The 57671-nt window shown below is 60.7% G+C and carries 49 protein-coding genes (1 of these 49 running past the window's edge); 26 read left to right on the top strand and 23 right to left on the bottom strand.

The genetic code is table 11. The features are described from left to right. Positions 1-8, top strand: the 3' portion of a protein-coding gene (locus KGB20_RS16260) for a DUF4350 domain-containing protein (protein ID WP_174245555.1). It extends 1120 nt beyond the left edge of the window; only the last 8 of its 1128 coding nucleotides appear in the window; the start codon falls outside the window, past its left edge; its stop codon occupies positions 6-8. Between the two features lie 172 nt (positions 9-180). On the opposite strand, the gene KGB20_RS16255 is transcribed toward KGB20_RS16260, so the two are convergent. Both KGB20_RS16255 and KGB20_RS16250 read right to left on the bottom strand, forming a co-directional pair. After that, positions 181-2691 carry a putative bifunctional diguanylate cyclase/phosphodiesterase gene (locus KGB20_RS16255; protein WP_150813321.1) on the bottom strand — a complete coding sequence of 837 codons (2511 nt, stop codon included), beginning with the start codon at positions 2689-2691 and terminating at the stop codon, positions 181-183. A gap of 460 nt (positions 2692-3151) precedes the next feature. After that, positions 3152-3352 carry a DUF6602 domain-containing protein gene (locus KGB20_RS16250; protein WP_202982162.1) on the bottom strand — a complete coding sequence of 67 codons (201 nt, stop codon included), beginning with the start codon at positions 3350-3352 and terminating at the stop codon, positions 3152-3154. 237 nt (positions 3353-3589) lie between these two features. On the opposite strand from KGB20_RS16250, the gene KGB20_RS16245 reads away from it, so the two are divergent. Beyond that, a complete protein-coding gene (locus KGB20_RS16245; RefSeq protein ID WP_154860439.1) occupies positions 3590-4591 on the top strand; it encodes an AAA family ATPase in 1002 nt (333 codons plus the stop codon). Then, on the top strand, positions 4588-5916 hold the full coding sequence (locus tag KGB20_RS16240; protein WP_154860440.1) for a DUF58 domain-containing protein: 1329 nt from the start codon (positions 4588-4590) through the stop codon (positions 5914-5916). The genes KGB20_RS16245 and KGB20_RS16240 overlap by 4 nt, the downstream gene beginning before the upstream one ends. 37 nt (positions 5917-5953) lie before the next feature. Here the strand turns inward: KGB20_RS16240 and KGB20_RS16235 are convergent, their stop codons facing one another. Further along, complete coding sequence (locus tag KGB20_RS16235) at positions 5954-6313, bottom strand: PilZ domain-containing protein (protein ID WP_154860441.1); 360 nt, start codon at positions 6311-6313, stop codon at positions 5954-5956. A gap of 235 nt (positions 6314-6548) precedes the next feature. Then, positions 6549-6932 carry a tetratricopeptide repeat protein gene (locus tag KGB20_RS16230; protein WP_223532777.1) on the bottom strand — a complete coding sequence of 128 codons (384 nt, stop codon included), beginning with the start codon at positions 6930-6932 and terminating at the stop codon, positions 6549-6551. 208 nt (positions 6933-7140) lie between these two features. On the opposite strand from KGB20_RS16230, the gene pyk reads away from it, so the two are divergent. Beyond that, positions 7141-8592, top strand: a complete 1452-nt coding sequence (pyk, locus tag KGB20_RS16225; protein ID WP_007978464.1) for a pyruvate kinase — start codon at positions 7141-7143, stop codon at positions 8590-8592. Positions 8593-8800: 208 nt separating this feature from the next. On the opposite strand, the gene KGB20_RS16220 is transcribed toward pyk, so the two are convergent. Genes KGB20_RS16220 through KGB20_RS16210 form a run of 3 tightly spaced genes read right to left on the bottom strand, consistent with a single transcriptional unit; the run spans position 8801 to position 11614 of the window. Further along, complete coding sequence (locus KGB20_RS16220) at positions 8801-9550, bottom strand: enoyl-CoA hydratase-related protein (RefSeq protein WP_150813325.1); 750 nt, start codon at positions 9548-9550, stop codon at positions 8801-8803. Between the two features lie 29 nt (positions 9551-9579). Continuing rightward, positions 9580-10515: an iron-sulfur-binding ferredoxin reductase gene (locus KGB20_RS16215; protein ID WP_154860442.1), complete on the bottom strand. Its 936-nt coding sequence runs from the start codon at positions 10513-10515 to the stop codon at positions 9580-9582. Then, the gene (locus KGB20_RS16210) at positions 10508-11614 is read right to left on the bottom strand and encodes a GGDEF domain-containing protein (RefSeq protein ID WP_223532775.1); all 1107 of its coding nucleotides are present in this window, start codon (positions 11612-11614) and stop codon (positions 10508-10510) included. The genes KGB20_RS16215 and KGB20_RS16210 overlap by 8 nt, the downstream gene beginning before the upstream one ends. A gap of 494 nt (positions 11615-12108) precedes the next feature. Between KGB20_RS16210 and KGB20_RS16205 the strand changes: the two genes are divergently transcribed. The 6 genes from KGB20_RS16205 (at position 12109) to KGB20_RS16180 (ending at position 20155) form a co-directional block, all read left to right on the top strand. Next, on the top strand, positions 12109-13632 hold the full coding sequence (locus KGB20_RS16205; protein ID WP_090457475.1) for a fumarate hydratase: 1524 nt from the start codon (positions 12109-12111) through the stop codon (positions 13630-13632). A 228-nt stretch (positions 13633-13860) separates the two neighbouring features. After that, positions 13861-15627, top strand: coding sequence for an ATP-binding protein (locus KGB20_RS16200; RefSeq protein ID WP_154860444.1), 1767 nt, complete (start codon positions 13861-13863; stop codon positions 15625-15627). Continuing rightward, a complete protein-coding gene (locus KGB20_RS16195) occupies positions 15621-16946 on the top strand; it encodes a sigma-54-dependent transcriptional regulator (protein ID WP_008052500.1) in 1326 nt (441 codons plus the stop codon). Before KGB20_RS16200 ends, KGB20_RS16195 begins: the two co-directional genes overlap by 7 nt. Positions 16947-17260: 314 nt before the next feature. Beyond that, positions 17261-18580, top strand: a complete 1320-nt coding sequence (locus KGB20_RS16190; protein WP_150813328.1) for an MFS transporter — start codon at positions 17261-17263, stop codon at positions 18578-18580. A 443-nt stretch (positions 18581-19023) separates the two neighbouring features. After that, a complete protein-coding gene (locus KGB20_RS16185) occupies positions 19024-19257 on the top strand; it encodes a hypothetical protein (protein ID WP_154860445.1) in 234 nt (77 codons plus the stop codon). Between the two features lie 268 nt (positions 19258-19525). Continuing rightward, a complete protein-coding gene (locus KGB20_RS16180) occupies positions 19526-20155 on the top strand; it encodes a flavin reductase family protein (protein ID WP_056726095.1) in 630 nt (209 codons plus the stop codon). On the opposite strand, the gene KGB20_RS16175 is transcribed toward KGB20_RS16180, so the two are convergent. Both KGB20_RS16175 and KGB20_RS16170 read right to left on the bottom strand, forming a co-directional pair. Continuing rightward, a complete protein-coding gene (locus KGB20_RS16175) occupies positions 20156-20386 on the bottom strand; it encodes a hypothetical protein (protein ID WP_150813329.1) in 231 nt (76 codons plus the stop codon). A gap of 41 nt (positions 20387-20427) precedes the next feature. Then, the gene (locus KGB20_RS16170) at positions 20428-20781 is read right to left on the bottom strand and encodes a putative quinol monooxygenase (protein ID WP_057713481.1); all 354 of its coding nucleotides are present in this window, start codon (positions 20779-20781) and stop codon (positions 20428-20430) included. Between the two features lie 339 nt (positions 20782-21120). Between KGB20_RS16170 and KGB20_RS16165 the strand changes: the two genes are divergently transcribed. Further along, complete coding sequence (locus tag KGB20_RS16165) at positions 21121-22050, top strand: AraC family transcriptional regulator (protein ID WP_154860446.1); 930 nt, start codon at positions 21121-21123, stop codon at positions 22048-22050. A 126-nt stretch (positions 22051-22176) separates the two neighbouring features. Here the strand turns inward: KGB20_RS16165 and KGB20_RS16160 are convergent, their stop codons facing one another. The 6 genes from KGB20_RS16160 to KGB20_RS16135 all read right to left on the bottom strand — a co-directional run bounded on the left by KGB20_RS16160 (position 22177) and on the right by KGB20_RS16135 (position 29688). Then, positions 22177-23232, bottom strand: coding sequence for an ABC transporter ATP-binding protein (locus KGB20_RS16160; RefSeq protein WP_057713479.1), 1056 nt, complete (start codon positions 23230-23232; stop codon positions 22177-22179). A gap of 18 nt (positions 23233-23250) precedes the next feature. Next, entirely contained in the window at positions 23251-24099 is an 849-nt protein-coding gene (locus tag KGB20_RS16155; RefSeq protein ID WP_007978496.1) for an ABC transporter permease, read from the bottom strand. Then, positions 24096-25004 (bottom strand): ABC transporter permease, encoded by a 909-nt coding sequence (locus tag KGB20_RS16150; RefSeq protein ID WP_057713477.1) that lies wholly within the window; start codon positions 25002-25004, stop codon positions 24096-24098. Before KGB20_RS16150 ends, KGB20_RS16155 begins: the two co-directional genes overlap by 4 nt. Before the next feature lie 193 nt (positions 25005-25197). Then, positions 25198-26301, bottom strand: coding sequence for an extracellular solute-binding protein (locus tag KGB20_RS16145; RefSeq protein ID WP_057713476.1), 1104 nt, complete (start codon positions 26299-26301; stop codon positions 25198-25200). Positions 26302-26605: 304 nt separating this feature from the next. Then, positions 26606-28054, bottom strand: a complete 1449-nt coding sequence (locus tag KGB20_RS16140; protein WP_154860447.1) for an aldehyde dehydrogenase family protein — start codon at positions 28052-28054, stop codon at positions 26606-26608. Then, on the bottom strand, positions 28051-29688 hold the full coding sequence (locus tag KGB20_RS16135) for a 5-guanidino-2-oxopentanoate decarboxylase (RefSeq protein ID WP_154860448.1): 1638 nt from the start codon (positions 29686-29688) through the stop codon (positions 28051-28053). The genes KGB20_RS16140 and KGB20_RS16135 overlap by 4 nt, the downstream gene beginning before the upstream one ends. Positions 29689-29847: 159 nt before the next feature. Here KGB20_RS16135 and KGB20_RS16130 point away from each other — a divergent pair, with 159 nt between their 5' ends. Continuing rightward, positions 29848-30729 (top strand): LysR substrate-binding domain-containing protein, encoded by an 882-nt coding sequence (locus KGB20_RS16130; protein ID WP_154860449.1) that lies wholly within the window; start codon positions 29848-29850, stop codon positions 30727-30729. A 141-nt stretch (positions 30730-30870) separates the two neighbouring features. On the opposite strand, the gene KGB20_RS16125 is transcribed toward KGB20_RS16130, so the two are convergent. Further along, a complete protein-coding gene (locus KGB20_RS16125; RefSeq protein ID WP_154860450.1) occupies positions 30871-31485 on the bottom strand; it encodes an NAD(P)-dependent oxidoreductase in 615 nt (204 codons plus the stop codon). A 220-nt stretch (positions 31486-31705) separates the two neighbouring features. Next, the gene (locus tag KGB20_RS16120; protein WP_150813336.1) at positions 31706-32581 is read right to left on the bottom strand and encodes an MBL fold metallo-hydrolase; all 876 of its coding nucleotides are present in this window, start codon (positions 32579-32581) and stop codon (positions 31706-31708) included. 223 nt (positions 32582-32804) lie between these two features. Here KGB20_RS16120 and KGB20_RS16115 point away from each other — a divergent pair, with 223 nt between their 5' ends. Both KGB20_RS16115 and KGB20_RS16110 read left to right on the top strand, forming a co-directional pair. After that, entirely contained in the window at positions 32805-33710 is a 906-nt protein-coding gene (locus tag KGB20_RS16115) for a LysR family transcriptional regulator (RefSeq protein WP_202982163.1), read from the top strand. A 140-nt stretch (positions 33711-33850) separates the two neighbouring features. Further along, positions 33851-34027 (top strand): hypothetical protein, encoded by a 177-nt coding sequence (locus KGB20_RS16110; RefSeq protein WP_007978514.1) that lies wholly within the window; start codon positions 33851-33853, stop codon positions 34025-34027. 9 nt (positions 34028-34036) lie between these two features. On the opposite strand, the gene KGB20_RS16105 is transcribed toward KGB20_RS16110, so the two are convergent. Beyond that, complete coding sequence (locus KGB20_RS16105) at positions 34037-34933, bottom strand: helix-turn-helix domain-containing protein (protein ID WP_150813337.1); 897 nt, start codon at positions 34931-34933, stop codon at positions 34037-34039. A 181-nt stretch (positions 34934-35114) separates the two neighbouring features. Between KGB20_RS16105 and pobA the strand changes: the two genes are divergently transcribed. Together pobA and KGB20_RS16095 are read left to right on the top strand one after the other, a co-directional pair. Next, the gene (gene pobA / locus KGB20_RS16100; protein WP_154860451.1) at positions 35115-36308 is read left to right on the top strand and encodes a 4-hydroxybenzoate 3-monooxygenase; all 1194 of its coding nucleotides are present in this window, start codon (positions 35115-35117) and stop codon (positions 36306-36308) included. 78 nt (positions 36309-36386) lie between these two features. Beyond that, positions 36387-37904 carry an MDR family MFS transporter gene (locus tag KGB20_RS16095; RefSeq protein ID WP_154860452.1) on the top strand — a complete coding sequence of 506 codons (1518 nt, stop codon included), beginning with the start codon at positions 36387-36389 and terminating at the stop codon, positions 37902-37904. A gap of 123 nt (positions 37905-38027) precedes the next feature. Here the strand turns inward: KGB20_RS16095 and KGB20_RS16090 are convergent, their stop codons facing one another. The 4 genes from KGB20_RS16090 to KGB20_RS16075 all read right to left on the bottom strand — a co-directional run bounded on the left by KGB20_RS16090 (position 38028) and on the right by KGB20_RS16075 (position 42055). Then, complete coding sequence (locus KGB20_RS16090) at positions 38028-38876, bottom strand: cache domain-containing protein (RefSeq protein WP_154860453.1); 849 nt, start codon at positions 38874-38876, stop codon at positions 38028-38030. Between the two features lie 249 nt (positions 38877-39125). Beyond that, complete coding sequence (locus KGB20_RS16085; protein WP_154860454.1) at positions 39126-39998, bottom strand: ATPase; 873 nt, start codon at positions 39996-39998, stop codon at positions 39126-39128. A 116-nt stretch (positions 39999-40114) separates the two neighbouring features. Beyond that, a complete protein-coding gene (locus KGB20_RS16080) occupies positions 40115-41107 on the bottom strand; it encodes an NAD-dependent epimerase/dehydratase family protein (protein ID WP_150813342.1) in 993 nt (330 codons plus the stop codon). A gap of 54 nt (positions 41108-41161) precedes the next feature. Continuing rightward, complete coding sequence (locus KGB20_RS16075) at positions 41162-42055, bottom strand: LysR family transcriptional regulator ArgP (RefSeq protein ID WP_057713462.1); 894 nt, start codon at positions 42053-42055, stop codon at positions 41162-41164. 96 nt (positions 42056-42151) lie between these two features. Between KGB20_RS16075 and KGB20_RS16070 the strand changes: the two genes are divergently transcribed. The 3 genes from KGB20_RS16070 (at position 42152) to KGB20_RS16060 (ending at position 43923) form a co-directional block, all read left to right on the top strand. Further along, positions 42152-42553: an ACT domain-containing protein gene (locus KGB20_RS16070; protein WP_150813343.1), complete on the top strand. Its 402-nt coding sequence runs from the start codon at positions 42152-42154 to the stop codon at positions 42551-42553. Between the two features lie 6 nt (positions 42554-42559). Continuing rightward, complete coding sequence (locus tag KGB20_RS16065; protein ID WP_154860455.1) at positions 42560-43162, top strand: LysE/ArgO family amino acid transporter; 603 nt, start codon at positions 42560-42562, stop codon at positions 43160-43162. Between the two features lie 164 nt (positions 43163-43326). Beyond that, positions 43327-43923, top strand: a complete 597-nt coding sequence (locus KGB20_RS16060; RefSeq protein WP_008022038.1) for a superoxide dismutase — start codon at positions 43327-43329, stop codon at positions 43921-43923. A 193-nt stretch (positions 43924-44116) separates the two neighbouring features. On the opposite strand, the gene KGB20_RS16055 is transcribed toward KGB20_RS16060, so the two are convergent. Further along, on the bottom strand, positions 44117-44380 hold the full coding sequence (locus tag KGB20_RS16055; protein ID WP_090457509.1) for a DUF6124 family protein: 264 nt from the start codon (positions 44378-44380) through the stop codon (positions 44117-44119). Positions 44381-45635: 1255 nt separating this feature from the next. Between KGB20_RS16055 and KGB20_RS16050 the strand changes: the two genes are divergently transcribed. The 7 genes from KGB20_RS16050 (at position 45636) to KGB20_RS16020 (ending at position 57579) form a co-directional block, all read left to right on the top strand. Next, a complete protein-coding gene (locus KGB20_RS16050) occupies positions 45636-47687 on the top strand; it encodes a putative bifunctional diguanylate cyclase/phosphodiesterase (RefSeq protein WP_102671210.1) in 2052 nt (683 codons plus the stop codon). A 241-nt stretch (positions 47688-47928) separates the two neighbouring features. Then, positions 47929-49278, top strand: a complete 1350-nt coding sequence (locus KGB20_RS16045) for an imelysin family protein (protein WP_154860456.1) — start codon at positions 47929-47931, stop codon at positions 49276-49278. Between the two features lie 277 nt (positions 49279-49555). Beyond that, on the top strand, positions 49556-50983 hold the full coding sequence (locus KGB20_RS16040) for a di-heme oxidoredictase family protein (RefSeq protein ID WP_154860457.1): 1428 nt from the start codon (positions 49556-49558) through the stop codon (positions 50981-50983). A 27-nt stretch (positions 50984-51010) separates the two neighbouring features. Further along, positions 51011-52075, top strand: a complete 1065-nt coding sequence (locus tag KGB20_RS16035) for an imelysin family protein (protein WP_057713455.1) — start codon at positions 51011-51013, stop codon at positions 52073-52075. Positions 52076-52089: 14 nt separating this feature from the next. After that, positions 52090-53190 carry a DUF1513 domain-containing protein gene (locus KGB20_RS16030; protein ID WP_090457519.1) on the top strand — a complete coding sequence of 367 codons (1101 nt, stop codon included), beginning with the start codon at positions 52090-52092 and terminating at the stop codon, positions 53188-53190. 200 nt (positions 53191-53390) lie between these two features. Beyond that, a complete protein-coding gene (locus KGB20_RS16025; protein WP_150813348.1) occupies positions 53391-54539 on the top strand; it encodes an efflux RND transporter periplasmic adaptor subunit in 1149 nt (382 codons plus the stop codon). A gap of 13 nt (positions 54540-54552) precedes the next feature. Further along, entirely contained in the window at positions 54553-57579 is a 3027-nt protein-coding gene (locus KGB20_RS16020; protein ID WP_150813349.1) for a multidrug efflux RND transporter permease subunit, read from the top strand. Positions 57580-57671 lie beyond the last annotated feature (92 nt).

Below are 57671 nucleotides of genomic sequence, written 5' to 3'. Positions count from 1 at the left end.
CCTTATGATCTGGCACCTGACAAGTGTTGGATTACCATTGGATTAGAAGACAGCCCCTTACGAGCTGTTCGAGGCTACCTCCGGCAGTTGCGGGTGCGAGCCACATTTGAGTCGACCTCTCATCGTCCGCATTGGGTTCAATCCACAGCCGACAGCGGACGTCCCCAGGCACCTACGAAGTTATGGCGATTTAGTCTTGGTCCGTGTGAAATCAGTACTCGCCATTAATCTTTCGTGAACATATTCCTCAAATTGTTCGGCTGGCAGTGGCGGGGAAAACAGGAAGCCCTGGTAGGTCTGGCAGCCATGCTTGACCAGAAAGATGCGCTGAGCTTCTGTCTCTACACCTTCTGCAATCACCGAAAGCCCCAATATCTGGCTCAGGCTCACAATCGCGCAGGCGATGGCGGCGTCGTTGGGATCAACCAGCACATCTCTGATGAAGGACTGGTCGATCTTGAGTTGATCCAGCGGAAGGCTCTTCAGGTATGACAGTGACGAGTAGCCGGTTCCGAAATCATCCAGCGAAAGGCCTATGCCGATCTCTTTCAACTCGATCATTTTGGCGACAGTACCTTCCATATCCTCTATCAGCAGGCCTTCGGTCAGTTCCAGTTTCAATTTCTTCGGATCGGCCCCCGTGTATCTCAGTACATGCAGTACCTCCTCGACGAAGTCCGGATGGTGAAACTGGCGGGCGCTGACATTCACAGCCATACCCAGTCGGGCGGTTTCCGAACGTTTTGCCCAGGCAACCAGCTGAGTGCAGGCTGCCTGCAGCGCCCAACGGCCTAATGGCAGAATCAACCCCGTTTCCTCTGCCAATGGAATGAACTCGCCTGGAAACACGACTCCGCGCTCAGGGTTCTGCCATCTCATCAGTGCCTCTGCGCCAATGATACGGCCCTCACTATTCACCTGCGGCTGGTAATGAAGAAGGAATTCGTTGTCCTGCAAGCCTTGGCGCAAGTCTACTTCCAGTCTGGCGCGTGCCGTGGCAACCGCCTGCATTTCCGGATCGAAGAAGCGCATGGTATTGCGGCCCGCCGCCTTGGCGCGATACATCGCCAGGTCAGCGCGCTTCAGAATATCGTCCGCTGTGCTCAGTTGCCCCTGGAACAGCGCAATGCCGAGGCTGGGGGTGCTGTGGTGCTCATATCCATCCAACTGGTAGGAAATGTTCAGAGAGTTGAGAATCTTTTCGCCAATAGCCTTGGCCTGGATAGCTGCTTCTGGAGGATTCTCATTAAGGCCATCCAGCAAGACAACGAATTCGTCTCCGCCCAGGCGAGCCACGGTGTCGCTCTCGCGTATGCAGCCGCAAAGGCGCAGAGCGACTTGCTGCAGCAACATGTCGCCTCTGTCATGCCCCAGCGTGTCGTTCAGTGCCTTGAAGTTATCCAGGTCAATGAGAATTATCCCGCTCGTATGCAGGCTACGGGCGCTGCCCGCCAGCAGATGCTGTAACCGGTCCAACATGAGCCGCCTGTTGGCCAGCCCGGTCAACTGATCGTAGAAGGCCAAACGCTGGACCTCTTGCTCAGCGGTCTTACGGTGGGTGATGTCAGTATTGATCGACAGAACGGATTGCGGCTCGCCATCATCGTCTCGCACCAGGGTTCGATGACTTTCGAGCGTGATGGTGCAGCCATCCCGGCGTCGAAGTGTAACTTCGTCCGCCCGGTCACCCGTTTCTATCAGGCTGTCAGTGGCCGCATTGAAAGCGGCGCAACCCTGGTAGATCAACTCCTGTGCCGATTTGCCGAGTGCCTCTTCCTTTGACAGACCGTAGAGACGCTCGGCACTTTTGTTCCAGTACAGGATGCGGTTATCCATCCCGTGAACGACAATGGCGTCCTGGGCCTTGTCCAGCAGCGATGCTTGCTGGCGGGCCTGCTTCTCGCTTTCGCGCAGCACTGCCAGATAACCTTCCCTTTCGGCTGCTTGCGACTCCATTTCGCGCCTGATCTTGCCCCCGTAGATAACGGCCGCACTGACCATCAGTAGCACGAACACCATGATCGCGTATTCGACCCGGCGCAGTTCTTCGACCGACTCAAGCTCCTCCTCCAGGAGCTTGCTTTGAATCAGGCCAACGCGGTCCCGCACGGTACTGAGTGAGGCGAGCAACAGGGCAAACTTCCTGTCCATCGTTGCCATGCGTTTGCCGGCATTATCCGACTGACCCTCCCTGAAGTAGGAAAAGATCAACAAGGCCTCGTTCACCATTTCGACCATCGCGGCATCAACTGCGCCCACCTCATCCTTCAATGCAAGGGTAAAGGCCTGTATATCTGCACTGTGTTCAGCCTCATTGGCGATCCGTACTTCCAACTGTTTTTTGGCCATTGCCAAATGCTCGTTGAAGGCGCGCAAGGCTTCATTCATGTTCCGCGATTCGGCTTCAACATTATGTGTATCGAACACATTATTGCCCGGCGCATTGACTGTGGAAGCCAGGCTGCCCAGCGTTGAATAGCTCGACAGCTGTTGGACCCACGACTGGTTTGCCTTGATGGAGCGGTGATAGGTATCGACGATCAGGTGGTTCAATAGCACGCTCAGCACAACAACCAGCACGTCGAATCCCGCAAGAAAAAAGTACATGCGGTGCCATTTGGTCGAGCGCGGCTTATTTGAACTGGTGGGTATGGCTTGCTTTGCGGCGCTTTTGTCCCTGAAAGAATCCATTTCACAATCTCCAAACATAATCCTTCTAAACTGACCAATAGAAGCGGTATTCGGAAACCAGTTAACCTTTTGTGCCGACACCTGAACCTGAAAACACACCGCGCGTAGCATCAGCCAAATTTTTTCTCTGTTCTGGATTCACGCTGGTTTTCGTGAGCGAAGCTCCCGAGTGTCGTTGCGGATTTGCGCCCCTGAACTGGATGCTTCATGCAGGATAGTCGAGTGACACAGGGCACGTTGCGGGTCATTTCCGCGCCGCCTGCCGGACTGCCTGATCAGTTTCGATAGCAGACCAAGCATAGCCACTAATTTGCCATTATTCTGTTCGCCGACTGCTCCAGGTCGTTAGCAGCCCTTGATGGTCGGCAGCTTTCGGCTGTGGATTCAACCGGTCGATGCAACACAACTGAATTCTGTGTAAGCAGAAGGAGTGTTGCAGGCTTGCTCTGCTGTGAAATTGTCACTGGCTGAACCCGTCCCTGCTATCTACGACATGCGCCGTTGCCGCCTGATACCGGTGCGGCAGATACGTTTCAAGCAGCTCCAGCCATGCTTTTTCGCTCGCATCACCCTTGGTTCCGGGATGGCCGAATGACTGCCGCGACACGGCAAGGCTTTGCTGCACCTTATCGTGCAGACCCGACAGCAGCGTTTGATTCACTCATCGAACCAAATTCTCCCAAGCAAGGCAGGTAATGTCGGCAGTTGACCGTCATAGACTAACCTCCACCTCTGACGAACGCTCAAATGAAGGGTTGCCATGGGTTTGCAATGAGGCAGATTGGCAGTCACTCACTCGTTCCGCGCGTAAAAAAAAACGTGAAAAAAGTTAGATTAGATAAGTGACTGACTTATGGAAGATAAAACAAATGTAACTGCTAACAAGGCTCCGGAAGTCGTGAGTCAACCGATCGAGCCCGACACACCGAGCCATGCCGCTCAACAGCGTCAGCGTGCCGGCCATCTGGCCCAGGCCGTACGCAAAGAACTGCAAAAAGCGGTGATTGGCCAGGACAGCGTGATCGACGACGTCCTGACGGCACTGATCGCCGGCGGCCACGTGCTGCTCGAAGGCGTGCCGGGTTTGGGCAAGACCCTGTTGGTGCGCGCCCTCGCCCGCTGCTTCGGCGGCGAGTTCGCACGCATCCAGTTCACCCCGGACCTGATGCCCAGCGATGTCACCGGGCATGCCGTGTATGACCTGCAGACCGAGCAATTCAAACTGCGCAAAGGCCCGCTGTTCACCAACCTGTTGTTGGCCGACGAAATCAACCGCGCCCCGGCGAAAACCCAGGCGGCGCTGCTCGAAGCCATGCAGGAACGGCAAGTCACCCTCGAAGGCCGTCCATTGCCGATTGCGCAACCGTTCATGGTGCTTGCCACGCAGAACCCGATCGAACAGGAAGGCACCTACCCGTTGCCGGAGGCTGAACTGGACCGTTTCATGCTCAAGGTGCGCATGGATTACCCCGACGCCGAGCAGGAGCTGGACATGGTGCGTCAGGTCAGCCGCTCGACCCGGGCCGACATGCTTGATGTCCAACCGATGCGCACGTTATTGCAGGCCAGGGATGTACTGGCCCTGCAACGCATCGCCAGCGACCTGGCACTGGACGACCAGGTGCTCGATTACGCCGTGCGCCTGGCCCGTTCCACCCGCAACTGGCCCGGCTTGATCCTCGGCGCCGGCCCACGCGCATCCATCGCGCTGGTGCGATGTGCCCGGGCCCGGGCGCTGCTGCGCGGCGGTGAGTTCGTGATTCCGGATGACATCAAAGGCTGCGCCCTGGCCGTGCTGCGCCATCGTGTGCGCATCGCGCCGGAGCTGGATATCGAGGGTCTGGATGTCGATCAGGTGCTCCAGCAGTTGCTCGACCAAGTGCCGGCGCCGCGCCTGTGAAACCCTCGCGCCTGATGCTCGTCTGGCTGTTGATCCTGCTGGCCTGCACCATTGTGTCGGGCACTTTGGTGGCATTGGAAGTCTCGGTTCCGACGAATCTCATGGCGATCAACTGGGGGTTGCTCCTGGCGCTGCTGGCCCTGGCACTGCTGGATGCGGTGCGCGTGAAGCGCCTGCCGTCACCCCGACTGAAACGCCAGTTACCCGGCAGCCTGGCGCTGGGTCGATGGAGCGAGGTGCAACTGACGGTCGAACACGACTTTACGCAACCGCTGAAGGTACAAGTCTTCGACCATGTGCCACCGGGTCTGAGCTTCGAAAACCTGCCGCTGACAGTCGAGCTGCAACCCGGCCAGTACAGCCTGGCCGGTTATCGCCTGCGCCCGCTCAAACGCGGCCACTTCAGCTTCGAACACTGCGAAATCAACCTGCCAAGCCCCTTGGGCCTCTGGTCGCAAAGACGCTTGCTCGACCTGCCCGACGCCACCCGCGTCTACCCCGACTTCGCCCGTCTCTATGAAGGGCAATTACTGGCGGTGGACAACTGGCTCAGCCAGCTTGGCGTCCGCCAGAAACAACGGCGGGGCCTGGGCCTGGAGTTCCATCAATTGCGCGAATTTCGCGAGGGCGACAGCCTGCGCCAGATCGACTGGAAAGCCACCGCACGCCAGCGCACGCCGATTGCCCGGGAATATCAGGACGAACGCGATCAGCAAATCATTTTCATGCTCGACTGCGGCCGGCACATGCGTAGCCAGGATGATGAGCTGTCGCACTTCGATCACGCCCTCAACGCCTGTTTGTTGCTCAGCTACGTCGCTCTACGTCAGGGCGATGCGGTGGGCCTGAGTACTTTTGCCAGCGAACAGCCACGCTACCTTGCGCCGGTAAAAGGCACCAGCCATCTCAACACCCTGCTCAACACCGTCTATGACTTGAACAGCAGCCAGCGCAGCGCCGACTATCAAGCCGCAGCCACGCAACTGCTGGCACGGCAAAAACGCCGGGCACTGGTGGTGCTGGTGACCAACCTGCGCGAAGAGGACGACGATGAATTGCTTCCGGCCGTCCACCGCCTGAGCCGGCAGCATCAGGTATTGGTCGCGAGCCTGCGCGAAGACGTGCTCGACACCCTGCGTCAGTCACCGGTGCAGACTTTGCCCGAAGCATTGGCCTATTGCGGGACCGTGGACTACCTGAATGCACGCGCCGAACTCCATGAGCGCTTGAACGCTCATGGCGTATTGGTGATGGATGCGCGGCCCGGTGAGTTGGGGGCAGAGTTGGTGACTCGGTACCTGGGCTGGAAGAGAACCGGACTCTGAGCCTGGGCAATCACTCACAGCCAGGTTCCCATTGATCTCAGGCCGAAGCCGGCAGTGGCAGAAAACTGAAATACTGCTTCAACGCCTCTACCAGTTGCCCATACTCCGGCGGTGCCCGTTGCAGGCTGAACCCGGCGTCGTAATGTTGGGGGGTCGCGTCTTCGTGGCACCACAGGCAACAGGCCTGCAGGTCGATGATTCGCAGACCACCTTCGCTGGCAGGAATTTTCAGGCGCAGGTTGAAGTCCGCGCCGATCATCATCGGCAGCTGGCTGATCAACATCAGCCCGTCTTCGGAGACATTGCCCAGGTAGCCGATGGGTTTGCCGGTGATGCCGTTGAACACTTTCAGGAAGTACGGCAGTTGATGCCGCTCGATTCGGCGGTCAGTGAACATGTGCAAATTCGCTATGCAAGGCTCTTAAGCAGAGCCGCACTACTGCTTCGGAACGGGTATGCATAAGTCTTTGCCCGCTCTCCCCGCTTCCGGTGCGCCAGTCCTTGTAGCGCAGAGTCTTGCTTGTGCCGGTCACAGGTGTTGCCCCGGTTCATCAAAGACAACGCTCTAAAACCGGTTCCCTGGACTATAGCTCACCACCGCCGGGGAGCCAGCGATCAGAGGGTTGCGGCCGTCAGAACTGCGTGGATTTTGTCGCGGCAGCACTGCGCAACGGGTAGTGACCCAGGCTTTGCAGGGTTTCCAGACGGGCTCGGGCGTGGTAGGCGTATTCGCTCTGTGGGTACGAGGCGATGATGAACTGATACGTCTGCGCCGCATCGACAAACATCTTCTGCCGTTCCAGGCAAAGGCCGCGCATCATCGATGCTTCCGGCCACACATAAGGTCGCGCCCGGCTTTCGCGCTCGACTTTGGACAGTTCAAGCATGACTTGCTCGCAATTGCCCCGGTCATAGGCTTTGTAGGCATTGTTCAAATGATGGTTCATCGACCAACGGGTGCAGCCCGTGACGCTGAGGGCGCTGATGGCAAGGGCGGCAATGAGTACGCAACGCATGGGAAAATCTCCTGTCATGAACGCTGTATCGACCCATGGTCGGAAATCTTCAGGCTGCCGGATGCAAAGTTGCGCGGTTCTATAAAGACGGCAATAACCAGGCTCTTCGAAAAAACCAAGCTCTTCACGAAAAGTAGTGCAAACGAACAATGACTACACCTTCGGAGCATAGTAGCCTCACTCAGCGCTTGAACTCAGGAGTCTTTGCATGTCCGTCCGTCGTACCAAAATCGTCGCCACCCTTGGCCCGGCCAGTAACTCGCCGGAAGTTCTCGAACAGCTGATTCTGGCTGGCCTGGACGTCGCCCGCCTGAACTTCTCCCACGGCACCCCCGACGAGCACAAGGCTCGCGCGAAGCTGGTGCGTGACCTCGCTGCCAAGCACGGCCGCTTCGTCGCCCTGCTGGGTGACCTGCAAGGCCCGAAAATCCGTATCGCCAAATTCGCCAACAAGAAGATCGAGCTGAAGATCGGTGATCAATTCACCTTCTCCACCAGCCATCCTCTGACCGAAGGCAACCAGCAAGTGGTCGGCATCGACTACCCGGACCTGGTCAAGGACTGCGGCGTGGGCGACGAGCTGCTGCTCGACGACGGTCGCGTGGTGATGCGCGTCGATACCGCCACCGCCACCGAGCTGAACTGCACCGTGACCATCGGCGGCCCGCTGTCCGACCACAAAGGCATCAACCGTCGCGGTGGCGGCCTGACCGCTCCGGCCCTGACTGAAAAAGACAAGGCCGACATCAAGCTCGCCGCGGAAATGGAAGTCGACTACCTCGCGGTATCCTTCCCGCGTGACGCCGCCGACATGGAGTACGCCCGTCAACTGCGCGACGAAGCCGGCGGCACTGCCTGGCTGGTGGCGAAGATCGAACGCGCCGAAGCCGTGGCCGACGACGAAACCCTCGACGGCCTGATCAAGGCGTCCGACGCGGTGATGGTTGCCCGTGGTGACCTGGGTGTGGAAATCGGCGACGCCGAGCTGGTGGGCATCCAGAAGAAAATCATTCTGCACGCACGCCGCCACAACAAGGCGGTGATCGTGGCGACCCAGATGATGGAGTCGATGATCCAGAACCCGATGCCGACCCGCGCCGAAGTGTCCGACGTAGCCAACGCCGTGCTCGACTACACCGATGCCGTGATGCTCTCGGCCGAAAGCGCCGCTGGCCTGTACCCGCTGGAAGCCGTTCAGGCCATGGCGCGTATCTGCGTCGGTGCCGAAAAGCACCCGACCAGCAAGACCTCCAGCCACCGCATCGGCAAGGAATTCCAGCGCTGCGACGAAAGCATCGCGCTGGCGACCATGTACACCGCCAACCACTTCCCGGGCGTGAAGGCGATCATCGCCTTGACCGAAAGTGGCTACACCCCGCTGATCATGTCGCGCATCCGCTCCTCGGTGCCGATCTACGCGTTCACCCCACACCGCGAAGCCCAGGCTCGTGCGGCAATGTTCCGTGGCGTGTACACCATCCCGTTCGACCCGGCTTCGCTGGCGCCGAACGAAGTCAGCCAGAAGGCTATCGACGAGCTGGTCAAGCGCGGCGTGGTACAGAAAGGCGACTGGGTCATCCTGACCAAAGGCGACAGCTACCACACTACCGGTGGCACCAACGGCATGAAGATCCTGCACGTTGGCGATCCGATGGTCTGAGTGACCGTTTGCTGAAAAACGAAAGCCCCGCCATGTGAATGGCGGGGCTTTTTGCATTCTGATCCATTTTTTGAGTTGTCTGATCCGGCCCCTTCGCGGGCAAGCCCGCTCCCACATTGACCGGGATTGTTCACAAATCATGTGACCAACACAAAACCCTGTGGGAGCGGGCTTGCCCGCGAAGAGGCCGGTACAGTCAGCGAAAGATTCAATGCCGCTTGATAAACCCCGTCAACGCCGCCAACGCCTCCGGCGACCGCAGCCGCTGAGTGAACAACGCCCCCTCCTCTTCAATCACCTTGCGCAACAGCTCCCGGTCCGGCGCCTTCATCAATTGCTTGCTGATGCGCACCGCTTCCGGCGGCAGCGACTCGAATCGCAGGGCCATCTCCCGCGCCTTGGCCAAGGCTTCTTCGCCACTGCCCAGCGCTTCGGACGCAATGCCCCACGCCGCAGCCTGCTCCCCATTGAAACCTTCACCGAGCAGCAACAACTCCGCCGCCTTGGCCTGCCCGAGCAGACGCGGCAGGATCAGGCTGGAGCCGAACTCCGGGCAAAGACCAAGGTTGACGAACGGCATGCGCAGGCGGGCGTCGCGGCTGACGTACACCAGGTCGCAATGCAGCAGCATGGTCGTACCAATGCCCACCGCCGCTCCGGCCACGGCGGCGACCACCGGTTTGCGGCATTCGAGCAAGTTGAGCATGAAATGGAACACCGGGCTGTCGAGACTGTTCGGCGGTTGCTGGATGAAATCGGCGATGTCGTTGCCGGCGGTGAAGCATTCGGCAGAGCCGGTGATCAACACGGCGTTGACATTCGGGTCGCTGTCGGCCTGTTTCAGCGCCTCGGCCAAGTGGCTGTACATGGCGCGGGTCAGGGCGTTTTTCTTGTCCGGGCGATTCAGGCGCAGGGTCAACAGGCCGCGTTCGCGTTCAACTTGGATGGCATCGGTCATGGCAGGTCTCGCGTCTGAAAAATCAGCGCTCAACCACGGGGCAGGAACACATCGGCCAGCAGTTGATTGCGCGGCAATCCCGCCAAATACAGACGCCGGGCAAAGGCGTCGACACTGTCGGGGCCTCCGCAGAGTAAGGCCAGGGTTTGCCGGGAAACAAGCCGCAGTTGCGCCAAAGCCGCTGGCAACTCGGCCGGGGTCCACAGTTCGACACTCAGGTTCGGACGGCTGGTTGCCATGGCTTGCAGGGGTTTGGCCAGGTAGTGCTCATTGGCATCATGGGCCAGGTGAATGACGCGAATGGCGCCCTGGTGATCCTGGCGCAATGCTTCGCGCAAGACACCAAACAATGGCCCCAATCCGGTGCCGGCCGCCATCAACCACAACGGCCGGGCGTGCCAGTCAGGGTCATAATGCAAGGCACCGCCGCGCAGTTCACCGAGACGGATCGGATCGCCGATGCGCATTTGCCTGGCGGCATCGCTGAATTCCCCGGGCGTGCGGCAATCGAGATGAAACTCCAGAAAACGGTCTTCCTGCGGCAGGCTGGCGAGGGAATACGGCCGCGCCACGCTACCCGCCCACAATACCAGGTGCTGCCCGGCGCTATAACGCAACGGTCGCTGGGGGATTACCCGCAAGCGCAGCACCGTGGTAGTCAGCCAATCGACCGCCGCGACTTCGGCCGGATGACCATCGGTTTGCGGGTCGAAGGCGTGCACCTGCAAGTCCTCGACCACCTGGCACTGGCACGCCAGCCGCCAGCCTTGTTCACGCTGCGGTGCACTCAAGGCATCGGGGCGGCTGTCGTTCGGCAGGCCCCGCACACACTGCACCAGGCACGCATGACAACTGCCGGCGCGGCAACTGTAAGGCACTGGCACGCCGTTCTGATTCAGCGCATCGAGCAGATTGCTGCCCGCCGCCACCGACCAATGGCGCTCGCCGACCCGCAGCTCAGGCATCGACGTTCTCCCACGCTGCCGCGCATCGGTTGCGGCCGTCACGCTTGGCGCGATAGAGCGCCTGATCGGCCTGCTGCAACGCATCATCGAGGTCGTCACCCAATTCCAGCAGGGTCATGCCGGCGGACAGGCTGAGGTTGCGTACATTCAGACCAATCAGCTCGACATCGGTGAACGCGATGCGCAGCCGTTCGCAGCACGAAGTCAGACTGTCGGCATCGCAATCGGGCAGCAGCACCACGAACTCTTCGCCACCGTAGCGAGCCAGTACGTCACCGTCACGCAGGCACGCGCTGGCAACGCCGGCAAAGGCTTGCAGCACCTGATCGCCGGCGGCATGACCGTGCAGGTCGTTGATGCGTTTGAAATGGTCGAGGTCGATCAGCGCCAGGCCATGCACGACACCGGCGTCCATGGCGTTCAGCTCGCGTGACGCCAGGCGCAGGAAATGCCGACGATTGAACAGGCCCGTGAGCTCGTCGGTGGCCACCAGGTCTTCGAGCTGACGCATCATCCCGCGCAACGTGTCCTGGTGCGCCTGCAAGGCAAAACGCCGCTGGCGCATGCGTTGTCGCGAGGCCTGGACATAGCGGGCATACAGCACCAGCCACACCAGCACGATGAACAGCACACAGACCTGCAACACCGCCATGGCCGGGTCAGGCAGCTGGAAGTGGTAGCCCTCCCACAGCGTGATCGCACTGAAACTCAAAAACACCAGCAGCGCGCATCGTACTAAAGACCGGCGAGACAGATGGAACAGGCCGAACAGCAGGATCAGCACGTAAAACACCAGAAACGCGCCCCGGGCTTCGTCCAGATGGGCAATCAGCCAGGTTTGCCAACCCAGCCCCAGCAACACTTGTGCCTCGGTCATGCTGGGGTCGGCGAAGCGCAGGTTGCAGCCGCTGTAGAACACCGCGAACAGGATGGCCTGACTGATCACTACCAGTGCGCTGCCGATGGCGACACTGGAAAGCGGCGCGTTGTAGTGACCGGTAAAAAACGCCAGCCACAGCAACAGCAATGCCAGGGCATAGGTGCCGGCCGCGAGGGCGAAACGTTTGAGCAACAGGCGCTGGATGGCGTTTTGGGTCAATCGTTGATTCACCAAATGAAAGGAGACTGACAGAGCGTCCTACTCTACAGACCGAATGTCACTTTAGTGGCGTGGCCGATAAATGACCATTCAATTTTCGGGATCGACGGTCCGCGCCTTGCGCGGCCCTGTGGCGAGGGGGCTTGCCCCCGTTCGGTTGCGAAGCAGCCGCAAAAACGGTGAAAACAATCCGCCTGACACAACGACCTGTCTGTTACCGGGCCTGCTCCGCAGTCCAACGGGGGCAAGCCCCCTCGCCACAAAAGCCACGCACTCCTCTTGCAGCTTCAATCTTGCCGCTTGCAGCTGCTTCTATGCGACCAACGATTGACTGCCGGCGCGTGTGCCTGTCCGCGAGGCGCGGTATACTGCCGCGCCTTTTTAGCGTCGCGCCAGCTTGCCCGGCGTGCCTTGAAAGGTGCTTGCAACCGACCGATGCACCCAAGCTGCAAGCACCTTATTGAATGTTCCCGTCTTTTAGAGGAGCGCGACTCATGACCGTGATCAAGCAAGACGACCTGATTCAGAGCGTTGCCGACGCCCTGCAGTTCATTTCCTACTACCACCCCGTGGATTTCATCCAGGCGATGCACGAGGCCTACCTGCGCGAAGAATCGCCAGCGGCCCGCGACTCGATGGCACAGATCCTGATCAACTCGCGCATGTGCGCTACCGGCCACCGCCCGATCTGCCAGGACACCGGTATCGTCACCGTGTTCGTGCGTGTCGGCATGGACGTGCGCTGGGATGGCGCCACCATGGGCCTGGACGACATGATCAACGAAGGCGTACGTCGCGCCTACAACCTGCCGGAAAACGTCCTGCGCGCTTCGATCCTCGCCGACCCGGCGGGCGCTCGCAAGAACACCAAGGACAACACCCCGGCGGTCATCCACTACTCCATCGTTCCGGGTAACACCGTGGAAGTGGACGTGGCAGCCAAGGGCGGCGGCTCCGAGAACAAGTCGAAGATGGCCATGCTCAACCCGTCCGACTCGATCGTCGACTGGGTGCTCAAGACAGTTCCGGAAATGGGCGCCGGCTGGTGCCCACCGGGCATGCTCGGCATCGGCATCGGCGGCACCGCCGAGAAAGCTGCCGTCATGGCCAAGGAAGTGTTGATGGAATCCATCGACATCCACGAACTGAAGGCCCGTGGCCCACAGAACCGCATTGAAGAAATGCGCCTGGAACTGTTCGAGAAGGTCAACCAGCTGGGCATCGGCGCCCAGGGCCTGGGTGGCCTGACCACCGTGCTCGACGTGAAGATCATGGACTACCCGACTCACGCCGCTTCGCTGCCGGTGTGCATGATCCCGAACTGCGCCGCCACCCGTCACGCACACTTCGTGCTCGACGGTTCCGGCCCTGCTTCGCTGGAAGCGCCACCGCTGGACGCCTACCCGGAAATCGTCTGGGAAGCCGGCCCGTCGGCCCGTCGCGTCAACCTCGACACCCTGACCCCGGAAGAAGTGCAGAGCTGGAAGCCGGGCGAAACCGTCCTGCTCAACGGCAAGATGCTCACCGGCCGCGACGCTGCGCACAAGCGCATGGTCGAGATGCTGAACAAGGGAGAAACCCTGCCGGTGGACCTCAAGGGTCGCTTCATCTACTACGTCGGCCCGGTCGATCCGGTCGGTGACGAAGTGGTTGGCCCGGCCGGTCCTACCACCGCCACGCGGATGGACAAGTTCACCCGTCAGATCCTCGACCAAACCGGCCTGCTGGGCATGATCGGCAAATCCGAGCGCGGCCCGACCGCAATCGACGCGATCAAGGACCACAAGGCCGTCTACCTGATGGCAGTCGGCGGCGCGGCTTACCTTGTAGCGCAAGCGATCAAGAAATCCCGCGTGGTGGCTTTCGCCGAACTGGGCATGGAAGCGATCTACGAGTTCGACGTGAAAGACATGCCTGTGACTGTTGCCGTCGACAGCAAAGGTGAGTCGGTACACATCACCGGTCCTGCCATCTGGCAGAAAAAGATCAGTGAAAGCCTGGCGGTAGAAGTGCAGTAAGCGCTTGGACTGTTCCAGAAAAGGCGACAGGGTTATCCCTGTCGCCTTTTTTATTGCCAGGCCATCCCCCTGCAGAAGCGAGCCCGCTCGCGAAGGACGCATGGACGACACGGGCTGTCTGGTGCCCCGCGTTATCGTTGACTTCCATCGCGAGCAGGCTCGCTCCTACAAGGGCCAAGTCGCTCATGTTATCGTGCGCCCCCTCCGTATTCCTTGTGTAAGCCCTGCATGTTTGAGTTATCTCGATCCCTGCGCCTGGCGCTCTATACCGTATTGATCATTGCCGGTGCTGCCATCGCGGCCACTCTGGCCATGCGCCACACCGTGCGCCAGTCAATGGTCGAAGACGCGGCTCGCGCCAATCAGCAACTGGCACTGTATGCCACGTCCCTGCATACCCTGATCGAACGTTACCGCGCCCTGCCCGCGGTGCTGGCGCTGGACCCGGAGCTGCGCTCGGCGCTCAAGGGCAAGGTCAGTTCCGAACAGCAGGACGCATTGAACCGCAAACTGGAAAAAATCAACGGCGCCGCCCAATCATCGACCCTGGAACTGCTCGATCACACCGGCCTCGCCGTGGCGGCGAGCAACTGGCGTTTGCCCAGCAGTTATGTCGGCCACAACTACGGTTTCCGTCCCTATTTCAACCAGACCCGCACCCAGGGCACCGGGCGCTTTTACGCCGTGGGGGTGACCAGCGGAATTCCCGGCTACTTCCTCTCCAGCGCGGTCAGCGATGACGATGGCCGGTTCCTCGGCGCCATGGTGGTGAAACTGGAATTCCCCGAACTGGAACGCGAGTGGCGCCAGGGCAGCGACACACTGCTGGTCAGCGACGCACGTGGAATAATCTTCATCGCCAACCAGCCGGGCTGGCGCTATCGCTTGCTCAAGCCGCTGAGCGACAGCGATCATGCCGAACTCAAGACCACCCGCCAGTACGACAAGCAGCCGCTGACGCCGCTTGAGTTTCAATCGTTGCGGCGCTTCGACGATAACAGCGACCTGGCTCGGGTCGACGGCCCCGACGGCAAGGCGGATTACCTGTGGGAATCCCTGCCGCTGAATACCGAGGGCTGGACCCTGCACCTGCTGCGGCGCCCACGAGTCGCCTTCGAAGACAGCCGCAATGCTGCCCTCGCCGCGGCCGGGCTATGGCTGACCCTGGTGTTCCTGCTGCTGTTTCTCAACCAGCGCTGGCGCCTGGCCAAACTGCGTCAGCGCAGTCGCGAAGAACTCGAACAGCTTGTAGAAGAGCGTACCCGCGACCTGCGCACCGCCCAGGAAGGTCTGGTGCAGTCGGCCAAACTCGCGGCGCTGGGGCAGATGTCCGCCGCCCTGGCCCATGAGATCAACCAGCCGCTCACCGCCCAGCGCATGCAGCTGGCGACCTTGCGCCTGCTGCTCGACAACGGCCGCGTCGACGACGCCTACAAGGCGCTCAAGCCGGTGGATGAAATGCTCACCCGCATGGCGGCCCTCACCGGCCACCTGAAAACCTTCGCCCGCAAGAGCCCCAGCGGTTTGCGCGAACGCCTGGACCTGGCGGCGGTGGTGGATCAGTCGCTGCAACTGCTCGACACTCGGCTGCGCGACGAACAGGTCAGCACCGTGCTGCATCTGACCCGCCCGGCCTGGGTGCGTGGCGATGCGATTCGCCTGGAACAGGTGCTGATCAATCTGCTGCGCAATGCCCTCGATGCGATGCAGGATAAACCCTGCAAACGCCTGGAAATCCGCCTCGAAGCCGACGAACAACTATGGCGCCTGAGTGTGATCGACAACGGCGGCGGTATCGCCGAAGAGAACCTGTCCAAGGTCTTCGATCCGTTCTTCACCACCAAACCGGTGGGCGATGGCCTGGGGATCGGTTTGGCCGTATCGTTTGCCATCGTTCACGAATCCGGCGGGCGCTTGAGTGCCGACAATCATGACAAAGGTGCCGTGTTCACCGTGACCTTGCCCATCGACCTGGAGGTGCATAAACCATGCTGAACTCAGTGATCGTGGTCGACGACGAAAGCAGCATCCGCAGTGCCGTCGAGCAATGGTTGAGCCTGTCGGGTTTCGAGGTGCAGTTGTTCAGTCGCGCCGATGAATGCCTGGCGCAATTGCCCAGGCATTTTGCCGGGGTGATTCTCAGCGATGTGCGCATGCCCGGCATGACCGGCCTCGAACTGCTGGCCGAGGTGCAACGCCGGGATGCCGATTTGCCGGTGATCCTGCTGACCGGTCACGGCGATGTACCGATGGCCGTCGAAGCCATGCGCGACGGTGCCTACGATTTCCTCGAAAAACCCTTCAGCCCGGAAACCCTGCTCGGCAGCCTGCGCCGCGCCCTCGACAAACGCCGGCTGGTGCTGGAAAACCGCGCGCTGCACGAGCAGGCGGACAACCGCGCCAAACTGGATGCCACGCTGCTCGGCGTGTCTCGGGGTCTACAGACCCTGCGTCGGCAAGTTTTGGACCTGGCAGCACTGCCGGTCAACGTGCTGATTCGCGGCGAAACCGGTAGCGGCAAGGAACTGGTCGCGCGTTGCCTGCACGACTTCGGGCCGCGGGCCGACAAGCCCTTTGTCGCACTCAACTGCGCGGCCATCCCCGAGCAATTGTTCGAAGCCGAGCTGTTCGGTCACGAGAGCGGTGCGTTCACCGGAGCGTCCGGCAAGCGCATCGGCAAGCTCGAGTACGCCGACGGCGGCACACTGTTTCTCGATGAAATCGAAAGTATGCCGTTGGCCCAGCAAGTGAAACTGCTACGGGTGTTGCAGGAGCAAAAGCTTGAACGGCTGGGCTCGAACCAGAGCATCCGCGTGGATTTGCGCATCATTGCCGCGACCAAGCCGGACCTGCTCGACGAAGCGCGGGCCGGACGTTTTCGCGAAGACCTGGCCTATCGCTTGAACGTCGCTGAGCTACGCCTGCCGCCCTTGCGCGAACGCCGTGAAGACATACCCCTGTTGTTCGAATCATTTGCCCAAAACGCCGCCGAACGCCTGGGACGTAAATTTCCGCCGTTGAGCGGCGCCCAGTTGAGTCACCTGCTGAGCCACGACTGGCCAGGCAACGTGCGCGAATTGGCGAATGTCGCCGAGCGTCAGGTATTGGGGCTCGGTGAACCGGAACCCTTGGGCATCGAGCCCGGCCAGTCACTGGCGGCTCAGCAGGAAGCGTTCGAAGCGCAATGCCTGCGTGCGGCATTGACCCGGCACAAGGGCGATGTGAAAGCGGTGCTCGAAGAACTGCAACTGCCACGCCGGACCTTCAATGAAAAGATGCAGCGGCATGGGTTGAGCCGGGAGATGTTTTTGTAGCGCCTGAACTGGCCTCTTCGCGAGCAAGCCCGCTCCCACAGTGGATCTCCAGTGAACACAAGATTTGTGTACGTCTCAGATCAATTGTGGGAGCGGGCTTGCTCGCGAAGAGGCCGGTACAGGCGACACAAACCCAGGAGCCAAAATAAGCAACTTTCCGCTCACCACCAGCCAAAGATAAGCGGATTCCCGCTCACCAAAACACTCTACCCCCTCTAAACCGGCCCTCTCCCCGTTGGCACACCTCCTGCTATAGCCCTGGCAGGCTGCGTTTCATCGCGCTCCACAAAAACAATTAAATGAAGGATCCTTCAATGGATAACTCCAACTCCCTGCCGCTTGGGTCGGCTGCCACGCCGGCCAAAGAAAGAACCACTTCCAGCCGCATCAAGTCGATCTTCAGCGGCTCCGTTGGCAACATGGTCGAGTGGTACGACTGGTACGTCTACGCCGCCTTCTCCCTGTACTTCGCCAAAACCTTCTTCCCCAAAGGCGACACCACCGCCCAACTGCTCAACACCGCCGCGATCTTCGCCGTGGGCTTCCTGATGCGTCCGATCGGTGGCTGGCTGATGGGTCTGTATGCCGACAAGGTCGGGCGCAAAAAGGCCCTGATGGCCTCGGTGTACCTGATGTGCTTTGGCTCGCTGCTGATTGCCCTGAGCCCGGGTTATGAAGTCATCGGCATCGGCGCGCCGATCCTGCTGGTGTTCGCGCGCTTGCTGCAAGGCCTGTCGGTGGGTGGCGAATACGGCACCTCCGCCACTTACCTCAGCGAGATGGCGACCAAGGAGCGTCGCGGCTTCTACTCCAGCTTCCAGTACGTGACCCTGATCTCCGGCCAGCTCATCGCTTTGGCGGTGCTGATTGTCCTGCAGAACTTCCTGACCACCGAGGAGCTCTACGCCTGGGGCTGGCGCATCCCGTTCGCCATCGGCGCGCTGTGTGCCGTGGTTGCGCTGTACCTGCGTCGTGGCATGGAAGAAACCGAGTCCTTCACCAAGAAAGAAAAAGCCAAGGAAAGCGCGATGCGCACCTTGATGCGCCACCCCAAGGAACTGATGACCGTGGTCGGCCTGACCATGGGCGGTACGCTGGCGTTCTACACCTACACCACCTACATGCAGAAATACCTGGTGAATACCGTCGGCATGAGCATTTCCGACTCCACCACCATTTCCGCTGCCACGTTGTTCCTGTTCATGTGCCTGCAACCGATCATCGGCGGGCTGTCGGATAAAATCGGTCGTCGGCCGATCCTGATTGCCTTCGGTATCCTGGGCACGCTGTTCACCGTACCGATCCTGACCACCCTGCACACCATTACGACCTGGTGGGGCGCGTTCTTCCTGATCATGGCGGCGCTGATCATCGTCAGCGGCTACACCTCGATCAACGCCGTGGTGAAAGCCGAACTGTTCCCGACCGAGATCCGCGCCCTGGGCGTGGGCCTGCCGTACGCACTGACCGTCTCGATCTTCGGCGGCACCGCTGAATACATCGCGCTGTGGTTCAAGAGCATCGGTATGGAGACTGGTTACTACTGGTACGTCACCGCGTGTATTGCCGTGTCGTTGCTGGTGTACATCACCATGAAAGACACCCGCAAGCATTCGCGGATCGTCACTGACTGACAGATAGATCGAAGCTGGCTGTACCGGCCTCTTCGCGAGCAAGCCCGCTCCCACATTCGACCGCGTTCCTTCTGGAACAACCCGGTTAAATGTGGGAGCGGGCTTGCTCGCGAATGGAGCCGACTCGGTATCAAGTCAGCATCGTCATGACAGCCAAACCCAGGCTCGGCGATGCCACACTGAAAAGTGGACAAGGGCTTCATGAAAAATCCGTCACCCAGGTAAAAGAGCCGATTAATCACGCGTTAATGCTCGCCGCCCAACCTTTAACGGCCTGATCGATTCATTGCGATGCGCTCACTCAGTCCTTGAAAGCGAAAAAGCCTGACGGCCTTAACATCCAATTAATCGATAAGTAGCAGGATTTAATTGCGAAATTTAATCGATATATCTGGCGTCTTGGCTTTTTTCCACTAAACGCCAACGAGACGGGAGTCACCACCATGAAGACCAAACTGATCCTTGCCCTGGCCCTTTCCGTACTGGCCGCCAACACGTTCGCCGCCGATGGCTACGACAAAACCGGCTCGGCCTCTTACGGCTCCGGCGCCAGCGCCGCCATCGAACGCAGCCACTCGGGCACCTATGCTTCTGATGGTTTCGATAAAACCGGCACCGCGGACGCTGTCGCTGCCGACGGTTTCGACAAAACCGGTAGCGCTGAAGCTATCGGCTGATCGTGGAGGGAACTCACGGCCCGGCTTCGGCCGGGCTTGGTCGTTTTTGGGGTAATACAATTCTTCCGGCAGACCACAAATCCTGTGGGAGCGGGCTTGCTCGCGAAGACGGCGGCACATCCAATATCAATGTGACTGGCACACCGCTTTCGCGAGCAAGCCCGCTCCCACATTGGATCTCATCAACTCAAGTACCGAATCCGACTGGAAATCCGTGGCGCGTGCTTGCACCATGAGCGCCTCCAGCCCGCTCCGGAAATTATCTCCAATGCCTGACGACATCCACTTCTACGAACCCGCCAACGGCCACGGCCTGCCCCACGATCCGTTCAACGCTATCGTCGGCCCGCGCCCCATTGGCTGGATCTCTTCACAGGATGCCGAGGGCCGCTTAAACCTGGCGCCCTACAGTTTCTTCAACGCCTTCAACTACATTCCGCCGATCATTGGGTTTTCCAGCGTCGGGCGCAAAGACAGCCTGAACAACATCGAACAGACCGGCGAGTTCGCCTGGAACCTGGCCACGCGGCCGCTGGCCGAGCAGATGAACCAGAGCTGCGCCATGGTCGGGCCTGAGGTCAACGAATTCGAACTGGCCGGGCTGACGACCGCTGCCTCGAAGGTCATTCAGGTGCCACGGGTGGCAGAGAGCCCGGTGTCCTTCGAGTGCAAGGTCACGCAGATCATTCAGTTGCAACGAGCGGACGGCAACGTGGTGCCGAGCTGGCTGATCCTCGGCGAAGTGGTCGCCGTGCATATCGCCAAATGGCTGTTGAAGGACGGGGTATACGACACCGCCGCGGCAGAACCGATTCTGCGCGGCGGCGGGCCGGCGGATTACTTCCAGCTGGGGCCTGAGGCGTTGTTCAAGATGTACCGCCCGGGGGCGGTGAAGTGATCACCAGAGCAGGTCGGCGTCTTCTTTGACGTCCTTGAGGTGGGTCAGTTCTTTGGCCGCTGCCAGGTCGGCGTCATGGGCGGTCTTGAAGATCTGCCCTTCCAGCACCTTGTGAAAACGCGGGGCGCCGGAACCACCCAGCGCTTTGACGGCGATAGCGGCGTGGTAACCACCCTCGCCCGGTACTACAGCGGAAACAGCTTCGAAGTGTTCAAAGGCTTTACGTGCCATGTCGCGAATCCTGGCTGGTTGAGAATGCCGTCATTAAACCCTCAACCGGCCAGTTTGTGTACCGCCACTGCGGACTGCCCCAGGGCCTGCGCCGCCGAGACATCCTTGAAGGTGTGGAAATCCAGACTGTTGACCACCAGCTCCTGCACCAGCTCGGCAAAAATCTCCATCGCCGGCGTGCTGAAGTACGCGGTCATGGCCTGTTGATTGCTCCAGAAACCGGACACCAGCCACAGCTCCGGATCGCATTGCGAATGCTGCAAGGCAAAGCTCAGGCAGCCTGGCGCTGCGCGGGATGGTTCGATCAGGGCGCTGAGGCGCACACCGAGTTCCTCCGAGCGCCCGGCGCGCGCTCGAACGAAGGCCATATGACTGACGGGGATCTGCGTGGACATGTTCAACCCTCCCGGGGAGTCGCGTGGCAGCCGGGGGACGGGCTGCGACAGGATCAAAGGTTAAGGGCCGCGACGCCTGTCTCGTTAGTCGATTCCTGCCGGCGCGTTGCACAATCCTGCGAAACTTCATCGCCAGCCTGTAACAAGCTGTAAAACCCTGTCACGGTTCTGCCATACGAGTTTCAAGCAAGTTCTTGCGGCACAAGGCTCTATTGGCTACACCGCCGGTCGACCCCTGGCAGAATCAGGCAAGCATCCGGCAGGATGTGTCTACCGCTGTCGCTTGCACAAACTTATGCTCTGCACCACTCCCTTCATGCCTTGCCGAGGATGCCTCGCATGTCGTCGCTCGATCACTTTCAAGCCCCGCTGGACACCGACATGGAAAAGCAGCGCGCGGAACTGGCGGCCATCATCCGCCGCAACACCGCCGAAGATGGCAGTTATGCCACGGCCATCGGCTCGCTGTTCATGTCCCGCCACAGCCAGTCCCACGAGTTCGCCCCGGTGCTCGCGCAACCGGCGCTGTGCATCATGGCCCAGGGGCGCAAGGAAGTTCAGCTGGCCAACGAATACTTCAACTACGACCCGCTGAACTACCTGGTGGTCTCGGTCTCGATGCCGCTCAGTGGACGAGTGGTGGATGTCTCGCCTGAGGAACCGATCCTGGCCTTGCGCCTGGACATCGACCCGACGGAAATCACCGCACTGATCGCTGACGCCGGCCCCCTCGGCGTGCCCACCCGGCCGACCGGGCGCGGGCTGTATGTCGAAAAACTCGACACCGCGATGCTCGACGCCGTGCTGCGCCTGGCACGATTACTGGACACGCCAAAAGACATCGCCATGCTCGCGCCGCTGATTCGCCGGGAGATCCTCTATCGCCTGTTGCGCAGTAAACAGGGGCATCGGCTGTACGAAATCGCCATCGCCAACAGTCAGAGCCATCGCATCAGCCAGGCGATCAAATGGCTCAACGGCAATTTCGAACAGCCGTTGCGCATTGATGAATTGGCCAAGGAAGTGAACCTGAGCGTGTCGACGCTGCATCACCGCTTCAAGGCGATGACGGCGATGAGTCCGTTGCAGTATCAGAAGCAGCTGCGCCTGCAGGAAGCACGGCGGCTGATGCTCGCCGAAGGGCTGGAGGCTTCGGCGGCGGGGTATCGGGTCGGGTATGAAAGTCCGTCGCAGTTCAGCCGGGAGTACAGCCGGTTGTTCGGTGCGCCGCCGTTGCGGGATCTGGCGCGGTTGCGGTTGACGGTTTGATCCGGAGTTTTTGGTGTGGCTGCTGACCCCTTCGCGAGCAAGCCCGCTCCCACAGGTGGAATGCATTCCAAATGTGGGAGCGGGCTTGCTCGCGAAGAGTCCAGCTCAGGCAATACAAATCCTGGATCAGGCGCCCAGTACCCGGCATGCCTCCACCGGCAAGGTCACCGACACCGGATGACCAACGCTCAGGCCAAAGCCCTGACATGGCGTGCTCAGCGCGGTAAACGACACCCCGGAACACTCCACCGTGGTCTCGATGGTCGCGCCGATATCGCGCACGAACGTCACCTTGCCCAGCAAGCGGTTGCCCGCGGTCGCCTGGGGTGCGGACAGTTGCAGGTCTTCCGGGCGAATCAGCATCTTCACCTTTTCACCGACCACGATGCTGCTGCAGATCGGTACTTGCAGCGCATCGCCGCCCGGCAAACTGACCTTGCCGTTACCCAGCACCGTGGCCGGGAAGATGTTGCCCGAGCCGATGAAGTCCGCGACGAACTCGTTGGCCGGGTGACGATAGATCTCGATCGGCGTGCCCACCTGCTGCACCTTGTGCTCACCCAATACGACCACGATATCGGCCATGGTCATGGCCTCGCGCTGGTCGTGGGTCACCATGATGGTGGTGATGTTCAGGCGTTGTTGCAGTTGGCGGATTTCCACCTGCATCGACTCGCGCAGCTTGGCATCCAGCGCTGACAGAGGTTCGTCGAGCAGGAGGATTTTCGGGTGATTGGCAATCGCCCGGGCAATCGCCACGCGCTGGCGTTGGCCGCCGGACAGCTTGGCCACCGGACGATTGATCATCGCTTGCAGCTGGATCAGTTCCAGCAATTCCACCACCCGCGCCTGCTGGTCAGCCTTGCTGACGCCACGCAGTTTCAGCGGATAGGCGATGTTCTCCCCCACCGTCATGTGCGGGAACAGCGCCAGCGACTGGAACACCATGCCGAAATTACGCAGATGCGCCGGGGTGTGGCCGATGTCCTCACCGTCCAGGCGAATCTCGCCACCGCTCAGGGTTTCCAGCCCGGCAATCATGCGCAGCAAGGTGGTTTTGCCACAGCCCGAAGGACCGAGGAAACACACCAGTTTGCCCTCGGGCAAATGCAGGTTTACATCCTTTACCGCGCAGGCCGAGCCGTAATGTTTCTCGACGTTTTCCAGAATCAGACCAGACATAAGAATCACCTCAAGAAATCAGAACGAAACGCCACCTTCACCAACCAGCTTCTCCAGCGCCCAGATGAGGACGAAGTCGATCAGCACGATCAGCACGGCAAACGAAAATACGGTTGGGTCGAGCGAAGACACGGTGCGGCTGTACATCCAGATCGGCACGGTCATGACGTCGATGGTGTAGAGGAAATAGGTCACGGTGAATTCGTTGAACGAGACGATGAACGCCAGCAGCATGCCCGCCAGGATCCCCGACTTCATCAACGGCACCACCACATCGACAATCGCCCGCAGCGGTGAAGCACCGAGCATTTGCGCGGCCTCTTCGACTTCGCTGCCGATGGAGAGCATCGCCGCCGTGCAGTTCTTCACCACGAATGGCAACGCGAGGATCACGTGGGCAATCACCAGGCGCGAGGTGGTCATGTGGAACGGCAGGCTGTCGAACACCAGCAGCAACGCCAGGCCCAACACCACCATCGGAAACACCAGCGGCAACGACATCAGCTGCAGCGCCACGGCCTTGCCGCGGAACTCGCAACGGGTCAGCGCGTAGGCCGCCGGCACCGCGATGATCGTGGCGAAAATCATGGTCAGGCACGACACCAGCAGGCTGGTGCTCATGGCCTGGCCGAGGCTCAGGACGTCACTGGCATCCGGCGACACGAAGGTGTGCCAGGCGGCCTTGTACCATTGCAGGCTGTAGCTGCTCGGCGGGAAGTCGAGGTTCGACGCGCCGCTGAACGACATGACGATCATGGTCAGGATCGGCAGTACCGCCAGCAGCAGGATGAAGCCGGAAAGGATGCCGGCAAACTTGCCGGTCTCGCCGGGCAACAGCCCATAACGCTTTTTGGTCAGGGTGCTCATTGGGAAGCCTCCAGCATGCGCCGACGACGGCCAGTGATGTATTCGGACAAGGTCATGATCGCGAGGGTGGTGACGATCAGCACCACGCCGGCAGCGGATGCGGCGGGCCAGTTCATCAGCGGGGCGATCTGGTCATGCACCATCACCGCCAGCATCGGCACGCGCCGACCTCCGAGCAGCAAGGGCACCACGAAACTGCTGGCGTTGTAGGCGAACACCAGGGTCGCACCGGTAATGATCCCCGGCAGACTCATCGGCAATACCACCTGGCGGAACACCTGGAAGCGACTGGCGCCCAGGGTGGCGGCAGCTTCTTCGTAGCTGCGGGCGACACCGCGCATGGCGCTGGCAATCGGCAACACGGCCAGCGGGAAGGCGGTTTGCACCAAGCCCATCAACACGCCGTTCTGGTTGTACAACAGCATGATCGGGCGCTTGATCAGGCCCAGGCCCATCAGTGCCTGGTTGAGCATGCCGCCAGGGCCGAGGATCACCAGCCAGCCGTAGCTTTGCAGCAGCAGGTTGACCAGCAATGGCAGCAACACCGCCGCCAGGAAGATCCGTCGCACGAACGGCGAGGTCAGGCGCGACATGGTGTAGGCCACCGGGATCGCCAGAATCACTGCGATCACCGCGCTGATCAGCGCCAGGCGCAGGGTCAGCATCAGCGACTTGAGGTAATAGGGTTCCAGCAACTGGGCGTAACTGGCCAGGCTGAACCCGGACCATTCCGCGCCTTTGGTGCCCACGCTCATGCGCAGTACCAGCAGGCTCGCGGCAATCAAAACGCCGAGAAACAGCATCGACGGCGTGAGGAAAAGCCAAGCGCGCGCGGTCGGCGAAACACCCCGAGCGGCGCGCACGGGGGCGGCACTCAGCGGATGAGTCAGAGGTTGGTGTTCCATAGCAAAGGGTCTCGTCAATGGACAGCAGCTGACAAACACAAGCCTCGATACCACCGTGAACCCTGTGGGAGCGGGCTTGCTCGCGAAAGCGGTGTATCAGTCACATTGATGTTGGATGTGCCGACGCATTCGCGAGCAAGCCCGCTCCCACATTTGATTTGTGGTGCTTCAAGGTCTTGTGTACGTCACTCGATCAGGAAGAAAAGATTTCCGTGTAACGACGAATCCATTGGTCATGCACGCTGGCCAGGAAGGCGTTGTCGTGCATGATCGCCTTCTCGGCAATCTGCTCCGGCGTGAGGATGTACGGGCTCTTGCGTGCTTCGGCGGAAATGATCGCCTTGGCGTTGACCGGGCCGTTGTAGATGTCTTCAGCCATCTTGCCCTGCACCAGCGGGTCCAGAGAGTGGTTGATGAAGGCGTAGGCCATGTCGGTATCGCCCGGACGGTTCTTCGGCATCACCGACAGCATCAGGTCGGTGTAGAAACCTTCCTTCATGCCGAATGTGGCGCCCAGGCCGTAGTTCGGATCGCGGATCTGTTTCGGGAAGAAGGCTGGCGCGTACAGGCCGCCCATGTCCAGGGAACCGGTGCGGAACAGTTCGGCGATCTGGTTCGGGTTTTCACCCAGGGTCACCACACGATCCTTCAGCTCGGCGAGCTTCTTGAAGCCAGGCTCGATGTTGTGTTCGTCACCACCGGCCAGTTTGGCGGCGATGATGATCAGGTCCATGGCCTCGGTCCAGTTCGGCGGCGGCAGGAAGATGTTCGGCGCCGCGTCGGCATCCCACAGGGAGGCGTAGCTGGTCGGGGCTTCTTTCTGGGTGCGGGTGCTGTAGACCAGGCTGTTGCACCACAGCAGGTAACCGATACCGTGGCCATTGGCGCCGGTGCGGTATTTCTCCGGTACATCGACGAGGTTGGGAATGCGGTTGAGGTCGGGTTTTTCCAGCAGGTTGGCGGCGGCCAGACCTTCGGCGCCGACGCCTGCCAGGGTGATGATGTCGTATTGCGGACGATCACCGCCGGCCTTGAGCTTGGCGACCATTTCCGAGGTACTGCCGGTGCGGTCAGCGATGACCTTGCAGCCGTACTTGTCTTCGAACGTCGCGGCGATGTTACGCAGTGCGGCCAGGCCGGTGTCATCGGACCAGGTCAGCAGACGAAGGGTCTTGCCGGCAAAGCGTGTGTCGCTGGCATTGGCCTTGATGAACGGCATGCTCATGGCTGCCGCTGCAACCGAGGCTACGCCCACGGTCTTGATGAATTGACGTCTGTTCAGATCATGCTCGCCCATTACGGACTCCCTTTGTTTTTGTAGGTATAAGGCAGGTCGAAACTGTTGCATCCGCGCGACCGGACCAGCGTTAGCCCTCGTATTTTCGGGGGCTTGGCTGAGCCAGCGAGTTCATCCTGAGGTCGTGTAAAACACCTGACTATCGATAAAAACTCATTGAAGCCATGACGCCAGCGCATGCCTCCTTTTCCTTGTGGGAGCGAGCTTGCTCGCGATGGACGTCAACGATAATGCGGGGCATCAGACAGCCCGTGTCGTCCATGCGTCCATCGCGAGCAAGCTCGCTCCTACACAGTGCCAGGCGTCAGACGGCCCGGATCACGTGTTTGATTTCCTGGAAAGCCTGCAAGCCCCATGGCCCCAATTCGCGGCCGATGCTGCTCTGCTTGTAGCCGCCCCAGGCGGTCTGCGGGAAGATCACCTGCGGCGCGTTGATCCACACAAGCCCCGCCTGCAAAGCGTTGGCGACGCGGTCGGCGGTCTCGGCATTGCGCGTGACCACACTGGCGACCAGGCCAAACTGACTGTCGTTGGCCAGGGCAATCGCTTCGGCCTCGGAGGCGAAACGGCGCACGCAGATCACCGGGCCGAAAATCTCTTCATTCCACAACGCACTGTCGAGGGGCACTTCGGTGAACACCGTCGGCTGCAAAAAATATCCGCGCGGCAGGTCGGCCGGGCGATTGCCACCGCAAACCAGCTTGGCACCGGCACTCAAACCGCGATCGATGTGACCGAGCACGCGCTGGTATTGCGCCTGATTGACCAGCGCGCCCATTTCCACGTTCGGGTCGAACGGGTCGGCCACGCGAATGGCTTCGGCACGGGCCTTCACTCGGCTCAGGAATTCATCGGCCAGTTCATCGGCGACCAGCACGCGGCTGGTGGCAGAGCACATCTGCCCGGCGTTGAAGAAACCACCGCCACAGGCCACTTCCACCGCCAGTTCGAGATCGGCATCGGCCAGCACCAACAGCGAAGATTTGCCGCCCAGCTCCAGGCTCACGCCTTTGACGGTTTCCGCCGCCCGTTGCATGACCTGCACGCCAACGGCATTGCTGCCGGTGAACGACACCTTGGCGATGCGCGGGTCTGCCGACAGCGGAGCGCCAACGGCCAGGCCGGTGCCGCACACAAGGTTAAAGACACCCGCCGGCACACCGGCATGAGCGATGATCGCGGCCAGTTCCAGTTCCGGCAGCGGCGTCACTTCCGAAGGCTTGAGCACCACACAGCAACCGGCGGCCAGGGCTGGGGCGAGTTTCCATGCGGTGGTGACCATCGGAAAATTCCACGGCACGATCAGGCCGACCACACCGCACGGCTCGCGGCGCAGGCGAGCGCTGAAGTCGTCGGTCGGCAGCTCTACCGCGCTGTCTTGTTTGGCATCCAGGCCTTCGGCCAGACCGGCGTAATACTCGAACGTGGCGATCACGTCATCGACGTCGATCGCGGCTTCGAACTGCGGTTTGCCGTTGTTGCTCGACTGCAAGTGCATCAGTTTTTCACGGTTGGCCTGCACGCCCGTGGCGATTTTGCGCAGGATCGCACCGCGTTCGGCGCCCGTGGTTTTCGACCAGTCGGCGAACGCCTGGGTCGCTGCGTTCACGGCTTGATCAACCGCGCGTTCGTCGCCGCCATTGACGGTGGTCAACAGGGCTTCGGTCGCCGGGTTGATCACCCGCAGGTGTTCGTTGCCGGCCGACCATTGACCGTTGATGTACAGGCCATCCAGAGTCGTCGGGAAGCTCATTTCGACACCGCCTGCATCCACTGGGTCTGGTCGATTTCAATCAGGGTCGGGCCCTGGCGATCGGTAGCCACCCGCAATGCGCCGCGCAATTGCTCGACACTGCTGACCGCTTCGGCGGCGCAACCCAATGCCTTGGCCACACCGATGAAGTCCGGGGTGTAGATGTCCACGCCCACCGGCTCGATGGCGCGGTTGACCATGTATTTCTTGATCTCTTCGTAGCCCTGGTTATTCCACAGCAGCACGATCACCGGGGTGCGCGCTTCAACGGCACTGGCCAGTTCCGGCAAGGTGAACTGCAGGCCACCGTCGCCGATCAGGCACACCACCGGAGGACGCGCGCCACCTTCGATGCGGCCACCCAGCCAGGCGCCAATCGCCGCCGGCAAGGCATAGCCGAGGGTGCCGTAACCGGTGGACGAGTTGAACCAGCGACGCGGACGCTCCGGGTTGAACGTCAGGTTGCCGGTGTACACCGGCTGGGTCGAATCGCCGACGAACACCGCGTCCGGCAGTTCCTGCAGCACGGTTTCGAGGAAGCGGGTCTGGGCCAGGGTCGGTGCGTCCCAGGTTGCGGCCAGGTCTTCACGCAGACGGGCGGCACGTACTTGTCCCCAATCGTTGCGACGCTCGGCCAGGGATTTGTGCGACAGGGCACTGAGCAACGCCTGGGCGGCGTTGCGCGAGTCGGCCACCAGCGCCACGTGCGGCGGGTAGTTGCGCACGGTCTGGTCCGGGTCGATATCGACGCGCAGCAACTTGCCAGGAATTTCGAAGCCACCGGCGAAGGTCACGTCGTAGTCGGTCTCGGCCAGTTCAGTGCCGATGGCTAGTACCACGTCAGCCTCGGCGACCAGCGCTCGGGTGGCGACCAGGCTCTGGGTCGAGCCGATCAGCAGCGGATGGCCGGAGGCGAGCATGCCCTTGGCATTGATGGTGAGGGCGACCGGCGCGTCCAGCAGCTCAGCCAGCTCAGTCAGTTCGATGGCCGCGTCGATGGCACCGCCACCGGCGAGAATCAGCGGACGCTTGGCGCCGGCCAGCAGTTCGGCCATGCGCGACACGGCGCTCGGCGAAGCACCGGCGCGGTCGATATTGACCGGCAGACTGGCGAGCAAGTCGTCGGCTTCTTCAACCAGAACATCCAGCGGAATTTCGATGTGCACCGGACGCGGACGGCCAGCCTGGAACAGTGCAAAGGCGCGAGCCAGCACACCCGGCAATTCCGACGCCGACATCAGGGTGTGGGAGAACGCCGCGACGCCGGCACACAGTGCGCCCTGGTTCGGCAGTTCGTGCAGCTTGCCGCGACCACCGCCCAACTGGCTGCGCGATTGCACGCTGGAGATCACCAGCATCGGGATCGAATCGGCGTAGGCCTGGCCCATGGCGGTGGTGATGTTGGTCATGCCAGGGCCGGTGATGATGAAGCACACACCCGGTTTGCCGCTGGTACGGGCGTAGCCGTCGGCCATGAAGCCGGCGCCCTGTTCATGGCGCGGCGTGACGTGGTTGATGCTCGAACGGGCCAGCCCGCGATACAGCTCCACGGTGTGCACCCCCGGAATGCCGAACACCTGCTCGACCCCGTAGTTTTCGAGTAACTTGACCAATACTTCGCCGCACGTCGCCATGTCTTTGCCCTTTTTGTTCGTTTGAGACGCCGGGCGTGCGCTGTGTTTATGATGGATTCGCAGGCCCGGGAATGGCCTCATTGGAACGGGCGACAGGTAGCCGCAACAATGGATAAAAAGTCATACTAGCCATGTCCTCACGTCATACCTTGGATCCCAATGAAACGACTGCCTCCCCTGCCGGCGCTGCACACTTTTCTGATTACCGCGCAGTGCTGCAATTTCACCCGGGCCGCCGAACAGCTGCACATCACCCAGGGCGCGGTGAGTCGGCAGATCGCCGGGCTGGAAGATCATCTGGGTTATGAACTGTTCATCCGCCTGGCCCGAGGCCTGGACCTGACAGCCGAGGGTCGGGAATGGCTGCCACGGGTCCAGCAGATTTTCGGCCTGATCGACGAGGCCGTTGAACAGATCGGCGAGAAGCGTGAAACCCTGCAACTCAAGGCACCGACCTGCGTCATGCGCTGGTTGCTGCCGCGTCTGCTGCAATGGCAAAAGGAACGCCCGGACGTGCCGGTGGAACTGACCACCACGGTCAAGCACGGGGTGGATTTTCATCGCGAGCAATTCGATGCGGCGGTGATGTACGGCGCACCGCCGGATGATTCATTGATGTCGCAAAAACTCTTCGACGAACAACTCACGCCGGTGTGTTCCAGACCAATGCTCGAAGGCCCCATGCCCCTGCAGACTCCGGCCGATCTGCAACAACACCTGTTGCTGCACCCGACCCGCGACGAACGGGACTGGAAAGCCTGGTTGAAAGCCGCGGATGTGCATTTGACCAATGTCGGCAAGGGCCAGCACTTCGAAACACTGGACCTGGCGATGTCGATGGCGTCCCAGGGAACGGGGGTGGCCATTGGCGACTGGTCGCTGATCGGCGATGACCTGAACGCCGGGCGGCTGGTCATGCCATTCGATTTGAAAGTGACAACGGGACTGGCGTATTACCTGGTGTTCCCGGAAAAGCCCGGGCCTTCGCCGAAGTTGCGTGAATTGATGGGGTGGTTGGTGGAGCAGGCGCAATCGCGGTAAAACCGCAAAATCCTGGTGCACCACCCTGTGGGAGCGAGCTTGCTCGCGATGAACCTGAGAACGCCGCGGGGTATCAGGTCCCCCAGCGTTATCGTTGGCGATCATCGCGAGCGAGCTCGCTCCTACAGGAGATCAGTGAACTCAATAACCGACGGTAAACCGCTGCCGCGAATGCTTCGGGGCTTCCACTTCATCGAGCATCGCGATCGCATAATCGGCGAACGTGATCCAGCTGCGCCCTTCGCTGCTCACCAGCAAATCATCCTGGCCGATGCGGAATTTCCCGGTGCGCTCGCCCTCGACAAATTCGGCCGATGGCGACAGGAAGGTCCAGTCCAGATCCCGCTCTTCACGCAGGTTTGCGAGGAATTCGGCACCGGCGCTGGCCTCTGCCTTGTAAGCCTCAGGGAAACCTTCGCTATCGATCACTCGAACGCCATCGGGCAATAGCAGCGAACCCGCCCCGCCCACTACCAGCAAACGTTTAACCCCGGCTTTTTTCACCGGGCCAACGACTGCGCTGGCAGGCAGGGTCGCGAAATGTGCGGCGCTGATGACTACGTCATGGCCCGCAATTGCAGCTTGCAACGCAGGGGCATCAAGGGCATCGACGGCCTTGCTGACCACACCTTCACGCGCGTCTATTTTCGATGTGTCGCGGGCAATGGCGGTAACGCTGTGACCGCGCCGCAGGGCCTCTTCCAGCAGTTGGCTACCGGCACGACCGGTGGCACCGATGATTGCGATTTTGCTCATGACGTTCTCCAGTTGGCTTGAAAGTATCGGTATCAAATTGCGCTGACCTTTGTGTCGAGGGGGCTTGCCCCCGTTCGGCTGCGTAGCAGTCGTAAACCTGTACTTAGGGTGTGACTGTTGGATTGCAGGGGAGCGCTTCGCACTCCAACGGGGGCAAGCCCCCCTCGCCACAGGTAATCAATTTCATCTCAAAACTTGCTTCAGCTTCATGTACTTCCGGTTACCACTTCATCTCGCCCTTGGCGACCTTGGCACTCAGCTCCAGGGAGCTTTCATCGCCCAGGGTCGGGAAGCGTTTTTTCATCGCGGCGATCAGCGCGGCAGCATCCCTGGCCTTGGCGGTTTCTTCGTCGAAGGCCTTGATGTAGGCGGCGGTGAACTGCACGGCCGTCAGTGAACGATCGCTCTCGCCAAGGTAATGACCCGGCACCACGGTCTGCGGTTTCAGGGTTTCAATGGCATGCAGCGTAGTCAGCCAATCGGCATGGGACTGCGGAGTTTGCGTGTCAGCCATCCAGACGTGGATGTTTTGCGCCACCACGACACCACCAACCACGGCCTTGATCGATGGAATCCACACAAAGCTGCGATCCGGCTGCGGGCCCTCAAGACCCACCACCTGCAACTTCTGCCCTTCGAGGATCAGGCTGTCACCCTTGAGCACGTCCGGCACGATGGTTTTTACAGGCACGTCGGCCCCCATTTTCGGGCCCCAGAATGCCAGTTTGCCGTCGACGGTGTGCTTGATGTGGTCGACGGTCGGCTGCGAGGCGAGGACCTTGGCCTTGGGGAATGCGGCCGTCAGGGTATCGAGGCCGAAGTAGTAGTCCGGGTCACCGTGGCTGATGTAGATGGTGGTCAACTGCTTGCCGCTGGCGCGGATTTTTTCCACTACCTGTTCGGCCTGGGATTTGCCGAATTGCGCATCCACCAGGATCGCTTCTTTCTCGCCACTGACCAGCACCGAGGTCACCGGGAAGATGGCTTTTTCGCCGGGGTTGTAGACATCCAGCGTCAGGGTCGAGGCGCTGGCGTGGGCGGCAAAACCGAAGGTGGTGGCCAGCAAGACTCGCTTAAGTGAGGTGAAACCGATCATCTGTTGCTCCGTGATCCCGATGCCATGTTTGGCGATGCCTTTTGTAGGAGCGAGCCTGCTCGCGATGGACTTGAAGGCGCCGCGTATAACCGGTATCCCGCGTTATCGTTAACGACCATCGCGAGCAAGCTCGCTCCTACACAGAGGAACAGAGCTTAGTTGCCTGACTCGGTACAAAAAATGCGATGCTTGAACATAGTTTGTTTCTGAAAGCGGGCAAATCATGGATCGTCTTCAAGCAATGCGTGTGTTCGTCACGGTGGTCGACCTCGGCAGCCAGTCGGCCGCCGCCGATCATCTGGAGTTGTCACGGCCGGTGGTGTCGCGGTATCTGGCGGAACTGGAAGACTGGGTCGGCGCGCGCCTGATGCATCGCACCACACGCAAGTTGAGCCTCACCGCCGCCGGCACCGAGATCCTGCCCCGCTGTCGGCAGATGCTCGATTTATCCACCGACATGCAAGCTGCCGTCAGCGAACCGGATGACGCACCTCGCGGCCTGCTGCGAATCAGCGTAAGCACCTCCTTCGGCCAGGCGCAATTGGCCGACGCCATGGCCGCCTATGTCCGACGCTACCCCGGCGTCAGCATCGACATGCAGATGCTCGACCGCACCGTGAACCTGGTGGATGAGCGCATCGACCTGGCGATCCGTACCAGCAACGACCTGGACCCGAACCTGATCGCCCGCCGCCTGACGGTTTGCCGCTCGGTGATCTGCGCGTCCCCCGCTTACTTGCGCGAGCACCCGGCGCCGCAACGGGTCGAGGACTTGAGCCTGCACAATTGCCTGACCCACTCCTACTTCGGCAAAAGCCTGTGGCATTTCGAACAGGACGGCGAGCAGGTTTCAGTACCGGTGCAAGGCAACATCAGCGCCAACGAGGCCAGCACACTGCTGCGCGCAACGATAGCCGACGCCGGGGTGGCGATGCTGCCCACCTACCAGGCCGGCGTGCACATCCACAGCGGCGAGTTGATTCGCCTGCTGCCGACGGCCGAACCCCGGCAAATGAACGTGTATGCGGTGTATGCCTCGCGCAAGCACATGCCGGCGGCGTTGCGCAGCTTGCTGGATTTTCTGGTGGTGAGGTTTCCGCAAGAACCGGAATGGGATATCGGGTTGTAAATGGAAGCCCTGTGGGAGCGAGCAAGCTCGCTCCCACAGGGGTGATCAGTGTTCTGAATACCGCGTTATTGCTGGTAACTCACCGGCGCTGACCTATGCTCAAAGTAATACCGAAAGGTATTCGTTCAGAGGTCAACGCCATGAACATCAGAACAAGAAGATACCTCGCGATTTTCATCACCTGTGCGGTCACGCTCGGGCTTTATGGCGCTGCGGCCTGGCGCGTCGAGCAACTGCGCAACCTGCCCCGTGAAGCCGCGAGCTGCAACTTCGAGCGCTGCATCCCCCACAACGCCACCCTCAACGCCCTCCGGTAACGAAGGGGGTCAGGCTTCGTTGTCCTGATCGGCCTTCAAGCGGTCGCGAAACGCTTTGGGCGAAATCCCCACACGACGCCGGAACAGGCGCGTGAAGTTGGTCGGATCGGAAAAACCCAACACGTCGGACATTTCATAAATGGTCATGCTGGTGTAGGTCAGCAAACGCTTGGCCTCCAGCAATTGCCGTTCGTGCACGATCTGCAACGCCGGTTGCCCCGCCAGCTCACGGCAGGTGCCGTTGAGGTGGGACACGGAAATTCCCAGCCGGTGTGCCAGATCCTCGACCTTGACGTGCTGGCGATACGTCTCTTCCACCAGTTGAATAAAGCCGTTGAGATATTCCCGGGCCCGCTGCGGTCGCGCCATGGCGGTGCGACGCTGGATCACCTGGCGGCTGATCCACACCACAATCACGCTGACCAGCGAATGCATGAGCATTTCCCGCGCCGGTTGATGGCTGGTGTATTCGTTCTGCAAGGCGCTGAACAGGCTGTTGAGGTACTCGGCGTCCTTGCCTGCCGGGTAGCTTTCGGACTGGGCCAGGGCATTGACCGATTGCCCCAACTGCATCTGCAGGTGGGCGATCAGCGGCGCGGCCAGGGTTACGACAAACCCTTCCACGTCCTCGGAAAAACGAAAGCCGTGCACCGACAGCGGTGGCAGGATCTGGATTGCCGGCTCCACCAGTTGCGTTCGCTTGCCTTCGATTTCAAGCTCGGCCTGACCTTTGAATACGAAGAGCAACTGGCACAAGTCAGCGTGGCGGTGAGGTTTGATTTCCCAATGATGTTCGCGACTGCGTTTGGAAATGGTTTCACAGTGCAGCAAGTCCGGGGTCGGCCAATCCAGGCTTTCACCGTAGAGCTTGAACACCGGAATCGAAGGCAGGTCAGGCTTGTTCATCACTTCAATCCAGGCCTCAGGGTTGATCTCGGGCGATAATCGCACCGATTGGCAGAATGTACAGCTATCGGCTCAGTTTTCACCTTCAATTGACAGACTCGCAAGGGAAAAATGCAAGCACTCGATCCATAAAAATCATTCACCGGCCCAGGTCGTGTGGAGCTTGCGAGTCATAAGAACAATGAAAACACTGAAAACCCAAGTTGCCATTATCGGTGCTGGCCCCTCAGGCTTGCTGCTCGGCCAATTGCTGCACAACGCCGGCATCGACAACATCGTTCTCGAACGTCAAACCCCCGATTATGTACTCGGTCGAATCCGCGCCGGCGTGCTTGAACAAGGCATGGTAGAGCTGTTGCGTCAGGCCGGCGTGAGTCAGCGCATGGACGCCGAGGGACTGGTCCATGGTGGCTTCGAACTGGCCCTCGACGGGCGTCGGGTGCACATCGATCTGCAAGCGTTGACCGGCGGCAAGACGGTGATGATCTACGGCCAGACCGAGGTCACCCGTGACCTGATGGCCGCTCGTCGGGAGGTGGGCGCGCAGACGATTTACCAGGCCAGCAACGTCGTTCCCCACGGCATGAAAACCGATGAAGCGTTTGTCACTTTTGAGAAGGACGGCGAGCCGTATCGACTCGATTGCGACTACATCGCCGGTTGCGACGGCTTCCACGGTGTGGCGCGACAATCGATTCCCGCCGACAGCCTGAAAGTCTTCGAACGGAACTATCCCTTCGGCTGGCTCGGGATCCTGGCCGACACGCCGCCGGTCCATGAAGAACTGGTCTACGCCCGCCATGAGCGCGGTTTCGCCTTGTGCAGCATGCGCTCGCCGACGCGCACCCGTTATTACCTGCAAGTGCCCGCAGAGGAAAATGTCGAGGATTGGTCCGATCAACGCTTCTGGGACGAGCTCAAAAACCGCCTGCCGGTCGATCTTGCGCAAAAACTGGTGACCGGCCCGTCCATCGAGAAAAGCATCGCGCCGCTGCGCAGCTTCGTCGTCGAACCCATGCAGTACGGGCGGATGTTCCTCGTCGGTGATGCCGCGCACATTGTCCCGCCCACCGGGGCCAAGGGCCTGAACCTGGCGGCCAGTGACGTCAGCACGCTGTTCAACATCCTGGTCAAGGTTTACCGCGACGATCGCCTTGATCTGCTGGAGAAATACTCGGAAATCTGCCTGCGCCGGGTATGGAAAGCCGAGCGTTTTTCCTGGTGGATGACCTCGATGCTGCACCGCTTTGATGATCACGATGCCTTTAGCCAGCGCATTGCCGAGTCGGAACTGGACTATTTTGTCGATTCGCAGGCGGGTCGCAAAACCATTGCAGAAAACTACGTCGGGCTTCCTTATGAGGCTATCGAATAGCTTCCTATCGACTTACACTGGCGAGCATCCCCGCTCGCCTTGCCTCTTGCGGGTCAATCACTGCCCGCAGGTTTTCCCGTGACCAATCTCCACCAGCCTGAAACGCCCAAACCGGCCATTCGCAGCGTGCTGATCGCCCTGATGCTGGCGATCTTTCTCGGTGCGTTGGACCAGACCATCGTCGCCGTTTCGATGCCGGCCATTTCTGCGCAATTCAAGGACGTCAGCCTGCTGGCCTGGGTGATTTCCGGCTACATGGTGGCCATGACCGTGGCGGTGCCGATCTACGGCAAACTGGGCGACTTGTACGGGCGGCGCAAGCTGATGCTGTTCGGCATGGGCCTGTTCACCCTGGCGTCGCTGTTCTGCGGCATGGCACAGAGCATGGAACAACTGGTACTGGCGCGAATCTTCCAGGGCATCGGGGCCGGCGGGATGATTTCGGTGAGCCAGGCGATCATCGGTGACATCGTGCCGCCACGGGAGCGCGGCCGGTATCAGGGCTATTTCAGCAGCATGTATGCCGTGGCCAGCGTGGCCGGCCCGGTACTCGGCGGTTACATGACCGAATACCTGTCTTGGCGCTGGGTGTTCCTGATCAACCTGCCACTGGGCCTGGGCGCCTGGCTGGTCGCCTATCACACGCTGGTGGGCCTGCCGATTCCGCAACGCAAACCGATCATCGACTACCTGGGCACCGTGCTGATGATCATCGGGCTGACAGCATTGTTGCTGGGCATCACCCAGGTCGGCCAGGGCCATTCGTGGCGCAGTGCCGAGGTGCTGGCGCTGCTCGCTTGTGCGGTGCTGGTGCTGGGGCTGTTCGTCGTCCACGAGCGACGGGCGCGAGAACCGTTGTTGCCCATGCATCTGTTCGCCAACCGCAATGCGATCCTGTGCTGGTGCACGATTTTCTTCACCAGTTTCCAAGCCATCTCGCTGATTGTGTTGATGCCGCTGCGCTTTCAGAGCGTCACCGGCGCCGGTGCCGACAGCGCCGCCCTGCACCTGCTGCCACTGGCCATGGGTTTGCCGATTGGCGCGTATTTCGCAGGCCGCCGCACCTCGGTCACCGGGCGCTACAAACCGATGATCCTTACCGGTGCGGCGCTGATGCCTGTCTCGATTATCGGCATGGCGTTCAGCCCGCCGCAGGCGTTCGTCGTGAGCAGTCTATTCATGCTGCTCTGCGGGATATCCTCGGGCATGCAGTTCCCGACGTCATTGGTCGGCACGCAGAACTCGGTGGACCAGCAGGACATCGGTGTAGCCACCAGCACCACCAACCTGTTCCGTTCGCTGGGTGGTGCCGTGGGTGTGGCGTTGATGTCGGCGCTGCTGTTGGCGTTGTTGCAGGATTCGAGTTTCGCGCACCTGGCCGGTTCGTCTCTGATTGCCGAAGGCAGCTCGGGGAATGTATTGCTGGATGGTTTGAATGCCGCGCCGGGTGACGCGCAGAACACCCTGCGCGCCGAATTGTCACTGACATTCCGGCATTTGCTGACGGTCAGCGCGGCCGTTTCATTGCTTGGGCTGGCGGCGGCGATTGCCATGCCGAACATGTTGTTGCGCGGGCGCGAGGACAAGGTTCGATAGATAGACCGGGTCGCCTGTATTCGCGAGCAAGCCCGCTCCCACAGTTGACCGAGTTCTTCATGAGCACGCGGTCAACTGTGGGAGCGGGCTTGCTCGCGAAGGCGGTCTAACAGCCACTACGATTCAAGGGCTGTAATACCCGACCGCCACCAAAAAATGCCCGACCTTCTTCAGGTAGGCATGCTTGTTCTCGACCTTGCCCGTCACCGGGTTTTTCCAGCGGTATTCGTATTCGCCGTAATCCTGCTGGGCCATCAACGCCAGAATCGGCTCGCCCACCGGTTTGCCTTCCGGGTCCACGATCTTGCTGAAGTCGGTATTGATCAGCCGCAGGTTGGTGCCGTGGGCCACGTAACGCTGGGTATCCAGGTCGACGACAAACACATACAGATCATCCTGCAGGTAGCCGCCCTTGAGGGAATTGATCGCCGTCAGGGTGCCCTTTTCGTCCTTGGCCAGATCGGTTGCCGCTTTGTTCAGCAAGGCCATGGCCTGTTCGGCGGAGGCCCGTGGCAGGTAATAACCGACCGCCAGAATCCGCTGTCCAACGCGCTGGTAGTAGACATGCTTGCGCTCGACCTTGCCGTCATTCCAGTTCTGCCAGCGATATTCCGCCTGCTGAATGCCATTGCCCTCCGGCACCTTCAGGGCGTCCTTGAAAGCTTTCTGCAGATCCGGTCCAAGCACTTGCGACACGTCCCGGCCAATCAGCGCCGACGACGGCCCGCCACTGGCGAGCATCACGCCCTTGGTGTCGAGCACAAAGACATAACGGTCCTTGTCGACAAATTCACCCTGTCGACTGAACGCCGCCAGCGCCTTGTCGCCATTCTGGTGGTAGTAGGCCAGGGCTTTTTCCAGCAGGGCAATGGCCGCCTTGCTGTCGTCCTTTTCCGTCCCGGCGGCTTGCGCCTGGCCCAGGCACAACAAAAACATGCCGCACAGCAAGGCGAACCTATGCAGAAACCCCATTGCGCATTCCTCGTTCCTGATGGTGTTTCAAGAGCGTAGACGGCAATGGGATATGTACGAATATTCGCCAGAACAGGGTCATAGGCTTTTGTGGCGAGGGGTCTTACCCCCGTTCGGCTGCGTAGCAGTCGTAAATCAGGCACCGCGGTTGATCTGGTGAACCGCGGCGAATGGATTTGGGGCGGCTTCGCCACCCAACGGGGGCAAGCCCCCTCGCCACAACAAGCCCCCTCGCCACAAGTGTTCGGATTACTGCCGGGCGCGCAGTTGCTGCTGAAGGTTCTGGATCTGCGCCTGAAGGGTATTGATGTTGCGGGTGACCTGGCTGCGGAACGCATCGAACTCGGCGGTATTGGTCGAGCCCGGCGTGACCGCTGGACGGTTGTCCTGCTCGCTCTTGAGCACGATCATGTCTTGCTCGAGACGCTCGATAGCAGCGCTTGGGTTGCCTTGTTTCTTCAGCGCGGTGATATCGGCGCCCAGGCTCTTCAGTTGTGCATCGAGTTTTTCAGCGTCCGACGGGGCACTTTTCAGGGTGGCCAATTCAGCACTCAAGGCTTTGACCTGGGCCTGCAACTGCGTATTGGCCGTCTGATGTTCGGTGTTCTGGGCATTCAATTGCGCCAGGCGCTTATCCAGTTCGGTGGTTTGCGCGGTCATTTGTGCCAGTCGCTTGTCCAGGTCCGAGGCCTGGCCGGCAACACCTTGCTGCTGGGCGTTCTGGTCCTGGAGCTTGCTTTCCAGCTGGCGGATTTGCAGCTTCAAGGCCTCGCTGTCGGTGTTGACACTGGTCTGGCTGGCAACAACCTTTCCGGAAATATCCTGCAGGCGCCCTGCCGCTTCCTCACTGATTCGCGCGAAGCTTTCCTGGGTCGCCACCAGTTGCTGTTCCATCAGGGAGATCTGCTGAAAGCTCCACCAAGCCAGGCCCGCGAACGCAAAGAACAACGCCCCGACCAACGCCCACAAGGCACCGGTACTCGCCGCCTTGACCTTCACCACCGGCGTCGTGCGCGAATGCACGACCGTGCGGGCGGTGGGCGCAAAGTCGTCATCGAGAACGTCTGCACGCAGGCTCGGTACATCATCGAAGTCGTCGTTGGCATCGTTTCGCATGGACATTGAATCAACCTTAGTGAATCACATAATGGCTTTATGCCGCGCAGTATAAACCCCACAGCCGCAACCATTGACCCCCAAGCCCGAATCCGGTTCAGTCGGGGGTCGTTGTTCGAGCGTCAGCGAACAGCCTGGGCCTTCCACCAGCCACAGAATTCATCGAGCGCCGTCCAGAGGCTGACCTTGGGATCGTAATCCAGATAATGCCGCGCGCGGCTGATGTCCAGGGTGAAATTTTTGTTCATGACCTGCATGCCCAGACGCGACAGCGTCGGTTCGGGACGCCCCGGCCACAACTTGCACACGCCCTCGTTGAGCGCCGCCACGCTGTAGGCCAGGCCGTAGGAACGGTAGCGGGTGACCTGTGGGACTTCCATGTTGCGCATGACGTAATTGACCACGTCCCACAGGGGAATCGGCGTGCCGTTGCTGATGTTGTAAGCCTTGCCCAGCGCAGAACCGCTGGCCAGCAAACTGCTGAGCAACGCCTCGTTGAGGTTTTGCACGCTGGTGAAATCAACTTTGTTCAGACCGTTGCCGATGATCGCCAGGCGCCCCTTGCGCTGCATGTTCAACAGGCGCGGGAAGATGCTCATGTCGCCGGCCCCGGTGACGAAACGCGGGCGCAGGGCCAGGGTTTCGAGACCGAACTCCTGGGCACCGAAGACTTTTTGCTCGGCCAGGTACTTGGTGGCGGCGTAAGGGTGTTTGAAGCGCTTGGGCACCTGTTCTTCGGTCAGGCCCAGATGATCGCGACCATCGAAGTAGATCGACGGCGACGACAAATGCACCAGCCGCCGAACCCGTTGCTTCAAGCAGGCTTCGACCACGTTCTCGGTGACCTGGACGTTGCCCTGATGGAAGTCCTGATAACGTCCCCATAAACCAACAGCACCGGCGCAATGCACCACGGCCTCGACGTCCGAGCACAGCTCGCGCGCCAGTTCCGGGTCGCTCAAGTCACCCTGGATGAACTCGGCTCCCCGGCGTACCAGATGCTCCACGCTCTCGGCCCGGCGACCGTTGACCCGCACGTCCAGGCCCTGCTCCAGGGCAAAACGCGCAAAGCGCCCGCCAATGAAGCCGCTTGCGCCGGTAACCAGAATCTTCATGAATTGCTCCGAATATTTCGTTTTGCGTATTACGTGAGGTCTTGACGCTGCGCGTCAGTCCAAGGGCACCAGCCATTGCTTCGATGCGCTGACCAATTGATCGGTGAGCAGCCCCAGCAGCTGGCCGCCATTACGCCAATGATGCCAGTACAGCGGCACATCGATCGGCTTATCTGGCAGCAGCTCCTGCAATACACCCCTTTGCAGTTGCTCGCGCACCTGCAGTTCCGGAACCAGCCCCCAGCCCAGACCGGCTTCCGCCAAGCGGATAAAACCTTCGGAGGACGGGCACAAATGGTGTTCGAATCCACCCTCGACGCCGAGGGACGCAAGGTAGCGATGCTGCAGGAAATCGTCCGGGCCAAATACCAGCGCCGGGGTTCGGGCCAACTGATCGGCGCGTACGCCCTGCGGAAAATGCCGGGCAATAAAGGCGGGGCTGGCCAGCGCACGGTAGCGCATGGCCCCCAGCAACACGCTGCGCGCACCCGCCACCGGCCGCTCGCTGGCGCAGACACAAGCCGCCACTTCACCGGCGCGCATGCGCTTGAGGCCGACGGTCTGGTCTTCGACCACCAGATCCATCAGCAGATGCTGTTCGGCGCAAAACGCCCCCACGGCCTGCGCCCACCAAGTGGCCAGGCTGTCGGCGTTCAGGGCGATCCGCAGGCGTTCCGGCAGGCCCTCTTCATCCAGCGCCGGCACCAGGCTTTGCAAATCCCGTTCAAGCAATCGCACCTGCTGCACGTGGTTGAGCAGCCGTCGACCGATTTCCGTCGGCGTTGGCGGCGTGGCCCGCACCAGCACCGGCTGACCAACCCGCGCTTCCAGCAGCTTGATGCGCTGGGAAATCGCCGATTGCGACAAGCCCAGCACCTGAGCCGCCCGTTCAAAACCGGCCTGTTCGACCACGGCGGCCAAGGCAGAAAGCAATTTATAGTCGAACATCAGTTTTCCTAATGAGCGATCAGCAAGATTGGTTTTTCTTATACAACCTTCACAAGGACAATGACCAGCAAGAACTCTTGAACAAGGATCACCCACATGGCTGGCGAAACTTCATTGGCAACGCTGCTGCGCAGCATGAGCCCGCAACTCAACGCAGGCGAATACGTGTTCTGCACCCTGCGCGACGGTAAATTGCCTACGGATCTGGAGATTGTCGGCAGCTTCCGCGAACAGGAAGGCCTGACCGTGATTCTCGAACGTTCCCACGCCGAAACAGCCGGATTCAGCTTCGACTACATCGCCGCCTGGATCACCTTGAACGTACATTCGGCCCTCGAAGCCGTCGGCCTGACCGCCGCGTTCGCCACGGCATTGGGCAAGGCCGGAATCAGCTGCAACGTGATTGCCGGCTACTACCACGACCATTTGTTCGTCGGCCAGGCCGACGCCGACCGCGCCCTGCAAGTGCTGCGGGACCTGGCAGCCAACGCGGAGTAAGAAATCATGTGGCAAAGTTATGTGAACGGGCTGCTCGTGGCCTTCGGCCTGATCATGGCGATCGGCACCCAGAATGCGTTTGTCCTGGCGCAAAGCCTGCGGCGTGAACATCACCTGCCGGTGGCGGCACTCTGCGTGACCTGCGATGCCCTGTTGGTAGCCGCCGGGGTATTCGGCCTGGCGACGGTGCTGGCGCAGAACCCGACGCTGTTGGCCATCGCACGCTGGGGCGGCGCAGCGTTCCTGTTGTGGTACGGCAGCCAGGCGCTGCGCCGGGCCTTCTCGAAGCAGAGCCTTGAGCAGGGCGAAGGCCAGACCGTACGCTCGCTGCGGGCGGTGATGCTCAGCGCGCTGGCGGTGACCTTGCTCAACCCGCACGTCTATCTGGACACCGTTTTGCTGATCGGCTCCCTGGGCGCCCAACAAACCGAGCCCGGCGCTTATGTCGTAGGCGCGGCCAGTGCCTCGCTGCTGTGGTTCTTCACCCTGGCCCTCGGTGCGGCATGGCTGGCGCCGTGGCTCGCCCGGCCCGGCACCTGGCGAATTCTCGATCTGATGGTGGCGGTGATGATGTTTGCCGTAGCGTTCCAGTTGATCGCGGCCATCTGATTCGCACAACCTCTATTCCACACAGTTGTTGCGTGGTTATGCCGCCCCCCCGGTGCTATGATCCGACTCCCTGCGCCGCAAAGAGTACAAACTCCCCGGCGCTTGTCTGGCCGCCCGTGATCGGCCTTGCGCTCACCGCAACTGACCTGACTAGGAGAATCATCATGGCTTTCGAATTGCCGCCGCTGCCTTACGCACACGATGCCCTGCAGCCGCACATCTCCAAGGAAACCCTGGAGTTTCACCACGACAAGCACCACAACACCTACGTCGTGAACCTGAACAACCTGGTGCCAGGCACCGAGTTCGAAGGCAAGACCCTGGAAGAAATCGTCAAGACTTCCTCGGGCGGTATCTTCAACAACGCCGCTCAGGTCTGGAACCACACTTTCTACTGGAACTGCCTGGCGCCAAACGCTGGCGGTCAACCAACCGGCGCACTGGCTGAAGCCATCAACGCGGCCTTCGGTTCGTTCGACAAGTTCAAGGAAGAGTTCAGCAAGACTTCCATCGGCACCTTCGGTTCCGGTTGGGGCTGGCTGGTGAAGAAGGCTGACGGTTCCCTGGCCCTGGCCAGCACCATCGGCGCCGGCAACCCGCTGACCAACGGCGACACCCCGCTGCTGACCTGCGACGTCTGGGAACACGCTTACTACATCGACTACCGCAACCTGCGTCCGAAGTACGTCGAAGCGTTCTGGAACCTGGTCAACTGGAAATTCGTGGCTGAGCAGTTCGAAGGCAAAACCTTCACCGCTTAAGCTCGATGCCAGACAAAAACCCGGCTTTGTGCCGGGTTTTTTTATGGAAAGAATATGAGCAAAGGGACGGTGGTGATTGTCCCGCCGTCTTCGCGAGCAAGTCGGATCGCCGCACCGCCGCTCCCACAGGTCACCACCGAGCCAGTGGGAGCGGGCTTGCTCGCGAAGAACGATAACGCGGTTAGCCTGCCAACTACTGCGGATCGAGGTTATCCAGCGCGCGATTCACCGCCAGCTCCGCCAACATGACAATCTGCGAAATGGCCAGCGCCGTGTTGCGCTGGGGGCCAGCCAGGCAGGTGGCGAAATCACTCGCCATGACATTGGCTGAAGCCAGTGATTCACAAGCGTGGGCAAGCAGGCTTTCAGTGTCCATGTCGGGGACGATCATGAACATGGTGCGAGGGCTGTAGGGTTTGGTGGTGTTGCAGGGGGGATCGGGGATTAATTTGTCCATAAAACCATTCCTCTAGCGCTGGGGCCACCACTTGCCGTTTCTCACGCGGTGAAGAGGTGGCAGCTATGTGCGAGGTGAGAAACCGGTATGGACACCCGGGCCAGACCTAAGTCTGCCCGCACACAGCCGCCATGACGCATTTACAGACAGCGGATTAGCTGGCGGCGATTATGCGTGCACAGGCTCTGGATGACCATAAGTAGCCGGGTTCTCACACCCGATCGCTGAGTTTCAGCGACAGCCAAAGGTTATTCAGCCCGCTTCCGACGGACAACCTGAAAACTGCGTGGGAAACTTCTGGCGCTTTCCTACACCGCGCTAACGCCCAAAACGTAACGCGGACCGTCCCTGGCAGCACTCCCACGCGGGCGTGTGGAAACGATATGTTGGGGCGTGGCTGAAAATGCAATGTCGACTGTCCCGCCGTCTTCGCGAGCAAGCCCGCTCCCACAGTTAGGCCGGGGGGCATCCGAGAGAAAATGGTCGGCTGACAGGCTGCCATCGCGGGCAAGCCCGCTCCCACAGGGACTGGGTACATCCGCGAAATACCTTTCGGCTGTCAGGCCGCCTTCGCGAGCAAGCCCGCTCCCACAGAAGAGCCGAGCAAAGGCAGATCGGCATACACCCACGCTTCTCACCACTCAACAGGCCGAGCGTTAGCTCGCCTGCAGCTCTTGATCTTGATCCACCCGCCCCCTCGGCAGGCTGAGTGGAGGTGTTCATCCGGGGATTGGCGCGCAGCGCCGTTCGACGCAGTCGAACACATCGCATGTAGGTGCCAGCGAAGCCAACCGGAGGGCGATGCCCCCGGATGAATGCCGGAGCGAAGGAACCCCGAGCCCTGGCGAGGGGCCGTACGTTCGGGGCGAGACTTTTTGGTTCCTTTTGTGTCGTTTGACAAAAGGGACTCGCCGTAAGGGCGAAACCGCCAGCCGCCGTTACCAAAAAAACGGATATGTACCCCACCCAAACCCGGACGAAGCCAATCTCCCAAGATGAAACCAGCCTCCAGCCCCTTGCTCCCCCGCCCACGCCGACTAACATCAAACAAAAGGAAAATATCTCCATCCCGCCCCTCAAGTTGAAGGACTCGACAACCGACACAGTACTAATAGGCTAACTCGCCAGGTCAACTGCAAATCGGCCAAGCAGCAGGCAAAATCCCCCAAGGATGATTGTCCCTTTGACTGCCATCACGGGATTGCCAATACTCATGGCAACTTGATGCTACCCGCACGGAACAAGGAATAACCCTTTGAAGCTGGAACTCAAGAACAGCTTGTCGGTGAAGTTGCTCCGGGTCGTACTCCTGTCGGCATTGATCGTCGGCGTGGTCTTGAGCTGCGCGCAGATCGTGTTCGATGCCTATAAAACACGCCAGGCCGTCGCCAGCGATGCCGAACGCATCCTCGACATGTTTCGCGACCCCTCGACCCAGGCCGTCTACAGCCTGGACCGGGAAATGGGCATGCAGGTGATCGAAGGCCTGTTTCAGGACGCCGCCGTGCGCAAGGCCTCCATCGGCCATCCCAACGAAGCCATGCTCGCGCAAAAAACCCGCGAATTGCAGCACTCCCACAGCCGCTGGCTGACCGACCTGATTCTTGGCAAGGAACGCACCTTCACCACCCAACTGGTCGGTCGCGGGCCCTACAGTGAGTATTACGGCGACCTGAGCATCACCCTCGATACCGCCACCTACGGCCAAGGGTTCATTGTCAGCTCGGTGATCATCTTCATTTCCGGCGTCCTGCGCGCACTCGCCATGGGACTGGTGTTGTACCTGGTCTACCACTGGCTGCTGACCAAGCCGCTGTCGCGGATCATCGAGCACCTCACGGAAATCAATCCGGATCGTCCCAGCGAACACAAGATTCCGCTGCTCAAGGGCCACGAGAACAACGAACTGGGCATCTGGATCAACACCGCCAACCAGTTGCTCGAATCCATCGAACGCAATACCCATCTGCGCCACGAAGCGGAAAACAGCCTGGTGCGCATGTCCCAGTACGATTTCCTGACGGGGCTGCCGAACCGCCAGCAATTGCAGCAGCAACTGGACAAGATCCTCATCGACGCCGGCAAATTGCAGCGCCGGGTCGCGGTGTTGTGTGTCGGCCTCGATGACTTCAAGGGCATCAACGAGCAGTTCAGCTACCAGACCGGCGACCAGTTGTTGCTGGCCCTGGCTGATCGCCTGCGCGGTCATAGCGGTCGCCTGGGCGCCCTCGCCCGCCTCGGTGGCGACCAGTTCGCCCTGGTCCAGGCCGATATCGAGCAGCCCTACGAAGCCGCCGAGCTGGCGCAAAGCATTCTCGATGACCTGGAAGCGGCGTTTGCCCTCGATCATCAGGAGATCCGCCTGCGCGCCACTATCGGCATCACCCTGTTCCCCGAGGACGGCAACAGCACCGAGAAGTTGCTGCAAAAGGCCGAGCAGACCATGACGCTGGCCAAGACCCGTTCGCGCAACCGTTATCAGTTCTATATCGCCAGCGTCGATACCGAAATGCGTCGCCGCCGCGAGCTGGAAAAAGACCTGCGCGATGCGTTGATCCGCAATCAGTTCTACCTCGTCTATCAACCGCAGATCAGCTACCGCGACAACCGCGTGGTGGGCGTCGAAGCCCTGATTCGCTGGCAACACCCCGAGCACGGTATGGTGCCGCCGGACCTGTTCATCCCGCTGGCCGAACAGAACGGCACTATCATCGCCATCGGCGAATGGGTGCTGGACCAGGCCTGCAAACAACTACGCGAGTGGCATGACCAGGGCTTCTCCGACCTGCGCATGGCGGTGAACCTGTCTACGGTTCAACTGCACCACGCCGAACTGCCACGGGTGGTCAACAACCTGCTGCAGATGTACCGCCTGCCACCGCGCAGCCTGGAGCTGGAAGTCACCGAAACCGGTCTGATGGAAGACATCAGCACCGCGGCCCAGCACTTGCTCAGCCTGCGCCGCTCCGGCGCGCTGATCGCCATCGACGATTTCGGAACCGGCTATTCGTCCTTGAGCTATCTCAAGAGCCTGCCTCTGGACAAGATCAAGATCGACAAGAGCTTCGTCCAGGACCTGCTCGATGACGATGACGATGCGACCATCGTTCGCGCCATCATCCAGCTGGGCAAAAGCCTGGGCATGCAGGTGATTGCCGAGGGCGTGGAAACCGCCGAGCAAGAGGCCTACATCATTTCCGAAGGCTGCCACGAAGGTCAGGGCTATCACTACAGTAAACCGTTGCCGGCACGGGAACTGGGCGTTTACCTCAAGCAGGCCCAACGCAGCAATGCGGCTATTTTCTAACCCCTGTAGGAGCGAGCCTGCTCGCGATGGTCGTGAACGATAACGCGTTCATTCGGGATGAGCGCGTGGTTCTCAGGTTCATCGCGAGCAAGCTCGCTCCTACAGGGTTGCGAGCCGCGCTCTGTGAATAAGAAATATTTACAGGTACAACCCTTTACACATAATGCGAAAGATTTGCATTATGTCGCAGTTTTGCGTGTGCATAGCACGACTCCACCCCTATCGAAGCAGGATGTTCGCCATGATTCGTATGCCTCTGGCTACCGCCAGTCTGTTGGCCATCGCTATTTCCCTCGCCGGTTGCGGCGAAGGTAAAGACCAAGAAAAAGCTGCCGCGCCAGCTGCCAGCACTGCAACTGCCCCGGCTGCTCCAGCCACTGCGCCTGCCGCTGCCGGTAAAGTCGACGAAGCTGCCGCCAAAGCCGTTGTCGCCCATTACGCCGACATCGTTTTCGCCGTTTACAGCGATGCCGAATCCACCGCGAAGACCCTGCAAACCGCCGTAGACGCCTTCCTCGCCAAGCCGAACGCCGACACCCTCAAAGCCGCCAAGGCTGCCTGGGTTGCCGCTCGCGTGCCTTACCTGCAGAGCGAAGTGTTCCGTTTCGGCAACACCATCGTTGACGATTGGGAAGGTCAGCTGAACTCTTGGCCGCTGGACGAAGGCCTGATCGACTACGTCGACAAATCCTATGAACACGCCCTGGGCAACCCGGGTGCCACTGCCAACATCATCGCCAACACTCAAGTGCAGATCGGCGAAGACAAGGTTGATGTCAAAGACATCACCCCGGAAAAACTCGCCAGCCTGAACGAACTGGGCGGTTCCGAGGCCAACGTCGCCACCGGCTACCACGCCATCGAATTCCTGCTCTGGGGCCAGGACCTGAACGGCACCGGCCCTGGCGCCGGCAATCGTCCGGCTTCGGACTACCTGGAAGGCAAAGGCGCTACCGGCGGTCACAATGATCGTCGTCGTGCCTACCTGAAGTCCGTGACCCAGCTGCTGGTCAGCGATCTGGAAGAAATGGTCGGTAACTGGAAGCCGAACGTGGCCGACAACTACCGCGCCACCCTGGAAGCAGAACCGGCTGAAACCGGCCTGCGCAAAATGCTGTTCGGCATGGGCAGCCTGTCCCTGGGCGAACTGGCGGGCGAGCGCATGAAGGTTTCCCTGGAAGCCAACTCCCCGGAAGACGAACAGGATTGCTTCAGCGACAACACCCACAACTCGCACTTCTACGATGCCAAGGGCATTCGTAACGTGTACCTGGGTGAATACACTCGCGTCGATGGCACCAAAATGACCGGCGCCAGCCTGTCGTCCCTGGTGGCCAAAGCCGACCCGGCTGCCGACACCGCGCTCAAGGACGACCTGGCCGCCACTGAAGCCAAGCTTCAGGTCATGGTCGACCACGCCAACAAGGGCGAGCACTACGACCAGTTGATCGCTGCCGGCAACACCGCAGGCAACCAGATCGTCCGTGACGCCATCGCGTCCCTGGTCAAGCAGACCGGTTCGATCGAAGCCGCCGCTGGCAAACTGGGTATCGCCGACCTGAACCCGGACAACGCTGATCACGAATTCTGATCAACGCTGGCTGAGTGAAAAAGGCGACCTTCGGGTCGCTTTTTTCATTCCTGCTACACACATGCCCTTGTGGGAGCGGGCTTGCTCGCGAAGACGGCGTCACATTCAACAATTGTGGTGACTGACACACCGCCTTCGCGAGCAAGCCCGCTCCCACAGGGTTATGGGCAAGCAAAATTACCTGTCCCACATCAAGCAAACGATAATTCCTCTTATTCAAATTCCCATCCCCTGTTAGACTTTGCGCCCTTGTTTTGCTCGTCTTGCAGGATGTCTGATGCCCCCGCTGCCTCTTCGCTTGTCCGCACTGTTTCTGGCCCTGGGCCTGAGTGCCTGCGATGACGCCCCGAAATTCACCCGGGCCGAACCCGGTGAAGCCCGCTCCGGCGGCAGTGCGACGGTGCGCAAGACCGATCAGAACGCGTTTTCCATGCCCTCGGCAAACCTGCCGCCATCACGGCGTGTGGATTTCAGTGTCGGCAACAGCTTCTTCCGCAGCCCTTGGGTGATCGCCCCGTCGACGACGACCGCTCGCGATGGTCTCGGTCCACTGTTCAACACCAATGCCTGCCAGGGCTGCCACATCAAGGACGGCCGCGGCCATCCGCCGACGCCCGACGATGTGAACGCGGTGTCGATGCTGGTACGCCTGTCGATTCCCGATGCCCCGGCGTATGCCAAGGTCATCGAACAGCTCGGCGTGGTGCCGGAGCCCGTCTACGGCGGCCAGTTCCAGGACATGTCCGTACCCGGCGTGGCCCCCGAAGGCAAAGTGCGGGTCGATTACACCCCCGTGCCGGTTCGCTTCAAGGACGGCACCGAAGTCGAGTTACGCAAACCGAGCCTGAACATCACCCAGCTGGGTTACGGCCCGATGCACCCCGACACCCGTTTCTCGGCCCGTGTGGCGCCGCCAATGATTGGCCTGGGTCTGCTCGAAGCGATCCCCGAGGAGGCGATCCTGGCCAACGCCGAGGCACAGGCCAAGGCGAACAAAGGCATCAGCGGGCGACCGAACCGGGTCTGGGATGACGCTCTGCAAAAGACCGTTCTGGGACGATTTGGCTGGAAAGCCGGACAACCGAACCTCAATCAACAGAATGTCCACGCGTTTTCGGGGGATATGGGGCTCACAACCAGCCTTAGGCCCCTTGATGACTGCACGGACGCGCAAACGGCCTGCAAACAGGCACCCAGTGGCAACGGCCCCGATGGCGAGCCGGAAGTCAGCGACAACATCCTGCGCCTGGTGCTGTTCTACAGCCGCAACCTTGCCGTACCGGCCCGCCGTGACGTCAACGCCCCTGAAGTGCTGGCCGGCAAGACCCTGTTTTATCAAGCCGGTTGCCAGTCCTGTCACACACCGAAATACACCACCGTCGCCAACGCCGCCGAACCTGAACTGGCCAATCAAGTGATTCGCCCGTACAGCGATCTGCTGCTGCATGACATGGGCGACGGCCTGGCCGACAACCGTAGCGAATTCCAGGCCAGCGGCCGCGAATGGCGCACCCCGCCGTTATGGGGCATCGGCCTGACACAGGCGGTCAGCGGCCACACCCAGTTCCTGCACGACGGCCGCGCCCGGAACCTGCTCGAAGCCGTGCTCTGGCATGGCGGCGAGGCGACTGCGGCGCAACAACAGGTTTTGTCTTTCAATGCCGAGCAACGCGCTGCGTTGCTGGCGTTCCTGAATTCCCTTTAACACGCATTCCACTCGCGGGAGCCCGACATGTTCCGTCCCAAACTGTTGTTCACCAGCCTTGCCGCCCTCGCCCTGGGCGCCTGCTCGCCCCAGGACCCGCAAGCGGTCACGTCGGCGGCCATTGCCAAGTCGGTGATCCTGCCGACCTACACCCGCTGGGTTGAGGCCGACCGTCAATTGGCGGTCAGCGCCCTCGCCTACTGCGAAGGCAAGGAAACCCTGGAAACCGCCCGTGCCGACTTCCTGCATGCGCAAAAAGCCTGGGCCGAGCTGCAACCGCTGCTGATCGGGCCTTTGGCCGAAGGCAACCGTTCGTGGCAAGTGCAGTTCTGGCCGGACAAGAAAAACCTGGTCGGCCGTCAGGTCGAGCAACTGGTCACCGCCCAGCCGCAAATCGATGCCGCCGCCCTGGCCAAGTCCAGCGTCGTGGTACAGGGGCTCTCGGCTTACGAATACATTCTGTTCGACAGCAAGCCCGACGTGGCCAACGCTGAGCAGAAGAGCAAATACTGCCCGCTGCTGATCGCCATCGGCGAACGCCAGAAGCAATTGGCCGAAGAAATTCTGCAAACCTGGAACAACACCGACGGCATGCTCGCGCAAATGAGCAAGTTCCCGAACCAGCGCTACGCGGACTCCCATGAGGCGATCGCCGATCTGCTGCGCGTGCAAGTCACCGCCATCGACACCCTGAAGAAAAAACTCGGCACGCCGATGGGCCGCCAGAGCAAGGGCGTGCCGCAACCGTTCCAGGCCGATGCATGGCGCAGCCAGGCGTCCCTGACCAGCCTCGAAGCCAGCCTCGCGGCCGCCAGGACCGTGTGGGAAGGTGTGGATAACAAAGGCCTGCGCGGCCTGTTGCCGAGCGAGCAGAAGCCGTTGGCCGACAAGATCGATGCAGCCTATGCCGCCTCGCTGAAACTGTTCGCCGGCAACCAGCGCTCGCTGACCGACATGCTCAATGACGAGGCCGGCCGCCAGCAACTCAACGAGCTGTATGACAGTCTCAACGTCGTCCATCGCCTGCACGAGGCCGATCTGGCCAAGGCACTGGGCATCCAGCTGGGCTTCAACGCCAACGACGGTGACTGATGAGGGCCGGTTCCATGCTGCGACGCCAGGTTCTGACATTAGGTAGTTTGCTGCTGGGTGCAGTGACGCTGGGCGGCTGGAAGCTGTTCAAGCAAAAGGACAGGAGTCCGTTGTTGCTTTCTGCACGGGACGACACCGACGGCCAGCATTACGCCGTCGGTTATCGGCTCGATGGCACCCAAGTGTTCGCCACCCGGGTCGGCCAGCGTTGCCACGACATCATCAACCACCCGACACAGCCGATTGCACTGTTCGTCGCTCGCCGTCCGGGCACCGAGAGCTATCTGATCGACCTGCGCGACGGCGCGCTCCTGCAAACCGTGGTGTCACAGCCGAACCGGCACTTCTACGGACACGCGGTCATTCACCACAGCGGCGACTGGCTGTACGCCACCGAAAACGACACCTCCGATCCGGGCCGCGGCCTGCTCGGCGTGTATAAGTTCGAAGGCGAACGGCTGGTGCACAGTGGTGAGATTTCCACCCACGGCCTCGGTCCGCATCAGGTGTCGTGGATGCCCGATGGCGAAACCCTGGTGGTGGCCAACGGCGGGATTCGCACCGAGGCCGAAAGCCGGGTAGAGATGAACCTCAACGCCATGGAACCGAGCCTGGTCCTGATGCACCGCGACGGCACCCTGCTGAGCAAGGAAACCCTCGCCCAGCAGATGAACAGCGTGCGTCATCTGGCCATCGCCAGCGACGGCACCATCGTCGCCAGCCAGCAGTTCATGGGTGCGGCCCACGAGTCGTCGGAGTTGCTGGCGATCAAGCGCCCCGGTCAGCCCTTCGTCGCGTTCCCGGTACCCGAGCACCAGTTGCAGGCCATGGGACACTACACCGCCAGCGTCGCAGTACACAGCGACTTGCGCCTGGTGGCGTTGACCGCACCGCGGGGCAACCGCTTTTTCATCTGGGACCTGGACAGCGGTGAAGTACGTCTGGACGCGCCACTGCCCGATTGCGCCGGCGTCGGCGCCGTGGCTGATGGTTTTGTCGTGACCTCGGGCCAGGGACGCTGCCGTTACTACGACTGCCGCCAGACAAACCTTGTTGCAAAACCGCTGGAGCTACCCGCAGGGCTCTGGGACAACCATCTGCACCTGATGGCCTGAATCATTGAAAAATCGCCGCCTTGGGCCGCGCCTGCATCGGGATGACCTACACCCCGCAGGCGCGACCCGAGGCGGCGAATTTTTTCAGGCTTTCACCCCTCTAATACCTCACAACCTGTAAAAACGGCAGTTAGATTACCCTCTACACTCCCGGTAATGTTCCCCGCTGTCTCACCTGATTTTCTCCAAGGAACTGGAATATGCTGCGTCGCCGCATGCTGATCATGTTGGGTGTGGTTCTACTGATTGTGCTGGTCCTGGCCGCGTACAAAGCTTTCTCTATCTACACGATGGTTCAAGGCTTCTCTGCGCCTAGACCGGCGATCAGCGTTGCCGTGGCCACCGCCATCGAGCGCCCATGGCAAGCCCGCCTGCCTACCGTTGGCACGCTCAAGGCATTGCAGGGGGTGGACCTGAGCCTGGAGACCGATGGCACCGTCATCGATCTCCAGTTCGAGTCGGGGCAGAAGGTCAAGGCCGGCCAACCACTCCTGCGCCTCGACAGCGCCGTTGAAAGTGCCCTGCTGGAAACTGCTCTGGCCGACCTCGGGCTGGCACAGCTTGATTACGGTCGCGGTAGCCAACTGGTCGGCAGCCAGGCCATTTCCAAAGGCGAATTCGACCGACTTTCGGCGGTGCTGAAAAAGAGCAAGGCCACGGTCAATCAACTCAAGGCTGCGCTCGGCAAAAAAAGCATCATCGCGCCGTTCAGCGGCACCATTGGCATTCGTCAGGTGGACGTTGGCGACTACATGGCCAGTGGCACCATGATCGCCACCCTGCAAGACCTCAGTAGCCTGTATGTCGACTTTTTTGTGCCCGAGCAGTCGGTACCGAAGATTGCGCTCGGCCAGCCAGTGCAGGTCATTGTCGCGGCGTATCCGACCGTGGAGTACCCCGGCACCATCAGTGCAATCAACCCTAAAGTCGAGAACAGCACCCGTAACGTGCAGGTCCGCGCCACCCTCGCCAACCCCGATGGCAAGTTGATGCCAGGCATGTTCGCCAGCCTCCAGGTGCTCCTGCCCGACCCGCAACCGCGCATCGTGGTGCCGGAAAGCGCGATTACCTACACGCTCTACGGCAACTCGGTGTATGTGGCCGTACCAAAGAAAGCCGAGGATGGCAGCCTGGTAAAGGACGACAAGGGCCAACCGGTGCTGATCGCCGAACGGCGGTTTGTCGAGACCGGCGAACGCCGCGATGGGCAAGTGATGATCACCAAAGGCGTGCAGAGCGGCGAGAAAGTGGTAACCGCCGGCCAGCTCAAACTGGATAACGGCTCACGCATTGCCATCAGCGACGACAAGACCCTGGCCGGGCAGAACAGCCAGCCACGCGCGGACTGATCAAGGAATTCCCATGGCTTTTACCGACCCGTTCATCCGCCGTCCGGTTCTCGCTACCGTGGTCAGTCTGTTGATTGTACTGCTGGGCTTCCAGGCCTGGAGCAAGCTGCCGCTACGCCAGTACCCGCAAATGGAAAACGCCCTGATCACGGTAACCACCGCCTACCCCGGGGCCAACGCCGAAACCATCCAGGGCTACATCACCCAACCGATGCAGCAAAGCCTGGCCAGCGCCGAGGGCATCGACTACATGACCTCGGTCAGTCGCCAGAACTTCTCGGTGATCTCGATCTACGCGCGCGTCGGCTCCGACAGCGACCGTCTGTTTACCGAACTGCTGGCCAAGGCCAACGAGGTCAAGAACCAGCTGCCCCAGGACGCTGAAGACCCGGTACTGAGCAAAGAGTCGGCCGATGCGTCAGTGCTGATGTACATCAGCTACTTCAGCAAGGAGTTGAGCAACCCGCAGATTACCGATTACCTGTCACGGGTGATCCAGCCCAAGCTGGCGACCTTGCCCGGCATGGCCGAAGCCGAGATCCTCGGTAACCAGGTATTTGCCATGCGCCTGTGGCTGGACCCGATGAAGCTGGCGGGATTCGGCCTCAGTGCCAGCGATGTGACCAACGCGGTGCGTCAGTACAACTTCCTCTCTGCCGCCGGCGAGGTGAAGGGCGAATACGTGGTCACCAGCATCAACGCCAATACCGAACTCAAGTCCGCCGAAGCCTTCGGGACGATTCCGCTCAAGGTCGATGGCGACAGCCGTGTGCTGCTGCGGGATGTGGCACGCGTGGAAATGGGCGCGGAGAACTACGACTCCATCAGCTCGTTCGGTGGCACCCCGTCGGTGTACATCGGCATCAAGGCGACGCCCGGCGCCAACCCGCTGGAAGTGATCAAGGAAGTGCGCAAGATCATGCCGGACCTGGAGGCCCAGCTACCGCCGAACCTCAAGGGTGAAATCGCCTACGACGCCACCCTGTTCATCCAGGCCTCGATCGACGAAGTGGTGAAGACCCTGTTCGAAGCGGTGCTGATCGTGATCGTGGTGGTGTTCCTGTTCCTCGGTGCCCTGCGTTCGGTGGTGATCCCGGTGGTGACCATCCCGCTGTCGATGATCGGCGTCATGTTCTTCATGCAGATGATGGGGTACTCGATCAACCTGCTCACCCTGCTGGCGATGGTATTGGCCATCGGTCTGGTGGTGGACGATGCCATCGTGGTGGTGGAAAACATTCACCGTCACATAGAGGAAGGCAAGACACCGCTCGAGGCCAGCATTGAAGGCGCCCGGGAAATCGCCATGCCGGTGGTTTCGATGACCATCACCCTGGCGGCGGTGTATGCACCGATCGGTTTCCTGACCGGCCTGACCGGGGCGCTGTTCAAGGAGTTCGCCCTGACCCTGGCTGGCGCGGTGGTGATTTCCGGTATCGTCGCCCTGACCCTGTCGCCGATGATGTGTGCGTTTCTGCTGCGTCACGACGAGAACCCCAGCGGCCTGGCCCATCGCCTGGACATGACTTTCGAACGCCTCAAGCGCCGCTACCAAAGCCTGCTCCACGGCACCCTCAACACCCGGCCGGTGGTGCTGGTGTTCGCCGTGATCGTGTTGTGCCTGATTCCGGTCCTTCTCAATTTCACCAAGTCGGAACTGGCACCGGATGAGGACCAGGGCATCATTTTCATGATAGCCAACGCCCCGCAGCCGACCAACCTCGACTACCTGAACACCTACACCGACGAGTTCGTCTCGATCTTCAAGGCGTTTCCCGAGTACTACTCGTCATTCCAGATCAACGGTTTCAACGGTGTGCAATCGGGCATCGGCGGTTTCCTGCTCAAGCCATGGGACGAGCGCAGTCGCACGCAAATGGCGATCCTGCCCGAAGTGCAGGCCAAACTGGGAAAGATCCCGGGGTTGCAGATTTTCGGATTCAACCTGCCATCACTGCCGGGCACCGGCGAAGGCGTGCCATTCCAGTTCGTCATCAACTCCGCCAATGATTACGAACTGCTGCTGCAAGTGGTCGACCGGATAAAAATACGTGCGAAGGAATCCGGCAAGTTTGCGTTTGTCCACGTTGACCTGGCCTTCGACAAGCCGGAAGTGGTGGTGGATATCGACCGTGCCAAGGCTGCGCAGATGGGGGTTTCCATGCAGGACCTGGGGGGGACCCTGGCGACCCTGCTGGGTGAAGGCGAGATCAACCGATTCACCATTGAAGGTCGCAGCTACAAGGTCATTGCCCAGGTCGAGCGGCCGTTCCGTGACAATCCGGACTGGCTGAACAATTACTACGTGAAGAACACCAAGGGTGAACTGTTGGCGTTGTCGACCCTGATCACCGTCACCGACCGTGCCCGACCGAGACAGCTGAACCAGTTCCAGCAACTCAACTCGGCCATCCTGTCCGGCGTGCCGCTGGTGAGCATGGGGGAAGCCATCGACCTCGTGCGCCAGATCGCCCGGGAGGAGGCACCCGCCGGTTTTGCCTTCGACTACGCCGGCGCATCGAGGCAGTACGTTCAGGAAGGCAGTGCCCTGTGGGTCACCTTTGCCCTGGCGCTGGCGATCATTTTCCTGGTGCTGGCGGCCCAGTTCGAAAGCTTCCGCGACCCGCTGGTGATCCTGGTCACCGTGCCCTTGTCTATCTGCGGTGCATTGATTCCGCTGTTCCTGGGCTGGTCGAGCATGAACATCTATACCCAGGTCGGGCTGGTGACCTTGATCGGGCTGATCAGTAAACACGGCATTCTGATCGTCGAGTTCGCCAACCAGTTACGCAAGGACAAGGGCCTGAGCGCACGGGAAGCGGTGGAGGAAGCGGCGGCCATCCGGCTGCGTCCGGTCTTGATGACCACGGCGGCAATGGTGTTCGGCATGGTGCCATTGATCATCGCCAGCGGTGCTGGCGCGGTCAGCCGGTTCGACATCGGCACGGTCATCGCGACCGGCATGTCGATCGGCACCCTGTTCACCTTGTTTGTATTGCCCTGCGTCTACACCTTGCTGGCCAAGCCGGATAAACCCTGATGCAGAAAAACCTGTGGGAGCGGGCTTGCTCGCGAAGGCGTCATTCCAGTCAACCTCAATGTCGACTGACAGATCGCCTTCGAGGGCAAGCC

It is taken from the genome of Pseudomonas sp. BF-R-30, assembly GCF_019956175.1.
GTDB classification, from domain to species: domain Bacteria; phylum Pseudomonadota; class Gammaproteobacteria; order Pseudomonadales; family Pseudomonadaceae; genus Aquipseudomonas; species Aquipseudomonas jessenii.
Note: the sequence above shows the minus strand (reverse complement) of the source record. Positions and strands in the feature narration are given on the sequence as shown.

Coding starts and splice junctions, on each gene's coding strand:
- KGB20_RS16160 (WP_057713479.1), bottom strand. CDS start 23,232: ATGTCTGGTCTGATTCTGGAAAACGTCGAGAAACATTACGGCTCGGCC.
- KGB20_RS16215 (WP_154860442.1), bottom strand. CDS start 10,515: ATGCCTGAGCTGCGGGTCGGCGAGCGCCATTGGTCGGTGGCGGCGGGC.
- KGB20_RS16120 (WP_150813336.1), bottom strand. CDS start 32,581: ATGATCGGTTTCACCTCACTTAAGCGAGTCTTGCTGGCCACCACCTTC.
- KGB20_RS16080 (WP_150813342.1), bottom strand. CDS start 41,107: ATGAAGATTCTGGTTACCGGCGCAAGCGGCTTCATTGGCGGGCGCTTT.
- KGB20_RS16075 (WP_057713462.1), bottom strand. CDS start 42,055: ATGTTCGACTATAAATTGCTTTCTGCCTTGGCCGCCGTGGTCGAACAG.
- KGB20_RS16140 (WP_154860447.1), bottom strand. CDS start 28,054: ATGAGCTTCCCGACGACTCTGGATGGCCTGTACATCAACGGTCAATGG.
- KGB20_RS16030 (WP_090457519.1), top strand. CDS start 52,090: ATGCTGCGACGCCAGGTTCTGACATTAGGTAGTTTGCTGCTGGGTGCA.
- KGB20_RS16135 (WP_154860448.1), bottom strand. CDS start 29,688: ATGGCGACGTGCGGCGAAGTATTGGTCAAGTTACTCGAAAACTACGGG.
- KGB20_RS16195 (WP_008052500.1), top strand. CDS start 15,621: ATGCTGAACTCAGTGATCGTGGTCGACGACGAAAGCAGCATCCGCAGT.
- KGB20_RS16175 (WP_150813329.1), bottom strand. CDS start 20,386: ATGGCACGTAAAGCCTTTGAACACTTCGAAGCTGTTTCCGCTGTAGTA.
- KGB20_RS16035 (WP_057713455.1), top strand. CDS start 51,011: ATGTTCCGTCCCAAACTGTTGTTCACCAGCCTTGCCGCCCTCGCCCTG.
- KGB20_RS16130 (WP_154860449.1), top strand. CDS start 29,848: ATGAAACGACTGCCTCCCCTGCCGGCGCTGCACACTTTTCTGATTACC.
- KGB20_RS16235 (WP_154860441.1), bottom strand. CDS start 6,313: ATGTTCACTGACCGCCGAATCGAGCGGCATCAACTGCCGTACTTCCTG.
- KGB20_RS16190 (WP_150813328.1), top strand. CDS start 17,261: ATGGATAACTCCAACTCCCTGCCGCTTGGGTCGGCTGCCACGCCGGCC.
- KGB20_RS16025 (WP_150813348.1), top strand. CDS start 53,391: ATGCTGCGTCGCCGCATGCTGATCATGTTGGGTGTGGTTCTACTGATT.
- KGB20_RS16085 (WP_154860454.1), bottom strand. CDS start 39,998: ATGTCCATGCGAAACGATGCCAACGACGACTTCGATGATGTACCGAGC.
- KGB20_RS16065 (WP_154860455.1), top strand. CDS start 42,560: ATGTGGCAAAGTTATGTGAACGGGCTGCTCGTGGCCTTCGGCCTGATC.
- KGB20_RS16045 (WP_154860456.1), top strand. CDS start 47,929: ATGATTCGTATGCCTCTGGCTACCGCCAGTCTGTTGGCCATCGCTATT.
- KGB20_RS16180 (WP_056726095.1), top strand. CDS start 19,526: ATGCCTGACGACATCCACTTCTACGAACCCGCCAACGGCCACGGCCTG.
- KGB20_RS16070 (WP_150813343.1), top strand. CDS start 42,152: ATGGCTGGCGAAACTTCATTGGCAACGCTGCTGCGCAGCATGAGCCCG.
- KGB20_RS16205 (WP_090457475.1), top strand. CDS start 12,109: ATGACCGTGATCAAGCAAGACGACCTGATTCAGAGCGTTGCCGACGCC.
- KGB20_RS16165 (WP_154860446.1), top strand. CDS start 21,121: ATGTCGTCGCTCGATCACTTTCAAGCCCCGCTGGACACCGACATGGAA.
- KGB20_RS16230 (WP_223532777.1), bottom strand. CDS start 6,932: ATGCGTTGCGTACTCATTGCCGCCCTTGCCATCAGCGCCCTCAGCGTC.
- KGB20_RS16200 (WP_154860444.1), top strand. CDS start 13,861: ATGTTTGAGTTATCTCGATCCCTGCGCCTGGCGCTCTATACCGTATTG.
- KGB20_RS16150 (WP_057713477.1), bottom strand. CDS start 25,004: ATGGAACACCAACCTCTGACTCATCCGCTGAGTGCCGCCCCCGTGCGC.
- KGB20_RS16020 (WP_150813349.1), top strand. CDS start 54,553: ATGGCTTTTACCGACCCGTTCATCCGCCGTCCGGTTCTCGCTACCGTG.
- KGB20_RS16090 (WP_154860453.1), bottom strand. CDS start 38,876: ATGGGGTTTCTGCATAGGTTCGCCTTGCTGTGCGGCATGTTTTTGTTG.
- KGB20_RS16170 (WP_057713481.1), bottom strand. CDS start 20,781: ATGTCCACGCAGATCCCCGTCAGTCATATGGCCTTCGTTCGAGCGCGC.
- KGB20_RS16125 (WP_154860450.1), bottom strand. CDS start 31,485: ATGAGCAAAATCGCAATCATCGGTGCCACCGGTCGTGCCGGTAGCCAA.
- KGB20_RS16155 (WP_007978496.1), bottom strand. CDS start 24,099: ATGAGCACCCTGACCAAAAAGCGTTATGGGCTGTTGCCCGGCGAGACC.
- KGB20_RS16105 (WP_150813337.1), bottom strand. CDS start 34,933: ATGAACAAGCCTGACCTGCCTTCGATTCCGGTGTTCAAGCTCTACGGT.
- KGB20_RS16055 (WP_090457509.1), bottom strand. CDS start 44,380: ATGGACAAATTAATCCCCGATCCCCCCTGCAACACCACCAAACCCTAC.
- KGB20_RS16040 (WP_154860457.1), top strand. CDS start 49,556: ATGCCCCCGCTGCCTCTTCGCTTGTCCGCACTGTTTCTGGCCCTGGGC.
- KGB20_RS16115 (WP_202982163.1), top strand. CDS start 32,805: ATGGATCGTCTTCAAGCAATGCGTGTGTTCGTCACGGTGGTCGACCTC.
- KGB20_RS16255 (WP_150813321.1), bottom strand. CDS start 2,691: ATGGATTCTTTCAGGGACAAAAGCGCCGCAAAGCAAGCCATACCCACC.
- KGB20_RS16220 (WP_150813325.1), bottom strand. CDS start 9,550: ATGACCGATGCCATCCAAGTTGAACGCGAACGCGGCCTGTTGACCCTG.
- pyk (WP_007978464.1), top strand. CDS start 7,141: ATGTCCGTCCGTCGTACCAAAATCGTCGCCACCCTTGGCCCGGCCAGT.
- KGB20_RS16145 (WP_057713476.1), bottom strand. CDS start 26,301: ATGGGCGAGCATGATCTGAACAGACGTCAATTCATCAAGACCGTGGGC.
- pobA (WP_154860451.1), top strand. CDS start 35,115: ATGAAAACACTGAAAACCCAAGTTGCCATTATCGGTGCTGGCCCCTCA.
- KGB20_RS16110 (WP_007978514.1), top strand. CDS start 33,851: ATGAACATCAGAACAAGAAGATACCTCGCGATTTTCATCACCTGTGCG.
- KGB20_RS16185 (WP_154860445.1), top strand. CDS start 19,024: ATGAAGACCAAACTGATCCTTGCCCTGGCCCTTTCCGTACTGGCCGCC.
- KGB20_RS16060 (WP_008022038.1), top strand. CDS start 43,327: ATGGCTTTCGAATTGCCGCCGCTGCCTTACGCACACGATGCCCTGCAG.